Raw genomic sequence first — 56255 nt, 5'->3', positions numbered from 1 at the left:
TCGTATGGTCCAAAAATTCATGGCAAGGGTGAAACCAAAAGTGAGTTAGATGAAATTGTTGAGAGTAGTTTAAGAAAAGCCGCTCTATGGGAAGAGGTAAAAGATAGGCTAGACGAACCAGGTACAGGGCTTTCTGGAGGTCAACAACAACGACTTTGTATTGCAAGGGCAATCTCTGTAAATCCTGAAGTTATATTGATGGACGAACCTTGTTCAGCATTAGATCCTATAGCAACAGCAAAAATTGAAGAATTAATCGATGAACTTAAAAAAACATATACAATTGTGATTGTAACACACTCAATGGCTCAAGCAGTTAGAGTTTCACAAAAAACAGGCTTTTTCCATCTAGGTAAGCTAATTGAAGTAGGTAAAACTGAGAAAATTTTTAAAAATCCTGACAATAAAATGACACAAGACTATATTACAGGTAGATTTGGATAAATTATGAGCAATGAGCACACAGTAAAATCTTACGAAGAAGAATTAAGATTCTTAATTGATTCCGTGATTAAAATGGGGAGTTTAACAGAGTCTCAAATGGTAGATTCTATGGATGCCGTAATCAAAGTTGATAAAGACTCTATTGATAAAATTATTAAAAGTGACGAAGAAATAAATAAATTCAGATCTAAAATAGATACTCAGATCATGACTTTACTTGTCAAAAGAGCACCTATGGCTATTGATTTAAGAGAAACAATTAGTTCTTTAAAAATATCTCAAGACTTGGAAAGAATAGGTGATCTATCTAAAAGTAATGCAAAAAAAGTCAAACCATTACCATTAGATTTACCCGAGGAGTTATTAGGAAATTTAAAGAGATTAGGAGATTTAGTAATAAAACAATTAAATGATGTTCTAGATAGTTATGTAAACAAAAATTATGACAAAGCTAAAGAGGTATGGGAAAAAGATGAACAAGTTGATGATTTGACCTATATAGCTATGGAAAGTGTTATTGATTTTCTCTCAAAAGATAAAAAGAATTTAGACTTCTCTACTCATTTAATTTTTGCAACAAAAAACCTTGAAAGAGCTGGAGATCACATAACCAATATAGCTGAAACAATTTGTTTTTTAATTAAAGGTGAATACTTAAAAGGTAGCAGACCTAAAGGAAAAGTTATTCAACAATAAAAATGAATGGTAGGATATTTATTATTGAAGACGAACCTTCAATAATTCAATTAGTTCAACATAATCTTGAAAAAAACGGTTTTATAGTATCATCCTCATTAAATGGCAATGATGGATTGAAAGATTTAAAAAAATTTCAGCCTGATCTTCTATTATTAGATTGGATGTTACCTGATCTTTCAGGGATAGAAATTTGTAAAAGTATAAGAAAAGATAATAGTTTTAAAAGTTTACCTATAATTATGCTAACTGCAAAAGGTGAGGAAGAGGATAAAATAAAAGGTTTAGATAGTGGAGTAGATGATTATCTAACAAAACCTTTCAGTTTTAATGAGCTTAAATCTAGAATTAAAGCTGTATTGAGAAGATCAAACCCAAATACTGTATCAAACAACTTAACATACGATGATTTAAATTTAGATAGAATTGAAAAAAGAGTATATAGGGATGACCAAGAAATCCAACTTGGACCAACTGAATTTAGATTACTAGAATTTTTTCTAGTAAATCCAAAGAGAGTTTATTCTAGGGATCAGATTTTAGAAAACGTTTGGCCAAACAATGTAAATGTTGAGAGTAGAACAATAGATGTCCATATCAGAAGATTAAGAAAATCTATAAATATTAAAAAAAAAAAAGAGCTGATTAGAACCGTTAGATCGTCTGGTTATTCTCTTATTTAAAAATTATTTAATTTTTTTGAAGTTCGTAAATAGAAACATAATGTTTCTTCTTAGGGAGTGGGATTATTGTCGGAACTTTAGTTAATCTTGGTTTTATTGATTTATTTCCTACAATAATATTTTTATCATAATTTTCTAAATTTACTTCAGGATGAGGGTTTCCATCATTGATTAATGGCCAAGCATCACAAGCTCTATAACCAAATAAAATTAAGGGTCTTGAGTTATTCATAAGATTATGTCCAGACCCATGAACTGATCTACAATGAAAAAAAACAACTGTTCCAGCAGCTCCTGTTATAGAAACACTATCTTTAGTTCCTATTTTATTTTTCTTAGTATCTATTTTTCCAACAAAATAATTTTCTTTACTGTGGTGGCTGTAAACTTTCTTTTTGTGTGAATTTTTTATTATTTTAAGGGGCCCATTTTTCTCATAGCAATCATCTAAATATATACCAACTGTGATTAAATCATCGTTGGTATGAGGGTAAAAAGCCCAATCTTGGTGCCATCCAATTTCACTTCCTTTTTTCTTATTTGGAAGTTTAAAGTTTAATTTACCAAGATGAAATCTAACTGTTCCACCTAACAATTTTTTAGCTACGGATATAATCTTTTTATCTCTAGATAATTCATAGAAGATTTTATGCCTATTCTGAGGGTTATTTAGTCTTAATATTTCTTTATTCTTTGATGAGTCTGAATTGTAAACAAAATGGTAATTATTATAGGATTGAGTTCCATTTACACCATTACGATATTTTTTCTTTTTCTCTTTTGAAATTACTTCATTAACAATTTTATTTATTTTGTTTATCTTTGTTTGAGAAATTAAATTTTCTTTAACAAGAAAGCCATTTTTTTTAAATAAATTTAAATCGTTCATAAAATCAAATTATAAAGAAAATAAATCCTCTTAGAAAAAATTACAATGCTTATTGTATTATAAAAATATCAGTGAATGTTATATGTTAATCCGAGAATTTAAAAAAATTCCCGGATTAAACCTAATTTTTAATTAACAACCTTTGAAAGATGCAGACATATTTCTTATTAAATTGAAATATAGATCTTTACCTGGATCTAATGTTGCACCTAGAGGATCCAGAACACCAGTTTTAATCTTCATATCTTTTGCTACAGCATTGATAATATCAGGATTAAACTGAGGCTCTGAGAATACACAAGCTACTTTATCATGCTCAATAATTTCTCTTATTTCAGCAAGTTGTTCTGCACCAGGCATTACATCAGTATTAACAGTAAATGTACCTAATACTTTAACGTTAAATCTTTCCTCGAAATATTGATAAGCATCATGAAATACAATTGAAGATACGCTGTTACTTAAATCAGTCATTACATCAATTGTAAGTTTATCAATTTCTTGCAAAGCCTTAGCTAAATTACTTTTGTATTTAGCTTCATTTTTTGAATCATTTTCAATTAAATGTTCTGCCATTTCATTTAACATAGCTTTTGCATTAATTGGGTCCAACCAAATGTGTGGGTCAAATTCACCATGAGCATGTCCATCATGATCATCATGTCCGTGGTCGTCATGATCGTCTGCCTTTTTACCATGATCGTCGTGATCGTGGTCGTGATCATCTTCTTTTTTACCGTGATCGTCGTGATCGTGGTCGTGATCATCTTCTTTTTTACCGTGATCGTCATCATGTCCATGGTCGTCATGATCATGTTCGTCAAAAATATTTCTTTCTCTAAATTTTAATACTTGTAATCCTTTGATTTCTATTAGTTCAATTTTTTCAGCTTTTTTTGCGATAGAACTTAACGGTTTTTCTAAAAAATTTTCTAAATCTTCTCCTACCCAAAACACAAGATCAGCATTTTGAAGCATTTTTGCATGAGAGGGCTTCATTGCAAATCCATGAGGTGAGCTATAACCATCCACTATTAGATCTGGTTTACCTACACCATCCATTAAATAACTTGCTAATGAATGTATTGGTTTAATAGAAGAAACTACTTTAATTTCAGCATTTGCTGATGAAAATATTGTTAAAAAGGATATTAATGAAAAGATTATTGGTAATTTTTTTAGATTTATCATAAGTAATTATTTAAAAGTTGTTATATTATAACATTATGTAATAATATAACATTTACAAGTCAAGAAATAAATGAATTCTGAGAATAAAACTTTGGTTCAACTTAATAATGCAGGCTTTCGACAAAATGGAAAGTGGTTGGTAGAAGGTGTTTCGTTAAAAGTTGAAAAGGGAAAAATTGTAACTTTAATTGGTCCTAACGGGTCAGGAAAAAGTACAACTGCAAAAATTGCTTTAGGAATTTATAAAAATATAGAAGGGAATGTTGAGAAATATACTAACAAGATTGGATATGTTCCTCAAAAAATATCTATAGATTGGACATTACCTCTTCGTGTTTATGATTTTATGCTGTTGACAGAAAATATTGATGAGGAAGCGATAGATGAAGCTTTAAATTTAACTGGTGTCATTCACTTAAAAAATAAAAATTTAGGAAATTTATCTGGGGGTGAGTTTCAAAGAGTTTTAATAGCAAGGGCTATTTCAAAAAAACCAGAATTATTAGTTCTTGATGAACCTGTTCAAGGTGTTGATTACACAGGTGAAATTGCTCTTTATGAATTGATTAAAAAAATTTCAGACACTCTTAATTGTGGAATTTTATTAATTTCACATGATTTACATACTGTAATGACAGCTACTGATCATGTTGTTTGTTTAAACGGTCACGTTTGTTGTTCTGGTACACCAATGGATGTAGCAAAAAATAACGAATATAAAACCTTATTTGGTGAAAAAGCATCTCAAATTCTTTCTGTATATGAACATAAACATGATCATGTTCATTCAGAGGAAGGGCAAATAAAGAAAAATTAATATGTTTGATGATTTTTTTATTAGAGCTTTAGTTGCGGGAATAGGTGTGGCTTTAGTTACTGGCCCCTTGGGTTGTTTTGTAATTTGGAGAAGATTATCTTATTTTGGTGATACACTCTCTCACTCAGCTTTATTAGGAGTGACTATGGCTTATTCTTTAGAGTTAAATATAGCCTTATCTGTTTTTTTAATTTCATCTGTAGTTGCTTTAATTCTTATTCAACTTCAAAAAAAAACTAATCTACCAGGTGATGCTTTGCTAGGTTTGTTAGCTCATTCTTCTCTGGCAGTAGGCTTGGTTGTGATAGGATTTTTAACATTCATTAGATTTGATATAATGGGTCTGTTGTTTGGTGACATATTAGCCGTTACTACAAATGACATACTAATAATTTGGATAGGTGGTGCTATCATATTGCTGATTTTAAAATTGATATGGAAACCTTTATTTGCATCGACTGTAAATTACGAATTAGCGGAGGCTGAAGGATTAAATCCTGAGCGAGCTAAAGCCGTATTCACAATTTTAATGGCAGCGATCATAGCAATTTCAATAAAAATGGTAGGCTTGTTGTTAATAACCGGAATGCTAATCATTCCAGCTGCTATGGCTAGAAATATCTCAGACAGCCCTCAGAAAATGATATTCTTCTCAATTATAGGTGGTTTATTTTCTGTAATACTAGGACTGTTTTCCTCACTTGAGTTTAATACAGCCTCAGGACCATCAATAATTGCTGCATCATTATTTTTATTCATTTTGTCTTTATTTAAAATAAAGCAATCCATTCAATTGAAAAACTAATGACTAATTGATAAGAATTTATAGATGCAAAAAGAACATAATCTTTCTAAAAACCAAAAAATAATTTTTGATCTCATTGATAAATCTGGTGAACCTATGAAGGCTTATTCAATTCTTTTTAACGTTCAAAAAAAAGGGATTAAAGCACCATTACAAGTTTATAGAGCTTTAGATAAATTAGTTGAAATTGGAAAAATTCATAAGATCGAAAGCAGAAATGCTTTTATTGCATGTCAAAATTCTAGTTGCCAAATTTCGAAGGCAACAGCTTTTTCTATTTGTGAAAGCTGTGAAAAAGTTTCAGAGATAAATAATTCAAAACTTTCAAAATATTTATCAAATTTTGAAGATGACTCGGGAATGAGATATAACAAGTATAATTTAGAATTTTTTGGTTTATGTAAAAAGTGTAAATCGAAGTAATGAGCACAGTATCTTTAACCTTAGATGAAATATTTGAACTTGCCAAAAAAACTCTTTTGGCTAATGGATGCGATGATGAAACAGCATCAATTTTATCAGATTTAATAAGAAATGCAGAAAGAGATGGCTCAGTATCACATGGTTTATTTAGATTGCCAGCATACGTTGCTGGTCTTAAAAGCGGAAAAATTAATGCAAAAGGTAAACCTGAAGTTAAAAAAATATCTCCATCAGTAATTAAAGTTGAAGGAAATAATTGTTTAGCACCTGTTGTATTAAATAAAGGATTGCCAGAACTAGCTAAAGCTGCAAAAGAAAACGGTGTTGCAGTATTAGCAATAAATAACTCACATCATATGGCCGCTATGTGGCCTGAAACAGAAAAGTTAGCAGAAGAAGGTTTAGTTGCTTTTGGATGTACGTCTTACAAGCCTGCTGTTGCACCAGCAGGAGCAATAAAACCATTATTTGGAACTAACCCAATTTCATTTGCTTGGCCAAGACCTGGCAAAACTCCAGTTGTTTACGATATGGCAACTGCATCGATGGCAATGGGTGAAGTTCAGGTTGCCAAAAGAGAAGGGCACAAAGTTCCACTTGGAACTGGTTTGACTAAAGATGGAAAAGAAACAACTGATCCAGGTGAAATTGCTGATGGTGGAGTATTATTACCTTTTGGAGGTTACAAAGGTTCTGCAATTGCTATGATGGTTGAATTATTAGCAGGCGCTTTAGTTGGTGATAATTTTAGTTATGAAACAGCTGCTAAAGATAATAATGATGGGGGTCCTCCAAGCGGTGGTGAATTTATATTAGCAATAAATCCAGATAAAACTTCAGGTACTGATTGGCAGAAACATGCAGAAGAATTTTTTGAGAAGATGAAATCAATGGGCGAAGTAAGATTACCAGGTGAAAGACGTCATAAAAATAGATTGGACACTGGTCCAAGACATATAAACGAAGAGTTAGTTAATAAAATTAAATCTTTAAGCTAAAGTAATTTCAATAGGAGTGTGGTCAGAGGGTTTTTCTCTTCCACGAGGATCTTTGTTGATGTTTATATCCCTAATTTGATCAATTAATGAATTAGACACTAAAAAATGATCAATTCTCATGCCATTATTTTTTTGCCAGGCACCTCTCATATAATCCCAAAATGTATATCCTTCTTTCTCTTCATTAAAATATCTATAAACATCTTTAAAACCTAGATTTATCATCTCTCTAAATTTTTTTCTTATTTCCAACCTATATAAAGCGTCATCCTCAAAACTTTTTACATTATAAACATCTTCTGCTGATGGAATTATATTAAAATCACCAGCTAAAATTAAATTTGGATTTTTTTTAGATAAAGTTTTTAGTTGTTTGATTAATTGATCAAGCCAATTTTTTTTGTAGTCATATTTTTCAGTATCAACAGGATTTCCATTTGGAGTGTATATATTAATTAATTGAATAGTTTTTTTCTTATATTCAAATTCAGCTGAAATTATTCTTGATTGTTTTAATTTATCTTTAATTAAATCAGTTTTAATATTTTTTAATTTATTTTTAGAAATAATTGCTACACCATTATAACTTTTTTGACCAAATACGTGGCTTTCATAATCCATTGAAGAAAAATCATCATAAGGAAAATTGATATCCTCGGTTTTGATTTCCTGCATCATTAAAATATCTGGTTTATATTTTAATAAATAGCTTTTGATATTTTCAATTCTCGCTCTTACAGAGTTGACATTCCATGATGAAATCAGCATTAAAGTGAGAAAGAAACACCACAACCACAAGAGGATTTTGTTTGTGGGTTAGATATTTTAAATTGTTCACCTATTAACTCAGAAACATAATCAACTTCAGATCCTTTAAGTAAATCTGCAGAAGTTTTATCAATTAAAATATTTTGATAATTTAAATCGTCATCTTGTTTTGATTTGTCAAAAGTGAATTCGTATTGAAAGCCTGAACAACCACCACCTTTAATAGCGATTCTAAAAAATGAACCTTTGTCTTTTTTTGCCAACAAACTTTCTATTTGTTTTAATGCATTATCTGTAAATTTAATTTCTTTAATCATGTCTCAACACTGATATTACTAATATAATACTTAATTATTTTAATTAAAGGATGAAAAAAGACGCTTTGTTAGGGGTATACAAAAGTAAAGGCAGACTAATTAAGGAAGCTAGCTCAAAATATCGATCTCCTTTTCAAAGAGATAGAGATCGTATTATTCATAGTGCATCATTTAGAAGGCTAAAACATAAAACCCAAGTATTTGTTAATACTGAGGGAGACCATTTTAGAACAAGGATTACTCACTCAATAGAAGTTGCTCAGATTGCAAGATCAATAGCCAAATATTTAAAATTAAATGAGGATTTAGCCGAAACTTTAAGTTTAGCACATGATTTAGGCCACACGCCGTTCGGTCATGCTGGAGAAGATGCCTTACATGAATGCATGGTGAATTATGGTGGTTTTGATCACAACCTTCAAACTTTAAGAATAGTTATGTTTTTAGAAAATAAGTATTTTAAGTTTAAGGGATTAAATTTAACTATAGAAACGTTAGAAGGTCTTCTTAAACATAACGGACCTGTGGAGGATATTGGTTTAGTTAATAAGTTAATTGGGTTAAAAGCTTTTAAAGATAAAATTAAATATAATTCATTTCCCTCTCTTGAAGCTCAAATTTCAGCAATTTCAGATGATATTGCATATAACAATCACGATATTCAAGACGGAATAAAAGCCAACCTTTTTAAAATGGAGGAATTGGTTGAAATAAATTTTTTTAAAAATATTCATAAAAAATATAAAAATAAAATTACTAATAAAAATTATAAAATTACAATTTATCAAATTATAAGAGACTCAATTGACCTCATGGTTAGAGATTTATTGAGCAATACTCAGAAAAATATTCAAAAGCTTAAGATAAAATCCTCAAGTGATGTAGCTAAATCTAATGAGTTAATTGTTTGCTTTTCAAACCAAATTAAGAATGCAGAAAAAGAAATTAAATCTTTCTTAAGACACAAAATGTATGACAATAAATCAGTATTGAAAAAAAATCACAAAGGTAAATTAATAATTAAGAAATTATTTAAAATAATTAAATCAAATCCAAGAAAATTTTTGTCCAAAGATCAATTGACTAAAGACAAATATAGAGCTATTTCAGATTTTATATCTGGTATGACTGATAGATATGCTATTAACCTTTATAACGATAATAAATGAATATTTTTGAATTATATTTAGACAAAATTAAATCAGTTATTGTTGATTTGAATAAAAATAATCATCTAGAAATTCCAGAGAGTTTTAATGGTATTAATGCAGAAATACCTCCACCAAAATTTGATTGTGATATTTCAACAAATGTCGCAATGGTTTTATCAAAAATCAATAAAACCTCACCATTACAGCTTGCAGAAAAACTTGCTCCTGAAATTAAAAATAATGACAGCGAAATTGAAACAATATCTGTAGCCAAACCAGGATTTATTAATATTAAATTTAAACCATCTTTTTGGTCAAATTTTATTAAAGATATTACAGATAATGCAGATAATTTTGGAATTAATAAGAAAGAAAAGAAAAATAATTATTTAGTGGAGTTTGTTTCGGCAAACCCTACAGGACCCTTACATGTAGGACATTGTAGAGGTGCTATTCTAGGCGATGTTATCTCTAATGTTTTAATTTTTAATAAACATAAAGTTACAAAAGAATATTATGTGAATGATTATGGTAACCAAATTATAAATTTTACTAAATCCGTATATTTTAGAATTAGAGAAGTTCATTTTAAAGAAACATTTCCTGAAGATAATCCTGATTTGTATCCTGGGGATTATCTAATTGATTTTGCAAAAAATATAATTTCAAATAATTCAAATCTTAACTTTGATAATTTTGACGAAATTAGTGATAAATTAACTGCCTTATCAATAGAGCAGGCACTTCTCCTTATCAAAAACAATCTTAAAAGCTTGGGTATTAAACATGATAATTTTGTTAGTGAAAAAAGTATTGTATTAAACAATGAAGTTGAAAGTGTAATAGATTTTTTAGAAAAAAATAACTTTATTTATAAAGGAAAAATCAAAGCCCCCGCTGGTGAAGATAACAAAGATTGGGTTGAAAGGGAGCAATTATTATTTAAATCAACAGACTTTGGAGACGATAAAGATCGTGCACTTCAAAAATCAGATGGTACTTGGACTTATTTTGCAAGTGACGTTGCTTATCATAAAAATAAAGTTGATAGAAATTTCGATTACTTAATCAATATTCTTGGAGCAGATCATGCAGGTTACGTAAAACGGATTACTTCATCTGTTGAAGCACTGTCAGGAAAAAAAGATACATTAATTTGTAAAATTAGTCAGTTAGTAAAATTAATAAAAGATAACAAGCCTTTTAAAATGTCTAAAAGAAAAGGGGATTACATTACGGTTGATGACTTGATTGAAGAAGTTGGAAAAGATGCAACAAGATTTATTATGCTTAACAGAAGCAGTGATGTTGAATTAGATTTTGATTTCGATGCAGTCAAAGAAAAATCCAAAGACAATCCATTATATTATGTTCAATATTGTTATGCTAGAATTTCATCTGTATTTAGACATATAGATAAAGACTTAAATTCAAAAATTGAATTAAATGATTTCAATTTTGAATATTCTAATGATGAAATTAAAATTTTAAAAAAATTATCTGAGTGGCCAAAATGTATAGATTCTGCAAGCACAAAATTAGAACCACATAGAATACCTGTTTACTTATACGATCTTGCATCGGAATTTCACTCGTATTGGAATTTAGGAAAACAATTTCCAGAAAAAAGGTTCATTAATGATCAAAAAACAGTTTCACCAGATAAATTGATATTTTTGAAAGCTATTTCTAATGTTATTAAAACAGGTATGGATATTGTTGGTGTTGATACACCCAATCAAATGTAATGCTTAAAGAAATAAAGTACTTAATATTTGTTTTAGTAATACTTTTATTTATTTTTTTTACAGGAAAATATTATTTTTCTGATGAACACAAAAAAAAATCATATAGATCTCATCAAAATATTGATGAGAAAATAAAATTATACTCAAAAAATTTACCAGTTTTAGAGAATGATACTCAAAATGTAATTGAGTATGTTAAGCAAACAAACAAAAAGAAAAAGAAAAAATTTAATTTTTGGAAATTATTAGATAATGATAAGTAAAAGAAAATCTTTTATAGTTGGTTTAAAATCAACAAAGTTATCTAAAAATGAAATTTTATTTCTAAAAAAATATAAACCTTGGGGAATTATCCTATTTACTAGAAATATTACATCTTTTGATCAAGTTAAAAAATTAACCTCTAGCATTAGAAAAATTTTTAAGGATAAAAAATATCCAATCATGATTGATCAAGAGGGAGGAAGAGTAAATAGACTAAAAAATTTAATTTCCTTTGATAATATGACATCTGAATATTTTGGAGATTTGTTTAATAAAGATAAAAAAAAATTTGAAATCGTTTATAAGTTATTTGTAGATAAGACCTCTTATTTATTGAATTTAATTGGTGTGAATATCAATACTGTTCCAGTTTTAGACCTTAGTGTTAATGGTGCAAGCAAAGTAATTGGTGATCGATCTTTTTCAAAAAATAAAAAAATTGTCTCTAAATTAGGTGATATTTGTATTGAATTATTTCAAAATAACTCAATAGGAACTGTAATGAAGCATATACCTGGTCATGGTTTAGCAAAAGTCGACAGTCATTATTCAACACCGATTATTAATAAAACATATGGATATCTTCTCAAAAACGATTTTTGGACATTCAAAAAGAAGAAATGTTTATTTGCAATGACAGGTCATGTTGTTTATTCAAAAATTGATAAAAATAACACCGCCACTCACTCTAAAAAAATAATTAATATTATTAGGAAAAATATAGGATTTAAGAATATTTTAATTTCAGATGACTTATCAATGAAGAGTTTAAGTGATGATTTAAAACTTAATACTATTAATTTATTCAGTGCAGGTTGTAATATAGCACTTCATTGCAATGGAAATATGAAAGAAATGAAGATAGTTGCAGAAAATTCACCTCAAGTGAATAGTTTTATTGTTAAAAAAACATCTCAATTTTATAAAATTTTAAGCTAATATCTTTTCATGTCTGTCACTGATTCTGAATTATTTAATGTAGATATAAATAATTATAATGGACCATTAGATGTACTTTTAGACTTAGCAAAAGCTCAAAAAGTTGATCTAGAAGAAATATCTATAACTAAGTTAGCAGATCAATTTCATGAGTATATTACCAATGAAAAAAATTTAAATTTAGAAATTGCTTCTGAATATCTTTTAATGGCTACATGGTTAGCCTATTTAAAATCAAAATTACTTTTACCTGGTACTCCAGAAGAGGAATTTAAAGTTCAAGAAGTTGCAGAAAAGTTAAAATTACAGCTAAAAAAATTAGAATTAATTAGATTATTATCCGAACAAATGCTTAAGAGAAAAAGACTAGGTAGAGAAATAAGAACAAGAGGTATGAAAGGAAATATTAGATCAATTTATAGCACGGAATATAACTTAAGTTTATTTGAGCTAATGAAAGCTTACTCAACAATAATAATGACTAAAGATTTTCAAAAAATGAATATTCCAAAACTTCCTGTGTTCACAACAGAAGATGGGATCAAAACAATTAGAGAATTTTTTGGTAAACTATTTGAATGGAAAAAATTGGATGAATTAATACCAAGTAATTTTAAAAGTGGTACAAAATACAAGAAAACTGGTAAAGCAGGAATATTTGCTGGATCATTAGAATTAGTTAAAGAAGGAAATTTATCAATTAAACAAGATAAATTGTTTGATGAAATATATATAAAGGAAATAAATGATTAAAAAAGCAAAAGCTTCAAAAGATAATGTTTTAAAGTTTCCATCAAAATTATCGGATTTAGATAAAGAAATAGAAGCAATTATTTTTGCAGCAGCTGAGCCTTTAGATGTAGATACTATAGAAAGTAAAGTTTCTAAAAAAGGCAACGTTCCAGAGTCTTTAGAAAAATTAAAACAAGAATATTCAAATAGAGGAATTAATTTAATTTGTATAAAAGATAAGTGGTCTTTTAGAACATCACCAAATTTATCAAATTTGATGTCTCAAGAAAAAACTGTTGAAAAGAAACTATCTAGAGCTGCGGTAGAAACTTTGGCTATAATTGTTTATCATCAGCCGGTTACTAGAGCTGAAATAGAAGAAATAAGAGGTGTTGCTTTTGGTACTAACACTTTAGAAATATTGATGGAATTAAATTGGGTAAAACCAGGTGGTCGAAAAGATGTGCCTGGTAGACCAATTCAATACATAACTACTGATGATTTTTTAAGTCATTTCAACATACAAAAATTATCCGATCTTCCAACAATTGATGAATTAGGAGCTGCTGGTTTAATTGATAGTTCAAGTGTTGATAATGCTATTTTTGGAACTGGAAAATTTTACAAAGAAAAGCAAGAAGAGAAAAAAGAAGATATTTATTCTAATATAGATGAAATGCTTAATAGCACTCTAGATCCTGAAGAGAAAGAATAGTAAAAAAGTAACTTTCAAAATAACCTTAAAAAGGTTATAAGTTTTTTATGAGTATAGGAATTTGGCAAATAGCTATTGTAGTTATATTGGTTGTGTTATTGTTTGGAAGAGGAAAAATTTCAAGCTTAATGGGTGATGTAGCTAAAGGTATTAAAAGTTTCAAAAAAGGAATGGCGTCAGACGTAACTGACGATACAGAGCCAAAAAATATATCTGACGATAACAAAGACTCGGATAACAAAAATTAATTTAAATGCCTACTATCGGTTGGTTTGAAATTTTAATTGTTGTTGCTATTGCTATAATAGTTCTTGGTCCAAAGGATTTTCCAGTAATGTTAAAAAAAGCAGGCTCGTGGATCGGATCAGCAAAAAGATATGTTAACAATATTCAAAATGAAGTTTCAAATCTAGAGATAGATGAAGAAAAAATTGATAACGAAATAAAAAAAGAAATTAAAAAAGATGAGTAATGAAGATCAGGAAGGTGGATTTGTAAGTCACCTTACAGAATTAAGAAAAAGATTGATAAATAGCTTTATCTTTTTATTTATCTTTTTTGTGATTTGTTACTTATTTGCAGAACATATCTATGGTTTCCTTGTTGATCCATTTGCAAGAGCTGTAAAAGAAGATGGCTCTGATAGAAGATTGATATTTACAGCTTTACAAGAGACCTTTTTAACATACCTTAAAGTATCATTCTTCACAGCTTTTTTTGTTACATGTCCTTTTATCTTGATGCAAATTTGGAAATTTATTGCACCTGGTTTGTACAAACATGAAAAGGTAGCAATTCTGCCTTACCTTATATTAACACCAATATTATTTTTTTTAGGAGGTATGCTGGTTTATTATTTGATAATGCCACTTGCGATTAAATTTTTTCTTTCATTTGAAAGCACAGGTATTTCTACAAATTTACCAATCCAATTAGAGGCTAAAGTTAATGAATATTTATCACTAGTTATGAAATTAATTTTTGCTTTTGGTATCAGTTTTCAGTTACCAGTTGTTTTAAGTTTATTAGCAAGAATCGGAATAGTTGATAATCAATTTTTAAAAGAGAGAAGAAAATATGTAGTTGTTATTATATTTGCAGCAGCTGCATTGTTAACACCACCAGATCCAATAACTCAAATAGGTTTAGCAATACCTTTATTAATTCTGTATGAATTATCAATATTTTCAGTAAAATTTATAGAAAATAAAAATTTACAAAAAGAAGATGCATAACATTAAAGAAATACGAAAAGATTTTTCTAAATTTCAAAAATCTCTTGAAAAAAGAAACCTAGAAGTAGATTTTGAAAAAATACAAAAATTGGATGAACAAAATAGAAATTTAATTCAAAAAAAAGAAAGTTTAGAAAAAGAAAAAAAAGACATTTCTAAATCAAAAGATGAGAGTTTGTTTAAGAAATCTAAAGAAATCAGCAAGGAACTCGACAAAATTGTAGAAGATCAAAAACAAATTAAGTTTGATTTAGATAGTATTCTGTCTAGCATACCTAATATACCGCATGAAGATGTTCCAAATGGTAAAGACGAAAATGATAATAAAGAAATATTGAAATCAGGAGAGATACCTAATTTAGAATTTAAACCTAAAACACATTACGAATTAGGTGAAAAACTAAATATGCTTGATTTTGATTTAGCTACAAAAACTACTGGTTCAAGATTTGTATTTGTAAAAGATAAATTGGCTCTTTTAGAAAGGGCAATATCAAATTTTATGCTTGATACACATATTCATCAAAATGGTTATCAGGAGATATCGCCACCATTAATGGCATCAGAAAGCACTATGTACGGCACTGGACAGTTGCCAAAATTTGAAAATGACCAGTTTGAAATTAAATTTGATGAAGGTTCAGATAGAAAATTTTTGATACCAACAGCAGAGGTGATTTTAACCAATATTGTTAAAGATAAAATGATTGATCTTAATAATTTACCAATGAGATTTGTTGCTTCAACACCTTGTTTTAGGAAAGAAGCTGGAAGTTATGGAAAGGATACAAGGGGCATGATTAGGCAGCATCAATTTTACAAAGTTGAAATGGTAAGCATTGTTGAGAATGAAAAATGTTTAGAAGAATTAGAGAGAATGACAAATTGTGCTACCGACATACTAGATAAATTAGAGTTACCTTATCGAAAAGTAATTTTATGTTCAGGTGATATGGGTTTTAGCGCAGAGAAGACCTATGATATTGAGGTATGGTTGCCATCAGAAAATAAATACAGAGAAATATCATCATGTTCGTCTTGTTCAACGTTTCAAGCACAGCGTATGAAGGCAAGATATAAAAACAATAATAAGGAAAATGTATTTGCAGGTACGTTGAATGGAAGTGGTTTGGCTGTTGGAAGAACTCTGATTGCAATTATGGAAAACTATCAGCAAAAAGATGGTTCTATTATAATTCCTAAAGTTCTAAGACCTTATATGAACAATATGGAATTGATTTCCAACAATTAAAGTTGTTTTAATTAGTTAGATGGTATAAGAATGCCATAATTTAAAGGAGATTTATGGAAGGTTCAGGAATAGGTCAGTTTATACCGTTAATATTAATTTTTGTTATTTTTTATTTTTTCTTAATCAGACCACAACAAAAAAAAGTTAAAGAGCATAAAGCAATGGTCGAAGGTTTAAAGAGAGGTGATAAAGTAGTCACTTCAGGTGGAATAACAGGAAGAGTAGAAAGATTAATTGATAACGACAAAGTAGAAGTTGAAATAGCTGAAAATGTTAAAGTAGAAATTGTTAAAGCTACAGGTATTCAAAGTCTCTTAAACAATACTCCAGAAGTTAAAAAATAATCAATTAAGATAAGTGCTTTATTTTTCTAAACTAAGAATCTTATTTGTAACTTTATTTTCTTTATTATTTATTTTAATTGCGTCATCAAATTTATTTAAGTTTGATGATAGTTTTTTTAATAAGAAAATAAACCTTGGTTTAGATTTACAAGGTGGTTCTTACCTTTTACTTGAAATTGATAATGAGCCTGTAATTGAACAAAAATTACAAAATTTAACAACCACTATTAGAAATTATTTCAAAGAGAAAAACATCAAAATTAATAATATTAAAATTGATAATCAAAATATTTTTTTCAATGTTGCTGATTTAGACAAACAAGCAGTACTAGATGTGTTTCAAGATGAAAATAGTGATCTAAATCCTTATTACCCAAGATTTAAATCACACCAACTTGACATTGAAGATAATGGTATCAATTTAAAAGTAAGTTTTTCAAGACAAGGCATAATCAATCTTAAAACTTCATCGCAAGATCAAGCTATAGAAATTGTAAGAAGAAGGGTAGATGAAGTCGGTACTAATGAACCAAATATTTTAAAAAGAGGTAATGATAGAATCCTTGTTGAACTTCCTGGGTTAGATGATCCTCAAAGAATTAAATCACTATTAGGAAAAACAGCAAATCTTACATTTAGATTTGTAACCAATGATGAAAGTGACAGATTTGGTGTTGAGAAGTTAAAATTTGAAGATGGGTTAGAAGAAGCAACAGTAAGCAAAAGAATAATCATCAGTGGTGAAAATCTATTAGACGCACAACCAAAAATGGACACTCAAAACAATCAAACTATTGTATCATTTACATTAGATAGAGTAGGTGCCAAAAGATTTGGTAAAGCAACATCTACTGGTATTGGAAAACAATTGGCCATTGTTTTAGATGGAAAAATAATTAGTGCACCTGTTGTTAGAGACACAATAGCAAGTGGGTCTGGACAGATCAGTGGTGGATTTACTTTCCAAAGTGCTACAGATTTAGCCTTATTATTAAGATCTGGAGCTTTACCAGCTCCTTTAGAGATTATAGAGGAAAGAACTGTAGGTCCTGATCTAGGACAAGATTCGATTAATGCAGGAATGATCGCTTTAGCCATAGGTTTTTTATTAGTTATTATTTTTATGTTTGTTAAATACAAAGTGTTTGGATTAATCACTAACGTAACATTAATAATAAATTTATTTTTATTACTTGGTATTTTAACTTTATTTGAAGCAACACTAACTCTTCCTGGTATAGCTGGTATAATTTTAACTGTTGGTATGGCAGTTGATGCAAATGTTTTAATCTTTGAGAGAATTAAGGAAGAACTTAAAGATGAAAGTAATAATATTTTAGCTTTTGATGGTGGTTACACAAAATCAAGAACAGCAATTATTGATGCAAATATTACCACTTTATTAGCAGCTATAATTTTATTTTTTATGGGGTCTGGTCCAGTAAAAGGATTTGCTGTTACTCTAGGTGTAGGAATATTTACAACTCTATTTTCAGTTTATTTTATAGCAAGATTGTTCACTAGTCTTTATGTGACAAGAAATAAAAATAAGGAAAAACTAATCTAATGATAGCCTTTAATAAATACTATAATCACTTTAACATACTATCTATACTTTTAATTACAGCATCACTTTTATTACTAATTTTTAAAGGTTTAAATTACGGTATAGACTTTAAAGGTGGAACATTAATTGAACTAAGGTCATCAGATAGCAAAATTAGCGTAAGTTCGTTGAGAGATAAATTTAATCAAATGGATTTAGGTGATGTTTCTGTTAAAAAATTTGGAAATGATACTGATTTTCTAATTAAATTTGAAAATAAAGATAATAAAAAAAATATTATTGAAGAAATTAAAAAGGATTTAGATAGTTCTTTTGGAAATAACTATGACTTTAGAAGAGTTGAAAACGTAGGTCCTAAAGTAAGCGCTGAATTGCTTAAAGCTGGTGTAATTGCTATTTCTTTATCTCTGGCTGTAATGCTAATTTATATTTGGATACGTTTTGAATGGCAATTTAGTTTAGGTGCTATTTTGGCTTTATTTCATGATGTAATTGTTACATTGGGAATTTTTTCATTATTTAGTCTTGAGATTAATTTATCAATTATTGCAGCTGTTCTAACAATTGTTGGTTATTCTATGAACGATACGGTTGTAATTTTTGATCGTGTTAGAGAAAATTTGAGAAAATATTCAGACATTAAAATTTTTGAATTAACAAATATTTCAATTAACGAAACTTTATCCAGAACAATAATAACCTCAGCTACAACATTGTTAGCTTTATTAGCAATATTCTTTTTTGGTGGTGAAATTTTAAAAGGTTTTTCTTTAGCAATGATACTTGGTGTTGTGTTTGGAACTTATTCTTCGATTTATATAGCTAATACAGTTTTAGTGAGATTAAGAGTGTCCCAAAAAACAGTCTTAAGAGAAGACGATAATAAAACAGTTTAATATAAGTTTTGAGCAGCTACCATTGAAAGTAACATTGGTAGAGATAAAAGTGTATTTGTTCTTGAAAATAACATTGCAGTTTTAGCAGACTTAGCTTTTGTTTCTGGATCAGCTTCAACTATTCCTAAAGCTCTTTTTTGGTTTGGCCATATCACAAACCAAACATTAAAAGCCATTACAATTCCTAACCACATACCAATTCCTATTGCTGTATGTTTTGGAACACCAGATCCAATACTAAAAGTCATAGCATCATGTAAATATCCATTTAACAGAGCTAAAATTAATCCTGAAAGAACAGTAAACGCAGCCGCCCATCTAAAATAAAATAATGCTGCAGGAGCAATTACTTTCCCAATAGCAGGTTTTTGTTCATCAGGTATTTTTCCCATATTTGGAATTTGAACAAAATTAAAATACCACAATAATCCTATCCACATTATTGCAACAACAACATGAATGTATCTAAATAACCAGCTCCAAAAAAGAGTATCGAATGCAATACCATCATTTAAATAGGAAAGACCTAAAAACAATATAATTGCTAATGCAAGCGATGCATGAATTGTTTTAGATAGTGATGATAATAAACTGCTCATGATTCTCAATAATATACACTAAATTTAGATTTTTTATAAGTTTTTATATTTAATATAAAAGAGGTTTTAAAAACTGGCCTGTGTAGCTTTCTTTCACTTTGCAAACTTCTTCTGGCTTACCTTCTGCAACAATTTTACCACCTTTAACACCACCCTCAGGACCCATATCGACAATGTGATCAGCTGTTTTTATAACATCTAAGTTATGCTCTATTACAACTACGGTGTTTCCTAATTTCACGAAGGTGTGAAGAATTTCTAGTAATTTTTTAATATCATGCTGATGTAGTCCAGTTGTTGGTTCGTCTAATATGTACATGGTTCTACCAGTTGATCTTTTTGATAATTCCTTAGCTAGTTTAATCCTTTGTGCTTCACCACCTGATAGTGTAGTGGCCTGTTGTCCAATTTTAATGTAACCAAGTCCAACTTTTTTTAAGGTTAATAATTTAGACTTAATATTTGAAATGTTTTCAAAATATTCACAACCTTCATCAACAGACATATCTAAAACATCGGCTATACTTTTTCCTTTAAACTTAATCTCTAAAGTTTCTCTGTTGTATCTTGTTCCTTTACACTCATCACACTGAATATAAACATCTGGTAAAAAGTGCATTTCATATGTAATAACACCATCACCTTCACATGCTTCACATCTACCACCCTTAACATTAAATGAAAATCTTCCTGGCTTATAACCTCTAGTTTTAGACTCAGGCAAACTAGTAAACCAATCTCTTATAGGACCAAAAGCTCCAGTATATGTTGCTGGGTTAGATCTTGGAGTTCTACCAATAGGGGATTGGTCGATATCAATAATTTTATCAATTAATTCTACTCCTTTGTAACCTTTAAAAGCTTTGGGGGTTTTTCTAGCTTTATTATTAAGTGTTAAATTTAATGCATGAAATAATGTTTGTAATACTAATGTAGATTTACCACTACCTGAAACTCCTGTTACACAAGTGAATGTACCTGTAGGAATTTTAAGGTTAACATTATTTAAATTATTTCCACTAGCACCATTTATTTCTACAAATCTACCATTCTTTGCCAATCGTCTAGTTTTAGGAATTTCAATTTTTTGTTTATTTGCAAGATACTGTCCAGTTATACTCTTCTTATCCTTTTTAAGTTCTTCATAAGTTCCTTGAGCTGTTATTTGACCACCATTCGTTCCAGCTTCAGGTCCAAGATCAATAATATGATCTGCATTTTCCATTGTTTCGGTATCATGTTCAACAACAATTACTGTATTTCCAAGATCTCTTAATCTTTTTAATGCATTAATTAATTTAACATTATCTTTTTGATGTAAACCAATTGATGGTTCATCTAAAACATACAATACTCCAGTCAAACCAGATCCAATTTGTGATGCCAATCTAATTCTTTGAGCTTCTCCACCTGATAAAGTTCCAGATTCTCTTGATAGTGTTAAATAATCTAAACCAACGTTAAGTAAGAAATTTAATCTTTCATTTATTTCTTTTAGGACATGCTCTGCAATTTTAAATTGCCTTTTATCCAAATTGTTTTCTAAACTTTTAAACCATTCGGCGGTATCATGAATTGATTTTTTAGTAACCTCACTAATATTTAAATCATTAATTTTTACACATAATGCCTCTTCTTTAAGTCTATCACCATTACAAGCTTCACATGCAGTATCAGATTGATATTCAGCTATTGCTTCTCTTTTCCACTCGCTATCAGATTCTAAGAAACGTCTTTCAAGATTATTAATTACTCCTTCAAAAGTTTTTTTATATGAATATTTTTCATATCCATCATCATAATTAAATTTAATTTCGTCCTCATCTGAACCATATAAAATTATATCTTTTATTTTTTTTGGAAGTTTTTTCCATTTTTCATCAAGAGAAAATTCATAATGCTTTGCAAGAGAAGCTAAAGTTTGCGCATAGTATAAAGTTGTCGATTTAGCCCATGGTTCAATTGCTCCATCCGCTAAACTTTTACGATCATCTGGAACTACTAAATTTGGATCTACATTTAATTTCATTCCTATACCTTCACATTCTTCACAAGCACCATAGGGACTATTAAATGAAAACAATCTTGGTTCTATTTCTTCTATAGTAAAACCACTTTCTGGACAGGCAAACTTTGTGGAGTAAATTAATTTTTCAATTTTTCTAAATTTTTGAGGAAGTGTTTCATCTTCGTATTCAACAAAAACTAATCCATTAGCTAAATTTACAGCTGTTTCTACACTTTCAGCCAATCTGTTTCCAAGTTTTGAATTAAGTACAATTCTATCAACTAGAATTGAAATATCGTGTTTTAATTTTTTATCAAGGTTAGGAGATTTTTCTATGTCGTATAATACATTATCAATCTTTATTTTTCTAAATCCACGTCTCTTATAGCTTAAAATATCTTTTTTATATTCACCCTTACGACCTCTAACTACTGGAGCATAAATATAAATTGTAGATTTTTTTGGTAATTTTTTAATTAAATCAACAATTTGAGTAATAGTTTGAGAGGTTATTGGCTTACCTGTAAAAGGAGAGTAGGGAATACCTGCTCTTGCATAGAGTACCCTCATATAATCATAAATTTCTGTAACAGTTGCAACGGTTGATCTTGGATTTTTTGAAGTGTTTTTTTGCTCAATTGCTATAGCAGGACTTAAGCCTTCAATTAAATCAACATTTGGCTTTTTCATTTTATCTAAAAACTGACGAGCATAAGCAGATAAACTTTCGACATATCTTCTTTGGCCTTCAGCATAGATGGTATCAAAAGCTAATGAAGATTTTCCTGACCCAGACAAACCTGTTATCACTACAAATTTATCTTTTGGAATCTCTACAGTCACATTCTTCAGATTGTGTTCTTTAGCGCCCTTAATAACTATCTTTTTCATCATATTTTTAGTTGCTTTGAGTCAATAAAATTAATATTCAGAAGAATTGTGATATAAATCTTATTAATTAATTTAACAAATAGTAAAATATTATGGCTGGAAGTTTAAATAAAGTATTATTAATTGGTCGTTTGGGCGCAGACCCTGAAATTAAACAAATGGTAAATGGCAAGAGTGTAGCTAGACTAAGTCTTGCAACCAGCCAAACATGGAAAGATAAAAATACTGGTGAAAGAAAAGAAAAAACTGAATGGCACCGTATAGTTGTATTCAATGAAGGATTGGTAAATGTTGTTCAACAATATTTAAAAAAGGGTGCTCAAGTTTATGTAGAGGGACAGCTCACAACGCGTAAATGGAAAGATGAACAATCTGGCCAAGATAAGTATTCAACAGAAATTGTCATACAAGGGTATAATTCTTCACTTACAATGTTAGGTGGAGGAAATACAGGTGGTGGAATTCAGAATGACACAACTCAACAAAATAATATTGAGGATTCTTCTCAGGTGTCAAATGACATGGACGACGAAATACCATTTTAATTTCTATGCAAAAAACTGAAGAACCAAAAGATAAGAACATTAATCTAATCTCTATGCATGACGAGATGAGCTCGTCTTACTTGTCTTATGCTATGAGTGTTATTGTAAGTCGTGCATTACCTGATGTAAGAGATGGATTAAAACCAGTTCATAGAAGAATTCTTTATGCAATGTATAAAGGTGGTTATGATTGGTCTAAACAATTCAGAAAATCAGCAAGAATAGTCGGAGATGTAATTGGTAAATATCATCCTCATGGTGATCAATCTGTATACGATGCATTAGTTAGGATGGTTCAAGATTTTTCAATGAGCTTACCTTTGGTTCAAGGGCAGGGTAATTTTGGATCCATAGATGGTGATCCAGCTGCTGCTATGAGATATACTGAAACAAGATTGTCAAAAGTTTCACAATTTTTAATTGATGATATCGAAAAAAATACGATTAGTTTTAAAAGTAATTATGATGAAACAGAGAAAGAACCTAGCGTACTACCTGCGCAATTTCCAAATTTGTTAGTTAATGGGGCTGGAGGTATAGCTGTTGGAATGGCAACTAGTATTCCTCCTCATAATCTTGGTGAGATAATTAATGGAACTTTAGCCTTAATAGAAAACAAAGATATTAAAATAAAAGAATTAATGAAACATATTCCAGGACCAGATTTTCCAACTGGAGGAGTAATAATCGGTAAAGATATAATTAAACAAGGTTACAACAATGGAAGAGGTTCTTTTAAAATTAGAGGTGAAGTATCAGTTGAAAGCTTAAAGAATGGTAGAGATAGATTGGTAATTACCTCAATTCCATATCAAGTAAATAAAGCGGTATTAAATGAAAGAATTGCACAATTAGTTAGAGAGAAGAAAATTGAAGGAATTAAAGATATAAGAGACGAGTCTAATAGAGAAGGTATAAGAGTTGCCATTGATTTGAGAAATGGTGTTGAACCAGAAACAATTAAAAGACAACTTTATAAAAACACTCAAATAGAGAGTTCTTTTGGTTTTAACACTTTAGCAATAGTAGAAGGAAAACCAAAAACATGTACATTAAAAGAATTTCTTTCTAATTTTTTATCTTTTAGAGAAGATGTAGTAATCAAAAAAACAAAATTTGATCTTCAAAAAGCAGAGGAAAGAGCTCATATCTTAATAGGTCTATCTGTAGCTGTAGAAAACTTAGATAAAATTATAAAAATCATTAGATCTTCTAAAACACCTGAGGATGCAAAAAATGCTATTCTTAAAACCAAGTGGAAAATAAACAAATCACAAAAATTAATTTCTTTAGTAGAAGGAAAAAAAGGTAAAAACGTTTATTCTTTATCTGAACCACAAGTTTTAGCTATTTTAGAATTAAGATTACAGAAATTAACGGCTCTTGGTATCAATGAAATTGAAGTTGAAATTAAAAAATTAGCTGAATTAATTGCAAAATATAAAAAAATTATATCGTCTAAAAAAGAGCTTTTGAGAGTAATAAGTGAAGAATTAAAAAATATTAAAGAAAAATTTGCTGTACCAAGAAGAACTAAAATTATTGATGCTGTATTAAATTACGACATCGAAGAAACAATCCAAAAACAATCTGTAATTATTACAGTAACTTTACAAGGTTACATTAAAAGAGGATCATTAAATAATGTTAAACAACAAAAAAGAGGTGGAAAAGGTAAATCTGGGATTACTACCAGGGATCAAGACTCTGTTATACAAACGCTTTCCGTAAATACACATACATCAGTTTTATTTTTTTCAACAGAAGGACTTGTTTATAAAATTAAAGCCTGGAAAATACCCGAAGGATCATCGGCTTCAAAAGGTAAATCCTTATTCAATATTCTTCCACTAAAAAGTCATCAATCTATTAGTTCAATTATGCCAATGCCTGATGAAGATACAGATTCAAAAAATTATCAAATTATTTTTGCAACTGCACAAGGTAAAGTTAGAAAAAATAGTTTAGATGATTTTTCTTCGATTAATGCTTCAGGAAAAATTGCAATGAAACTTGATAACAATGATAAAATTGTTGGAGTAAAAATTTGTAAAGATGATCAAGATATAATTCTAAGTACTAGATTTGGTAAATGTATCCGTTTCGAAGCTAGAAAACTAAGAGTATTTAAGGGAAGATCTTCAAAAGGAATCAAAGGAATTGAACTCGCATCTGGTGATCAAATTGTTTCATTATCCGTAATTGATAACGATAAATTAATTAAAAATGGAAAAAAATCAAAAGATGAAAAATCAGAATTAAAAGCAAAAGAAAAATTTGTATTGGCAATAAGCGAAAATGGTTATGGCAAAAAAACTTCTCATATTGACTACAGAGTTACTAATAGAGGAGGAAAGGGTATTATTGGAATTATAAATTCTCCAAGAAACGGAAATATAACCTCATCTTTTCCAGTTTTTGAAGGTGATGAAATTTTAATATCCACAAACAAAGGAAGAGTTATTAGAGTTGCGGTAAAAGAAATTAGAACTGCAAGCAGAAATACTCAGGGTGTAAGAATTATAAAATTATCTGGTGATGAAAAAGTTGTTTCTGCAATTAAAATTGATGATAATTTAATTTAATGAGTAAAATTGCAATTTATCCAGGAACTTTTGATCCAATTACCTATGGTCATATTGATGTTATCAAAAAGGCGTTAAAACTTTTTGATAAAATAGTAGTTGGTGTTTCTGATGTAAGTAATAAAAATTATTTATTTTCATCAGAGGAAAGAATAGAAATTGTTAATAAAGCTTTATTTAAGGATTTAAAATTAAATAAAAAAAAAATTATTGTTGTATCTTTTGGTTCACTAACTACAGATTTGTGCAAAAAATATAAATCAAATATCATATTACGTGGCTTAAGAGCTGTATCTGATTTTGAATATGAATTTCAACTTGCTGGAATGAATAGAAAGCTGAACCAAAATATTGAAACAATTTTTTTAATGTCAGATGTAGAAAATCAAATCATTTCATCTAGATTTGTTAAAGAAATTGTAAAATTAAATGGAAATATTAAAAAATTTACTACCAAAAGCACAATAAAATCTTTAAAAGAAAAATATGAATAGAATTTTATCGTACATATTTATTTTATTTTTTATTAGTGCAAATCAATTAATAGCTGAGGAGAATATAATGATTTTAAAACTAAAAGATGGTGATGTAAAAATTGAATTATTTGAAGACGTGGCACCAAACCATGTCAAAAGAATTAAAGAATTGGCTAACAGTGGAAAATATGACAACGTTGTATTTCATAGAGTGATCGATGGCTTTATGGCTCAAACAGGTGATGTTAAATTTGGAAATTCAGAATCTAAAGAATTTGACTTAAGAAGAGCAGGCATGGGTGGATCTGATATGCCCGATTTAGATCAGGAATTTAATAGTTTACCTCATGACAGGGGCACATTATCTATGGCTAGAGCTCAAGATCCAAATAGTGCAAACAGTCAGTTTTTCATTTGTTTTCAACCAGCACCTTTTTTAGACAGACAGTATACTGTTTTTGGTAAAGTTATTGAGGGAATGGAGTTTGTAGATAAAATTAAAAGAGGTGACCAAAATAACAATGGTGCTGTAACAGATCCTGATAAAATTATAAGTTTTAAATCTTTGTAAAATATTAAATGGCATTAAAAAATTTTGCCTTTAAAGTTTTAAATAAAGATAAATTTGCTAGACGTGGTGTTATAGAAACTCATAGAGGGGAGATTAATACACCAGCATTTATGCCTGTTGGCACACAAGCTACAGTTAAAGCTTGTACAATCGACGATATAAAGAAAACAGGATCAGAAATAATACTTTCCAATACCTATCATTTAATGATCCGTCCTGGTGTTGAAAGAATTGAGGCAGCAGGTGGTTTACATTCATTTATGAATTGTGAATTGCCAATACTCACAGACTCAGGTGGTTTTCAAGTAATGTCTCTATCAAAATTAAATAAAATAGATCGCGAAAAAGGCGCAATATTTAATTCACACGTTGATGGAAAAAAATTTTATTTAAGCCCTGAAGAAAGCATTAGAATTCAATTGGGCTTAAACTCAGACATTGTAATGATAATGGATGAGTGTCCAAAAAAAACTGAAGATTATAATTTAATAAAAAAATCTATGGATCTATCTTTGTATTGGGCTGAAAGATCAAAAAAGGCATTTGGAAATAATCCTCACAAAGCTTTATTTGGAATTATTCAAGGAGGATTATTTAAAGATTTAAGATTAAAATCACTTGAAGGACTTACAAAGATCGGATTTGATGGCTATGCTGTTGGAGGTTTGGCTGTAGGTGAAACTCAAGATGAAATGTTTGCTACTTTAGATGGTATTAAAGAACATTTGCCTGATGAAAAGCCTCATTATTTAATGGGAGTTGGTACACCTTCAGATATTTTAGGAGCTGTAAAAAGAGGTATAGATATGTTCGATTGTGTTCTTCCAACTAGATCAGGTAGAACAGGTCTTGCTTTTACTTGGAATGGAAGGGTAAATATTAAAAATAACAAATATCAACATGACAACACGTCGTTAGATCCTAATTGTGAAAATTTAAATTTAAATAAATATTCAAAAAACTATTTAAATCATTTGTTTAATACCAATGAAATATTAGCATCAATGCTATTAACGCTTCACAATATAAATTTTTATCAAGAATTAATGTCTGAAATCAGAAAAAATATTATGAATAATACATTCGATGAATTTCATGATAAATACATTGATAAGTTGTAGTTTTATTAGCTGTGCTATTATGTGTATAACTTTTGTATAAAAACCCCTCATTTATAACGAAATCTTTTTATAAAAATTACATTGAACGAATTGAAATATTAAAATTAATCTGTATACAAACCATATTCATTTTCATAAAAATGAATACTTTGTGGGCCGTTAGCTCAGTTGGTAGAGCAATTCCCTTTTAAGGAATGGGTCGATGGTTCGAGTCCATCACGGCTCACCATAATTGAATTATGCCGTTTCAATTGGTGGGTATTCTAAAATAACTTCATTCATTTTATCATTTAGATCTTTAATTCTATTGTCAGAAGAAGGGTGTGTACTCATAAATTCTGGAGGCTCTTTACCTTTATTAAGTTCTTTCATTCTTTCCCAAATTTTAACAGTTTCTCTTATGTCATATCCTGATAAAGATGAAAATATCATGCCTAAATAATCAGCTTCACTCTCTTGCTTTCTATTGAAAGGATTTAATAAACCAAGCTGAGTAATTAAACCTACAGTATTCATTCCAGTCGTTGTATTAACTTGAGATAATTTTCCTCCACTAAAAATATCAATTAACTGGGTGCTAGTATTAACGAGAGTGGCACGACTAGCTCTTTCAACTGAATGTTTTGCTACAGCGTGGGCAATTTCATGACCCATTACAGCAGCTAATCCATTAGTATTTTTTGTAGCTTCTAATATACCTGTATAAACTGCTATTTTACCTCCCGGCATGCACCAAGCGTTTCTAACTTTTTTTTTATCAATCAATATATATTCCCAATCAAAATATGTTGTTGGATCATCCAAACCTTCACGATCAAAATATTCTGAAATTGAATTTTCCATTTTTTTTCCAATTTCCTTAATTTCATTTAATGTTTTTGTATCATCACTCATCTTTTCTTTTTCTTTAATCTTTTCATAAATTTGAGCCGCTTGAGCATTTAATTTAGCTTCTGAAACTATTTTTAATTGTTTTCTCTCCGTAATAGGAGCTGTAGTGCAAGATGGAAGTATAAAGCTACAGCACCCACAACCAACAAAGGATAGAAATTTTCTTCTATTCATATCTTGCTAAAATTGTTATTATTATTCATGAATCTAAATAATAAAATATTATTAGTATTATTTATCATTGCAATAATTTTTGTTGTTTACGCTAGCTATAGTTAAAAACAAATATGTCAAAAAAAGGCACAAAAAAATCATTTTCATTAACTTTAAGAAATTATTTTATTGCTGGTGTTGTAGTTTTGATTCCAATTGGATTTACTTTATATTTAAGTAAAATCTTGATCGGAATTTCCTCTAATCTTATTCCAAAAAACATTAACCCTAATAGCTATTTGCCATTCAACATACCAGGTGTTGAAATAGTTATAACAATTATATTTATTACATTAGTTGGTGGTTTATCTTTATCATTTTTTGGTAAAAGAATTTTAAAATTAATAGATGATCTTTTTAAAAGAATTCCATTTCTAAGAACTGTTTATTCTGCAATTGTACAAATGACAGAAACGTTTTCCAAGAAGGATGATGGTAAAAAAAGTGTTGTCTTAATAGAGTACCCAAGAAAAGGTGTTTGGGCAGTTGGATTTGCTACTAAAGAAAACACAGGTGAGATGGCAGAAAAAACTAAAAAAAAATTGGTTAATGTGTTTGTCCCAACAACACCTAATCCAACTAGCGGTTTTTTATTAATGTTCCCTATAGAAGATGTTATCTATTTAAATATGTCATTTGAGGATGCTTCAAAATTTATAGTTTCTGCAGGAACCTCTACAAAATCCTAGGCAAGATCATTAATAATATCTGCACGATCATACAATTTAATTAATGCTTTAAATTTACCTAGATTTTCCTTATCTTTCTCAATTCTTTTAATTTCTTTTTCTGCAAGTATAAATAAGTCACTATTTTGAACTGGATCTGCTAATTTAAAATTTTTAATACCACTCTGTTTAAAACCAAGTATATCACCGTAACCTCTAATTTTTAAATCTTCTTCAGATATCACAAAACCATCATTTGTTTCCTTAAGTATATTAATTCTTTTTTTTGCATTTTCACTTAAGTTTGATTTAAACATTAAAATACATGTAGAATCTTTTTCACCACGACCAACTCTACCTCTTAATTGATGTAATTGAGATAAGCCAAATTTATTAGCATTTTCAATTACGATTACAGTGGCATTAGGGAAATCAATTCCAACTTCTATTATTGTTGTTGATACTAATATTTTAAATTTTTTATTCAAAAAATTTTTTAAGATTTCATCTTTTTCATCAACATCTGTCTTTCCATGAAGAATTAATACATTGTTTGGAAATATTTTTTTTAAATACTCAAATTTTTTAATTGCTGATGAATGATCTAGTTTTTTCGATTCTTCAATTAATGGACATACCCAAAATATTTGATTTCCTGAATTAATTTCTTTTTTAATAAACTTAATGACATCATCAATTTTACTTTCTAGTTTACTATAGGTTTTGATATTTTTTCTATTTTTAGGTTTTTCTCTAATAATAGATAAATCCATATCCCCAAATATAGTCATTGTTAAAGTTCTAGGTATAGGAGTAGCTGTCATTAACAGAACATCACAATCGCTACCACCTTTATCAGATAATTTTTTTCTTTGATTAACTCCAAATTTGTGTTGTTCATCTATAATTATAAGACCAAGCTTTTTGAATTTTACAGTTTTTTGAAACATAGCATGTGTACCAAATAATATATCAATCTCATTTTGCTTTAATTTATTTAAAATATTTTTTTTTGTTTTGCGCTCTGATTTACCAGAGATAAATTCAATTGAGTAATTTTTAGGAAAAAGTTGTTTTGCTAAAATAAAATGTTGTTTCGCTAAAATTTCAGTAGGAGCCATAAATGCTACTTGGAATCCTGAGTTTATTGTATTGTACGCAGCTAATAAAGAAACAATTGTTTTTCCACTACCAACATCACCCTGTAACAACCTAAACATTTTAGTAGATGATGATAAATCATTATTTATTTCTTGAAGTGATTTAATTTGATCTTTTGTAAGCGAAAACTTTAAATTATTAATTATATTTTGCTGTTTTTCTAAATTAATTAATTTATTTTTTTTTTTAATTTTTTTAATTTTTTTTCTAATTTCTGAATTAACTAAAAAGGTAGCAAATATTTCATCATAAGCTAACCTTTGATAAAAATTATCATTAAATTTACCGATATTTTCATATTTGTGTAATTCTTTAATTGCATCATTCCAGTTTATATTATTAAATTTTGAAATTATTTTATCTGAATGCCACTCATTTAGTTTTGGTAGTTTTTCAATAATTTGATTTATAATTTTATTATATATTTTTTCACTTATCCCTTCAGTTAAAGAATATTTATTGTGTACTTTCTTTATTAAACTTGAATCTTCTGAAATATATTTTGGATTTGTTAATTGGTATTTATTTTTATAAAAACCAATTTTACCACTCACAGTAATTTCTTTACCAAGAGGTAAAATTTTTTTTATATATCCCTCATAGCTATTAAAAAAAACACAATCAATTTCACCTGTCTCATCCGTACATTTAACTCTATTGGGTAATCTTCTTATTCTTGGAAATAAATATTTTTGAGGAATAATAGTTACCGTTTGATTTTCACCAATTTTGAGTTCATTAATTTTAACTGACAGGCTTCTATCCGTATATGTCTTAGGTAACTTCCATAATAAATCAAATATATTGTTTATATTCTTTTTTTTTAGTAAATTTTTTGTCTTAATCCCAACACCCTCTAAAGCGGTTAAATCTGATAATAAATATTTATAATTGGTTTTATCATCCATATTTAGTTAATATATTGCAAATATGAGTATCTACATAGATGAATTAAAGAAAAAAATTATTTATCGATCTATTTATCGTGGCACAAAAGAAATGGATAAACTTTTAGGTAAATTTGTTAAAAATTATATTAATAAATTGAATGAAAAAGAACTTAATGATCTTGAAAAATTGTTGAATATCGATGACACAAATTTATATAATTTTTATAACGGTTTTAAAACTGATTTTGAAATTGAGATTAACGAAGTAAGTAAAATGTTTAAAAATTTTAAATATTAAAAATTATGGCGGAGAGACTGGGATTCGAACCCAGGAAAGAGTTGCCCCTTTGCCGGTTTTCAAGACCGGTGCTTTCAACCGCTCAGCCATCTCTCCGTGAGCAAGGTTTTATAATTATAATTATTTAATTCAACCATAAAATAGTTTAATAAAACTATATAACGACTAATTCCATTTAATCTCATGAACAAAAATTTTAATAAAGGACTATTTCTTGCTGGTTTTGGTTCGTTTTGGTGGGGTTTTTTTGGAGTTCTATACTTTAAATATATTACTTTTATTGGTTATATTGAGCTAGTTATCCATAGATGTCTTTGGACTACATTAACTTTGTTAGTAACGACTTTTCTTTTTTCTAAATGGGATATTTTTTTTACAATAATCAAAAATAAAAAAAATTTAATCTATTTATTTATATCTGGATTTTTAATTTTTATGAATTGGGGTGTATGGATATATGCAATAGCAACAGATAGAATTATCGATGCAAGTTTTGGTTATTTTATTATGCCAATATTAAGTGTTCTTTTGGGATATATTTTTTTTCAAGAAGTTTTAAATAAAAAAAGAATATTTTCAATCATCTTGGTTGTTATATCAATTTTATATTTAGTGTTCTTTAATATGAAATCTTTACCTTGGGTAGGGTTGCTCGTAGCATTAAGTTGGGGATTTTATAATTTGGTAAGAAAAAAGATTAATGTAGATACAGATATAGGTTTATTAGTTGAAAGTTTATTTATTCTTCCAATTGCAGTCGTAGCTTTTTATTTTATCACAATTAATGGACATAATGATTTCAACTTATCAAACCCACCGATGATGCTTTTAATATTTTTGGCAGGCCCTATGACAGTAATTCCTTTATTTTTATATGTGAGAGGTGTTGAGCTTTGTGGGCTAGGGCCTACAGGTATGATATTTTATATAACACCAACTCTTCAATTTTTATTAGGTTATTTCTACTACGATGAGCTTTTTTCATTGGAAAAATTAGTTAGTTTTATTTTAATTTGGATTGCTGTAATCATATATTTAAAAGATTTATATGAAACTAATTAAATTAATATTAATTTTATTTTTACTAAATCAATTAAACTCTCATGCAGATATCAATTTAGAATTTGAAAATTGGAAGCAAAAATTTAAAAAAATTGCTCTTAATGATAATATTTCAGAAGCTACTTTTAATATGGTTATGAAAAATACAAAATATTTACCAGATGTAATTAGGTATGACAGATATCAACCAGAATTTTATGAGGACACCAAAACTTATATTTCCAAGAGAACATCTGATAAAAAATTATCAATAGGTAAAAATTTTTACTCAGAAAATTCCGATTTAATTAATATGGTTGAAAATAAATTTGAAATAGAAAAAGAGCTTTTGTTATCATTAATGGGTATTGAAACGAATTTTGGAACATATTTAGGTAAAATGGACATTTTATCTTCCTTAGCTACTTTAAGTTTTGATAAAAGAAGATCAGAATTTTTTACCAATGAACTTCTAACACTTTTAAAACTTATAGAAAATAATCGTATTGACCATAAAACATTATATGGTTCATGGGCGGGCGCATTTGGTTTTTTTCAATTTATGCCATCTACAATGAAAAATTATGCAATTGATTATGATAATAATGGATATATCAATCTTAAAGGCAATTTTGATGCTTATGCGTCAGCTGCAAATTATCTTAAAAAAATTGGATGGGACAATCAAAAACCATGTTTTTATAAAATAGATTTGTCTGAGAATGTTCCAAAAAAATATTTAAATATTTCAGCAAAAAGAATTCATGAAAAAAAAAAATTAATTTCTTTCAGAAAATATATTCAAAATAATTCTGACATTCCAAGTAAATTTGATAATTTAGATGCTGCTATTATTACTCCAGATAAAGATATTATACCTGATGCTGAGACATTAAATCCTGCATATGTTGTATTTGATAATTATGAAGTTATTTTAAAATGGAATAGATCATTGAGGTTTTCGCTTGCAGTTTGTACATTAAAAAATAAATTTAAAAATGAACTATAAGATTGTAATTTTTTCTCTTTATTTAATTTTTGTCTCAGGATGTAAACAAGTTGAAAATACCACTAAAAAAGAAATAAATATTGAACCAAAATTTGAAAAAAAAGAAGTAGAAATAAAAAAAACTGAAAAAGAATTAAAAAAAGAAAAAGAAAAAGTAATTGAGGAAGATGATACAAATTACATTTTTGATAGAGATTATAAAAATCAAGGTTTTGCTTTAATATATAATGAAGATTTGTTTACAGGTCAAAAAATAGATAATAATTCTCTTTCTATTTTTCATAAGAAAATCAAAAAAAATTCCTTTGTAAAAATTACAAATCCATTTAATGATCTAAGTATTACTGCAAAAGTAGTATCAAATAAAATAGATTATCCTGAGTTTTATAATTCAGTTATTACTCAAAGAATTGTTGAAGAGTTATCAATTGATATAAATGAACCATACATAGATCTTTCATTAATTTCAAACGATTCAACTTTTATAGCAAAAAAAGCTAAAACTTATGATGAAGAAAAAATGGTAGCAGAAAAAGCTCCAGTCGATGGTATTATCATTGATAACTTAGGAACTATAGAAAAAAAAGATATTAAAATCATAAAGAAAAGTTTTTTATACTCAATTGTAATAGCTGATTTTTACTTTAAAGATTCAGCGGAAATCATGCTCAATAGAATAAAAGAAGAAACAAATATTAATAATCCAGTCATTAAAAAGTTATCTCAAACAAAATATAGGGTATTATTAGGTCCATTTAATGATATAAAAAAACTTGAAGAGTCATTTAATGAAATTAAACCACTTAACTTTGAAAATTTGAAAATTCTTAAAGATGTTTAAACTTTTTTTATTTTTTTTAATATTAATTTTAAATTTTGGAAATATTTCTCATGCTAATTTTGAAGTCAAAGCAAAAACAGCAATCATTCAAGATTATAATTCAGGAGAAATCCTTTATGAAAAAGAAGCAGATCTATCTATTTATCCAGCTTCTATGACTAAAATAATGACCTCTATAATAGCATTTGATTTAATAAAATCAGGTGATTTATCTATGGATGAAAAATTTATTATTTCTGAAAAAGCATGGAGATTATCTACTTCAGGTTACTCATCTATGTTTATAATGGTCGGAGATCAAGTGTCTGTTGAAAATCTTCTTAGAGGAATAATTGTAGCTTCTGGAAATGATGCATGTATCGCTTTAGCGGAAGGCATAGCTGGAACAGAAGAAGAGTTTGCAATTTTAATGACTGCTAAAGCAAAAGAACTAGGAATGGAAAATACAAATTTTACCAATTCATCAGGAATAAATCATCCAGATAATTATTCTACGGTTCGTGATATTCTTATAATGTCCAGATATTTAATAAAAGAGCATCCAGAATATTACAAGATGTTTGCTGAGAAAGAGTTTACATGGGATAGAACTGGTGGAGACCCAATAACTCAAGGTAATAGAAACCCACTTCTTTATAAAAATTTAGGTGCTGATGGTATTAAAACTGGATACCTTGCAGTAGAAAAATATTCACTTGCTTCATCAATTAATAGAAATGGAAGAAGGCTAATTGCAGTTGGCAGCGGTTTTGTTTCAAAAAATGCAAGATCTAGAGAAAGTGCAAAAATGCTTACTTATGGATTAACAAATTTTGATTTAGTTAAAATAGCTGAAGCTAACAAAACATTTGATAAAATTGATGTTTGGTTAGGTAAAGATAAAAATGTTGAAGTTTATACTTCAGAAGATGTCTATAAAACTATAAAGAAAGCAAAAAAGAAATTATTAAAAGTTTCTGTAAAATATGTTGGTCCAGTCGAAGCACCAATTAAAAAAGATCAAAAAATTGCAAAATTAAGAGTTGTATATGATCAAGAATTAGTTGGTGAATATGATTTATTAGCAAGTAAAGAAGTAAAAAAAGTTAATTTTTTCTCAAGATTGATTAAATCACTTAATTATTTAATCTGGGGTGATGTCTAAAAAACCAGTTATTGTCTTTGAAGGAATAGAGGGCAGTGGCAAAAGTCATCATATCTCAAATGTCTCTAAACATTTAGATAAAAAGAAAATAGACTATATTAAAATTAGAGAACCTGGAGGAAGCAAAAATTCTGAAAAAATCAGAAAATTACTTCTGAATAAAAATTCTAATTTTAACAATAATACTGATCTCTTATTAATGCTAGCTTCAAGGAGCGAAAACATTAATCTTATAAAAAAAAATTTCAGAAAAAAAATAATTCTTATTGATAGATTTACAGATTCTACAATAGCTTATCAGCATTATGGAATGGGTATTGATATTAAATTAATAAATACAATTAATAATTTTTTATTAAAAAAAATAAAAATTGATTTTACATTTCTAAATATTGTAAACAAAAAAAATCTATTTTTAAGATTAAAACAAAGAAAATCATTAAATAGATATGATAAGTTTGATATGAGATTTTATAACAAAGTTCAAAAAGGTTTTTTAAAATTAGCTTTTAAAAAAAAATCTTACAAAATAATTAATTCAAATTTAAATATTAAAATTAATGAAAATTTAATTATTGATCAAATAAATAAATTAATTAAATGAATATTAACCCTTCTTCACAAATTTCGTTATATGGTCATAATATCTTATTTGATAAATTCATAGAACTTATTCAAAAAGATAAATTACCTAATAAAATTCTTTTATCAGGAGAAAAAGGGTTGGGAAAATGCACATTAGCTTATCATCTTGTTAATTTTGCTTTATCTAAAAATGAGGCTAACCCTTATGATCTTAATAATTTCAAAATATCGACCGAAAATAAATCTTACTTACTTGTCCAAAATCAATCTTGTCCAAATTTTACACTAATCGACGTAGAGCAGGATAAGAAAAATATTGATATTAATCAAATAAGAGAATTGATTAATAATCTTAATAAATCTTCATTTAACTCCAAACCAAGATTTGTTCTTATAGATAATATTGATTTATTAAATGTAAATTCTGTAAATGCTTTACTTAAAATTTTAGAAGAACCTAATGACAATATTTTTTTTATTTTAATTAATAATAACAAAAAAGTTTTACCAACTCTTAAATCTAGATGTATAAATTTTAAGGTTTTTTTATCATCAAAAGATTCTATTGAAATAGCTAGTAAAATTTTAAAAAAAAAAATAAATGATTTAATTAACTTTGATCTATTAGATAGTTATAAAACCCCTGGTCAATTAATTGACCTGATTGTATTTTCTGAAAACTATGAGATTGATATGAAGAATATAATTTTAAAAGAATTTTTGCTTAAATTTATAAATGAGAAGATTTATAAAAAAGAAAAAAAATTAAATCATTTAATTTATTCTTTTATTGAAGTTTATTTTAGAAAGAATATATCATCATCAAACATTAGCTTATTAAATTTTTATAAATATTTTTTAAAAAAAATTAATAATACCAAGATTTATAATTTAGATGAAGAAACTCTTTTTTTAGAATTTGAAGATAAAATATTAAATGGATAAAACTTTTTATATAACAACTCCAATTTACTATCCTTCAGCAAAACCACATATGGGTCATGCTTATTCGAGTATTGTGGCAGATTTTTTTGCTAGATTTAAAAAAATGGATGGTTTTAATGTTCATTTTCTTACTGGCACTGATGAACATGGATTAAAGATTCAAAGATCAGCAGAAAAAGTAGGTGAGGATCCATTAAAATTTTGCGATAAAATAAGTCAAACATTCAGAGATCTATCCAATACTCTAAATTTATCTAATACTGATTTTATACGTACAACTGAAACAAGACATAAGAAAACTGTTCAATATCTTTGGAATGAACTAAAAAAAAATGATGATATTTATTTATCTAAATATTCTGGTTGGTACTCAGTTTCTGACGAGGCTTTCTATAATGAAGATGAAATAGAAGAATTAGAGGGTAAAAAAATAGCAATTTCCTCAAAATCTCCCGTAGAATGGATTGAAGAAGAGTCTTATTTTTTTCGATTATCTAAATGGGAAAAGCCATTGTTAGATTTTTATAATTCTAATCCTGATTTTATATCTCCTGAATCTAGAAAAAATGAAGTGATTAGTTTTGTCAAAAGTGGCCTTAAAGATTTATCAGTAAGTAGAAAAACTTTTTCTTGGGGAATACCTGTTCCTGATGATAAAAATCATGTTATCTATGTATGGTTAGATGCGCTTACTAATTATATAAGTGCATTAAATTACCCAGATGACAATGATGATTTATTTAAACAATTTTGGCCAGCATCTATTCATTTAATTGGAAAAGATATTCTTAGATTTCATGCAGTTTATTGGCCTGCATTTTTAATGGCTGCAAAAGTGGATTTACCCAAAAAGGTTTATGGACATGGTTGGATTTTGTCAGGTGAAGAAAAGATGTCAAAATCAAAAGGTAATATTTTAGATCCTTTGGAAATAATTGAAAAGTATGGACTAGATCCCCTTCGATATTATTTAATAAAAGAAGTATCCTTTGGTAATGATGGCAATATATCTCAAGAAAGATTAGAGGACTGTATAAATAGTGATTTAGCTAATAACTTTGGAAACTTATGTCAACGTGTATCTGCATTTGCAATTAAAAACTGTGAAAGTAAAATTCCTTTGGAAGTTAAATTTAATGAGAATGATTATAAAATATTAAATAGATATAAAGATAATATAGATTTAATTAGATCAAAAATAGAGGAACAAAATATAAATTTTTATATTGATTTTATTGTAAATTCTTTATTTGAGGCCAATAAATATTTTAATGATCAAGAACCTTGGAAAAAAAAAGACGACAAAATAAGATTAAATACAATTGTATATACAACTTTAGAAGTAGTAAGAAAAATTAGTTTTTTATTGTATCCCATAATACCCGATTCATCACTAAGAGCGTTAAAAATATTTGATATATCAGAGGAGCAAATAAAATTTTCTACTGTTGCAGAAAATGAGTTTCTATCTAAAGGTGATAATATTCACAAAATAGATATTTTATTTAAAAAAATTGAAAAAAAAAATGATTGATTCACACTGTCATCTTGATCATGAACCATTATTTAGCGATCTAGAAAATATAATCAAAAGATCGAAAGAGGTAGGGATTGAAAAATTATTAACTATCTCAACCTCTTTAGAAAGTTTTTCAAAAATAAAAAATATTTTAACTAAAGATAAAATAATTTATGGAACTATTGGTATTCATCCACATGAAAGTTCAAAAAATTCAATTGACTCAAAGGAAATAGTTAAAAATTTAACTGAAAATGAGAAAGTAATTGGAATTGGAGAGACTGGGTTAGATTTTTACTACGATAATAGTGATAGAAATATTCAAATTTCTAGTTTTCGTGAACATATTGATGCTTCTATTGAAACAAATTCTCCATTAATAATTCATTCTAGAAATGCAGAGGAAGAAACTTTTGAAATATTAAATGAATACAAAAATAAAAATCTTAAAATTTTAATGCATTGTTTTACAGGTTCTTTAGGATTTGCGAAAAAACTTCTAGATTTTAATTCTTATTTTTCAGCTAGTGGAATTATTACTTTTAAAAATTCGTTAGATCTACAGAATACATTTAAATCAATTCCATTGGAAAACTTGTTAATAGAAACTGATAGTCCTTTTTTAGCACCAGTTCCAAATAGAGGTAAAAAAAATGAACCATCATTCATTAGTTTTACAGCCTCAAAACTTGCAGAAATTAAATTGATTGAAAAATCTAAACTTGTCAAGATAACTACAAATAACTTCAATAAACTTTTTTTTAATTAATTTTTATGAAATTTATTATTTTAGGTTGTGGCAGTTCAATGGGTGTACCTAGACCAGATGGTTTTTTTGGCAATTGTGATCCTAAAAATAAAAAAAATTATAGAACAAGATGTTCTGCTTTAATCAAAACATCTAATGAAAATATTTTAATTGATACTTCGCCTGATTTGAGACAGCAGTTGTTAAGACATAATATAAAAAAAATTTCTAAAGTTCTTTATTCTCATATGCATGGTGATCAAACTCACGGTATAAATGATTTAAGATCCTTTTTTATTAATTCAAAAAAACAAATTGATGTTTATGCAGATAAAGATACGTCAAAATATTTAACAAATTCTTTTTCTTACATTTTTAAAAGCTATTCCAAAGAATACCCAGCTACATTAAATCTAAAAAAACTTAAAAATACAATTATTACTAAAGATAAAAATAAAACTATTAATATAAAATCTATAAAAGTTGCTCATGGTAAAGTAAAATCTAATTGTTTCGTTATAGATAAAAAAATTGCTTATATTAGTGATGTTAGTGAAATTTACTCTAAAGATTACAAATATTTTAAAAATCTAAAATATTTAATTGTTGATTGTCTTTGGTATAATTTTCATCCTTCGCATTTTAACTTAGAAAAAGCTTTATCAATCATAAAATTATTTAAACCTAAAAATGCTATTCTTACAAATTTGTCACCAGTTCTAGATTACAAAGTGTTAAAAAAAATTTTACCTAAAAATATAATACCAGCTCATGATGGGCTTACTATAAATTTATAGTAGACTTTCAATTTTACTAATTATTTTTTTTGACAAAGGTTTTGTAAAAGAAGCATAAGTATCTTCAACTTTACCTTCTTTATTTATTAAAATTTTATGAAAATTCCATTTTGGAACTGCTGATTTTCCATGGTTATCTTTTGCCCATTTGAAAATTTCATGTGCATCATCTCCTTTAACTTCATTTAAAGCTGTCATTGGAAAATCTATATTAAAATTTACTTCACAAAATTCTTTGATTTCTTTATTATCATCTTTTTCTTGATTGAAAGAATTAGAAGGGACACCCAAAACAATTAAACCCTTTGATTTATATTTGTCCCATAATTCCTGAAGATCGTCATATTGCTTTGTAAAACCACAATAACTGGCGGTATTTACCATGAGTATAACTTTGTTTTTATAAATATTAAGATCAATTATTTCTCCTGTAATACCCTCAATTTTGAAATCAAAGAAAACTTTTTCATAATTTGCTGAAGCTGAATTTTTAAAAAAAAACATAAATATAGATAACAAAAATATTATTTTTCTCATTGATTAGGTTTATTTGGAGTAAGTAATATTAAAAAATAACCAAATAAAGTTGACAATAGTGATCCTGTTAAAACTCCTATTTTAACACCATCCATGTACTGCATATTTTCGACAAAAGCTAAATTTCCAACAAATAAGCTCATTGTAAAACCAATTCCAGTAAGAACACCAACACCATAAAAATTGTACCAACTTGTGTTGTTAGGCATTTGAGCTACTTTCAATTTTATAGATACATAAGAAAATACAAATACACCCAATTGTTTACCCAGAAATAATCCAAGCACAATACCTAGAGGAACTTTGTCCAGTAATGAAGCAAAAGATAGACCTTCCAAAGAAACTCCTGCATTTGCAAAAGCAAACAATGGCATTATTCCAAATGCAACATATGGTGAAATTGCATGTTCAATTTTAATTAATAAAGAAAAATCTTTTTCTTTTTTTCTGTGAGGAATTGTCATAGCTAGTAAAACACCTGCTATAGTGGCATGAATTCCTGAGTTGTGAGTGAAATCCCACAAAAACAAACCTACTATTAAATAAGGTAAAAATTTTTTGACGTTAAATTTATTTATAACCAATAAAATTATAAATGCTAAAAGCATCAATGATAAATATTTGATGCTTAAATCCCCTGAGTAAAATAATGCAATTATAACAATCGCACCTAAATCATCTATTATAGCTAAAGCAGTTAAAAACACTTTTAATGATAGTGGAACTCGTTTACCTAATAATGATAAAACTCCTAATGAAAATGCTATATCAGTTGCTGAGGGAATAGCCCATCCATTTAAAGTTGCACTATCTCCATAATTAATAAAAACATAAAATAATGCCGGTACAAGCATTCCTCCTACAGCAGCAATTATAGGTAAAAGAGCTTGTTTTATATTTGAAAGTTCTCCTTGAAGAAACTCTCTTTTAATCTCTAATGTAACAAAAAAGAAAAATATTGCCATTAAGGCATCGTTGATCCAATGTATAACTGATAATTTTAACCCAAAATTATTTATTCCTATAAATAAATATTTATTTAAAGTTGAGAAATATAATTCTGCTAATCCTGAGTTACTTATAATTAAAGCAATTACTGCTGCGAATAGTAAAACAAGTCCGCTTGCTGCCTCTAGTTTAAAAAACCATTTAAAAGGTCTTGATAAATAATTAATCATAAGAATTTTAAGATAAGTCTATAATAAATAGTTTTATATCTTTCAATGTTTCATAAAGGTTAAAAAGAATAATTTCTAAACCTGGAAAAATATTAATTAAAGGTGTTTTTAAAGTATCCAATAAAATAATTAAAGCTATTAAAGAAATTAAAAAAACAACCAAATAACTAAAAAATTTACTTACTTTGTTAACTGATTTTTCTGTTTTTAATTTTAAATCCTTTTTTTTTAAATCTTTTTTAATTTCAGTTTCTTTATTCTTATTCAAATCTTCATTTGAGGATAAATTATTATCTCCTATATCATTTGTTTTGGTATTTACTTGTTTTTCATTAATTTGATTAATATCCTCATTTATACTAATGTTTATGTTTTCTATTGGACTATTATTTTCAATTTTATAAAACCAGATACGATCACAATTACCACATTTTAATTCTCGTCCTTCAGAAGGAATTAAAGCTGGATCTATTTTAAATTTTTTTTTGTTTTCACAAGGACAAGTGATAATCATCCCATGTTATATAACAGATTTTTATTAAATTTCTTTTATTTTGATATCTTTATTATTTGAAATTATTAAGAACTACTGTATTAGTACTGAAATCGGAGTGTAGCGCAGCCTGGTAGCGCATCTGGTTTGGGACCAGAGGGTCGCAGGTTCGAATCCTGCCACTCCGACCACCATTTTATGAAAAAAGCTATAATTTATATTCCTAATAAAAATCCAATGCAATCTGGTCTTGCAAAAAATAATAAATGGATTTTAGAATTTAAAACTGAAGATCCAACAAAAAATCCTTTAATGGGATGGGAAAGTTCTTCAGATACTTTAACGGAGTTAAGACTTGAATTTTCCAACAAAGATCTAGCAATTAATTATGCTAAAAAAAAGAAAATTGATTATGAGCTAATTGAACCAAGAAAAAGAAAAACTGTAAAAAAATCTTACGCAGATAATTTTTTAAAATAATAAATGTTTAGATTTTTCACTGAAAAAAATTGGTTTTTATGGTCTTGGATTGGATCATTTATTATACTTTCATCTCTATGGATACAGGTAAAGATTGATGTAAAAATCAATGAATGGTTTGGTGAATTTTATGACATGATTCAAAAAGCTTTGGGAGCACCAAATTCAATTACAATAGATGAATATTGGGCTAGTCTTTTATCATTTATTACTTTAGCTGCGATGTATGTAGGGGTTGCCGTAATTGTGAGTTTTTTTACGTCTCATTATTTGTTTAGATGGAGAACAGCAATGGTGGAATGGTACCATAGTGTTTATGATAAAGCTCGAAAAATTGAAGGAGCAGCTCAAAGGGTTCAAGAAGATACTATAAAATTTTCACGAATAATGGAGTCCCTTGGCACGAGCTTGATAGAAGCGTTAATGATTTTAATAGAATTTATGCCAATTTTATTTGGTTTAAGTGTTGGAATACCAATTTTCTTTTTTGGTGACTGGGATTATGGATTAATTGTTGGTGCATTAATTTGGTCTGTAGGAGGAACTATATTTTTAATATTGCTTGGATTAATATTGAGATTAGTTGGAGTAGAATATGATCTTCAAAAAAAAGAAGCAGCGTATAGAAAAATTTTAGTTATTGCGGAAGACGACGGTAATATAAGACCTAAAACAATAGAGGAATTATTTGATGGTGTTAGAAGCATTCATTTTAAAAGCTACATAAGGTATTTGTACTTTAATATTGGCAGAATAGCTTATTTACAAGCTAATGTTTTATCTGCGTACGTTTTTTTAGCCCCAGCTATTGTGGCAGGTGCAGTAACATTAGGTGTTATGCAACAGATAATTAGAGCTTTTGGAAGAGTAGAAGGATCAATGCAATATATACTTAAAGCTTGGCCTACCATCATAGAGTTAGCAAGTGTTTACAAACGTTTACGAGAATTTGAAACAAAAATTCAACAAGAAGATTTACTGGACGAAAAAGTTTAATGACAATTGACAAAAAATTTATAAGTCAATTTGTAAAAGTAACTACTAAAGCAGCATTAGCCTCAAGTTATTTAGTTGGTAAAAATGATAAAATTTCAGCAGATAAAGCTGCTGTTGATGCTATGCGTAGTGAATTAAATAATATTAATATGAGAGGTAAAATTGTCATTGGTGAAGGAGAGCTTGATGAAGCACCAATGCTTTATATTGGTGAAAAAATTGGAACAAATAACGGACCAGAATTAGATATAGCAGTTGATCCTTTGGAGGGAACAAATTTTGCTGCTAAAAACTTACCAGGTGCTTTATCTGTAATTGCTGTTGCAGAAAAAACAAATCTTTTTAACGCACCTGAAACTTATATGGATAAAATAGCTACGGGAAAAGTGGAAAGAGGTGTAATTGATTTAGATTATTCAATATCAAAGAATATTAAAAATTTATCTGAATATAAAAATAAATCACCAGAACAAATGACAGCATGTATTTTGGATAGACCTAGGCATAAAAAAATTATTGATGAGCTTAAAGCTTTAAATGTCAAATTAAAACTTATCACAGATGGAGATGTTTCTGGGGCACTTTTGGTTTCCAAAGAAGAATACAATGTAGATATTTTTCTAGGAATTGGTGGTGGTCCTGAAGGGGTGTTGGCGGCTTCAGCCTTAGATACTTTAGGGTGTTTTTTTCAATGTAGGTTTTTATTTAAGACTGAAACAGATAAAAAAAGAGGTTATGCTATGGGAATTAGCGATTTTAATAAAAAATATGAATTAAATGAAATTATTTCTGGTGACTCAATTTTTTGTGCGACAGGTATAACAACAGGGGACCTTGTACAAGGAATAAAATTGGAAGAAAATAAATTTTATTCTGAAACCCTGATTACTCATAAATCATCTAACATAAATAAAATTATAAAAGAGGAACAATATATTTAATGAACTCAGTTTCCGGTAAAAACTGGGAAGAAATAAAAATTAATCTCAGATTATTTAATAAGCTTAAAACTGAAAACAACTTACCAAGTATAATTAATAAATTAATTCTTTCTAGAAATTTTGATGAAGAAGAAATTTATAATATAGAAAACAATATTGAATTAATAAATCCATTTTTAAAAACAAAAGATTTTGAGCATGTTTTTAAAACTTTAAAAAAAAATATTAAGAATAAAGAAAAAATTATCATAATCGGTGATTATGATGTAGATGGGTTAGTCTCAACCTCATTATTTATTAAATTTTTAAAAATATTAGATTATCCATTCGATTTTTATATTCCAGATAGATTAACAGATGGATATGGAGCAAGTTTAAATTTAATTAAAAAAATTTTAAAAAAAAAACCAAAATTAGTTGTAATGCTTGATTGTGGGTCAAACTCAAGAGATTCCGTAGATTTATTAAATTTAAATAAGATAGATACAATAATTATTGATCATCATGAAGTATATGAGCCTTATCCTGTAACTAAAAATTTCATAAATCCAAAAAAAAAATGTGATTATAGAAATTATAGTTATTTTTGTTCATCAGCTCTTACTTATTACTTAATTGATTTTTATTTTAAAAAAGAGAACTTAACTAATACATTTAAAAAAAACCTAATTTATGTACTACTTGCAACAGTTTGTGATGTAATGCCATTAAGATATTTAAATAGAGTTTTGGCAAAAAGTGTTTTGCAAAATCAAAAATACTTTAGTGATTATTTCTTTAGGAAAATATTAAGTATATCTAAAAAAAAACACTCTTTAAATATAGAAGATTTTGCTTTTTTAATTGGCCCGATAATAAATTCAACTGGGAGAATTGGAGATCCAAATAAAGCAATTAATTTATTAATATCAAGTGATAATGAAGTTATTGAAAAATTAACAAATGAATTATTCTTTTTGAATGAAAAAAGAAAAAAAATTGAGGAAAATATATTAAAAAAAATAAATTTTTCTAAATCAAATTTTAAAAATAAAGATGTAATTTTTTTAACATTGAATTCAATTCATGAGGGATTAATTGGAATAATTGCTTCAAAAATAAAAGACTACTTTGAGAAGCCTTGCATAATTTTTACAGAATCTGGAAATAATTTAAAAGGCTCTGCTAGATCTACAGAAAACTTTAATATAGGTCATCTAATTAAAGATGGTATTAATAAAAATATAATTAAGAAAGGTGGAGGTCATAATCTGGCTGCTGGATTATTAATTGAAAAAAATAAACTTAATCAATTAAAAAATTTTATATTAACTTCTTACGCAAAAAAAATTAAGAATTCTTTTACTAAAGAATATATTGCAAAAATATCACCAAGTTCAATAAACCAAAATTTTTTTAATGACTTATCATTAATGGGTCCTTTTGGATCAAATAATCAAGACCCCGTTTTTTTAATAGAAAATGTTAAAGTAATAAAACCTAAAATAATTAAAAATAAATTTCTAAGCTGTATTTTACAATCTAGACAAGGAAAATCTGTTTTTGCTATGTCTTTTAATTTTATTAATTCAGAAATAACGAATTATTTAATTAATTATAAAAAAGAAATAAAAATTTTAGCTCAAATAAAACAAAATAATTGGAATAATAAAAAAACAATTCAATTAAATATTTTAGATGTTGCTATTTAACAACGATTAAAGCTTGATTAATAAGTCTTTATGCAATAAAAAGCTCGCATTCGGTCCCTTCGTCTATCGGTTAGGACACGTGGTTTTCATCCTCGAAAGAGGGGTTCGATTCCCCTAGGGACCGCCATTAATTTCTTTATAATTTTCATCCCAAACCTTTAGCCAATCAGGTTCAATAGATGGGACTGTTCTTGATATATGATAACTAATTGATTTAATTGGAGCTAAACATAATTCTTTATCAAAAATTTCATGTAAAGGCTTTTCAAAAGGATCGTTTTGGAACTCTCCTACAGATCTAATTTTGTCTCTATGTATATTAAGTATTTTTTTTGAAAAAATAAAAGTTAATAGTGTCTCTTTTACAATTCTCCATCTATAATTTTTTCCAATAAAAATTGAGGTGATATAATCTCTATCATAATAAAAAACATAATCTGATGGAGTTAAAAATATATCTCTATCTGTTTGCGTGGTAATTCTAGAATAAGAGTAAAGGAGTTCTTCAATTGAGTCTATTTTAAATATATAATCATCCTCTACAAAAAAAATTAAATCTTCTGATTTTTCTGCTTGATCACAGCATTCAAGATATGTGCCTCTATTACCATTTATTTTACTCTTGATGATATTGGTTTCAAACTTATCATTTAACAAAATTTTTTTTAATTGATTATTAAATTCATTAGAGGATTTGTCATATATTAGGTTTAAAGAAATGTTTAAATTATTATATTTTAAAAAATTTAAAATTGATTTTTTTAAACTAATTAAAGATACTTTAATCAAAATTTCCTTATTTATATTTGGAATAATCCTTTTCCATTTTCCTGGTGAATTCCAAAGAGCTACATCAGGGGAAAATCTATAATAAATATCTAATTTTTTAATCTTTCTAGAAAAATCTAAATAACCTGATGAAAGTAAAATTGATTTATTATTAAATTTAAAATAGTTTTCAGCTTTTTGATTTAGTTTTGGATTAATCAATTCAAAAGTTTCTTTATCCAAAGCATAGATGTTTAATAATTTTAATAATAATCTTTTTAATTTATTTTGTTTTAATAATTTTCGTTTAAACATGTATTTTTAATAATAAAATAATATTATGAATTTTTATGTATATTTAATTTGCACTAAAAACAACAATAATTCATTGATAAGCTACGTAGGTTATACCAATGATATAAAAAAAAGAATTAATCTTCATAACTCATCTAAAGGAGCAAAATTCACTAGGGGAAGAAAATGGAAACTAATATATAAAAAAAAATTTAAAAACAAGGTTGAGGCTATGAAATATGAGTATATTCTTAAAAGAAATTATAATCTTAGAAAAAACTTAAAACAGCTTTTTTTAAAAAATGAAAAAAATTAAAATTTTACATATAACTGATTTTCATTTTAGACATAATGGTAGATTATTTTATTCTTCAGGAAAAAAAATTAATAACGGATTAATTTTAAATGGTCATAACGTTTTAAATATTTCGGATAGAGACATTACAAATCAAAGAAAATCAATTTTTGATATTGGCGGTAAGAAACATCTATTTAATTTAATTGTTGAAAATATAAAAAATTTTAGACCTAATATGATATTACTTGGTCATGTTGATAGATTAAGTTATTTAGACTTTATTGAATTAAAAAATAGATATAAGCAAATAAAATTTGGGCAATGGTTTTTAGACCCACTTATTAAAACAGGGCCAGATTTTGAAAAAAACAAATCTAGATTTTTTTTAAAGTATCAATTTTGTGATGCTAATTTTGTTACTACATCACCAAGTTCATTAAATTTTGTAAATAATGATAGAACATTTTTTATTCCAAACCCAATAGATCCATCTATTGATGTTTATAAAAATCATTTATTTAAAAATGAAATTGATGTTTTCATTGCAATAAGTCATGGACAACATAGGGGAATTTTAAAAGATGGTTATAAGGATAAAAGAACCAAATTTATTGATAAATTAACAAAAAAAGCAACCTACAATATCTTCGGATATAACAAAAATCCAATTTGGGGACAAAAATTTTTTGATGAACTTAATAAATGTTCAATGGCAATTAATTTAAGTAGAGGTAAACCAATCAAATATTATTCAAGTGATAGAATATCAGCTTTACTAGGAAATGGTTTATTAACATTTATAGATGAAAAATATCAATATCAAAAACTTTTTACAAAAAAAGAAATTGTAACTTTCAAAAATATAAATGATCTTAATAAAAAAATCTTATTTTATAAAAAATTCAAAAAATTACAAAAAAAAATAGCATCAAATGGATATAGAAAAGCACATAAGATTTTTAATAATAAATTAATATCAAATTTCATTGTTAACAAAACAATGGGGTATGAAATAAAAAAAAAATATAGTTGGATGGATGACTAGATATTTGATTTTTAGAACTGACAGAATAGGTGATTTTATTTTTTCACGTATAATAACTGATGCAATTAAAAAACAAAATTCATCGAATAAAATTGATTTTGTATGCTCAAAATATAATTCTAATTATGTGAAAAATTATAAAGATATAAACAAAATTTATATTCTTGATAAAAGTAATTTAAAAATTATGCTTAAAAACCTACTGGAAATTAACTCAATTAAATATGACAAAATATTAGTACTAGATGGAAAGAGAAGATCAATATTATTTTCAATTTTTTTAAATTCAAAATTCAAGCTTGCTGTAATCAAAGATTGGCGACCTTTATTGATTTTAAAATTATTTTTTAATAAATTTTTAATCAATTCAGAAATAAAAAGTCAGTTTGATAACTTTGTGTCTGTAGCAAACATAATTGATTTAAAAGTTAATAAAAAAATTGATTATTATCATAGCTATAAATTCAAAAAAAATAATAAAAAATGTTTAAAACCTAATTATACATTATTGCATCTGGATGAAAAATGGTTTGAAAATTATTATTATAAAGACTTTGATTATATGAATTTAAATGAAAAAAATTTTAAATTACTTATTGATACAATTTTTAAAAAGTTTAAAAAAAACATTTTAATAACAACTGGTTCAATAAAAATACCATTGCTTGAAAAAATATTAAAAAAATATTTTAAAAAAATAGATGATAATGAATTTATCTCAATTAAACATAAAAATAAATTAAGATTTATTAACAACACAGATTTCCAAGATCTAGAAAATATAGTTAAAAAAGCTAATAATTTAATTTGTTGTGAGGGAGCAATTAGTCACGTTTCACACGCTCTTGGTATTAATACAATTGCATTAGTTAACTATACTGGAATTAATACTGGAGTTTTCTGGACAAGTCATATGAATAAAATTAAATTATTATATAGAGATGATATAAAAATTGTTTGTAAATTAATAAGCAAAATTAAGTAAAATTAATATTAATTAAATGCAAACAAAAATTTATTTTATTGAATCTTCCTCAAATTTTGATTTCACTGATTTAAATTCTCCACATATTGCGGGATCTGAAAAAACTCTCATAAATATTTCTCTTGAACTGTCTAAAAATAAAAACTTGCTTATTAAAGTCTTTAATAAAAGTGAAAATCTTAGAAATTTAGAAAATTTAATTTGGTCAAATATCAATAATATTAATTCTTTAGATGTTCCAGATTATTTAATAGCTATGTCTGATGCTAATTTGTTATCAAAAATCAATTGTAAAAAAAAATTTTTATGGTCTCATAGTGTTCAACCAATTGAAAAATTTATTAGAAAAAAGCAACTTTTTCCATTCTTAATTAATAAACCAATTTTATTACTTGAAGGAATGTATCACTTTAAAACTAGAAGTTTTTTAACATCAATTTTTGGAAAAAAAATCCTACCAATTGCTACAGATTATGATTTTATAAACACAAATGTTAACAAAGATTTTATACCTTTCAAAAGAGCAATTTTTACAACTAGATCAGATCGTAACTTAAATTTCTTACTAGAATGCTGGAAAGAAATTAAAAAAAAATCTCCAGATGCTGAATTATATATAAATCCTCCTTATGATTTATCTATGGAGGACAAAAAAAATAATATTTTTTTAAGAAAAAAAGGTAATAAAAATGATTTAATTCAAGATCTACTAAACTCTAGAGTAATGTTAAATCCTGGCCATAAAGGGGAGGTATTTTGTTTGGCTGCAGAAGAGGCAAGAGAATTGTGTTTGCCCTTAATTACTATGGGGTATGGAAGTTTATATGAAAGAGTAGAGCATGATATAACTGGTTATTTGGCAAAAAATAAAGAGGAATTTATAAACTACGCTTCACAAATTTTAAATGATGATACAATTTATTTAAACTTAAAAAAAAAATTATATCAAAAAAGAAATTTCAGATCCTATAAAAATGTTGCAGTGGATTTATTAAAGATTTTAAATGAAAGTTAAAGATATCGTAATACTTGTTGGGGGTAAGGGTTCAAGAATTAGTAGATTTACAAATAAAATCCCTAAACCATTAATTAAAATAGGATCTAAACCTTTCCTTGATCAATTAATTTTAAAACTTATAAAATATAATTTTAATAATATTTATTTACTTTGCTCATATAAAAAAAAAATTTTTTTTTCAAAATATCATAAAAAAAAAATACATAACTCTTTAATTACATGTATTGATGAAGGAACTCAAAAAGGTACTGCGGGAGCACTTTACAAATTAAGAAATAAATTAAAAAATAATTTTATTTTAATGAATGGTGACACTTATTTCGATATTGATTTAAATGTAATTATGAAAATGAATATAATTAATCAAATTGGTGTGATGGCCCTTACATACTCAAAAAATTTAATAAATAATAATAAAATCAACAGGATTAGTTTAAATAAAAATGAAACAATAGAATATACGAAAAATAAATCTAGATTATCTAATGGAGGAATATATCTTTTTAAAAAACAGATATTTGAATTCATAAAAAATAAAGAACAATCATTAGAAAATGAAGTTTTAAATGAACTAATTAATAAAAAAAAAATTAAAGGTATTTTATTTTCAGAAAAAATTATAGATATTGGTTCTTATCAAAATTTAAAAATAATAAAAAAACAATATAAACTTTTAAAAAATAAAGCTTTTTTTTTAGATAGAGATGGTGTTCTAAATAAAGATAATGGATACATATTAAATTTTTCTAAATTTAAATTTTTATCTGGTGTTAAAAAAGCTATTCATTATTTAAATGAAAAAAAATTTTTAGTTATTATTTTAACTAATCAAGCTGCGGTAGGGAAAGGGTTGATTACTGAAAAAAAATTAAAAGATATTCATCTAAAAATGTCGAAAGAAATTAATAATTACAATGAAGCTAAAATAGATGATATTTATTATGCACCTTATTATAAGCATTCAAGACATATAAAATATCGAAATAATTCTAGGGATAGAAAACCAAATATTGGAATGTTTGAAAAAGCGATAAAGAAATGGAATATTGATACTAAAAAAAGTTATTTTATAGGAGATAAAATAACTGATAGATTAGCATCAAAAAAAGCTTCTGTTAGATTTTACTACAAAAATAAAACTTCTTTGTATAAACAGATAAAAGATATCATAAAATGAATCGTAATATAAAAAATCACTATAAAGAAAGTTTAAGAGTATACAAATTATTAAGTAAAGAATTAAACAGGATAGAAGAAATTTCTAATTTTTTAACAAACATTATAAGAAAAAAAAATAAAATTTATGTTTATGGAAATGGTGGTTCATTTGCTGATGGCTCTCATTTTGTTGGAGAATTAACAGCAACTTATGAAAATAGAAAAAGAAAACCTCTTCCTTTCTATTTACTAGGTTCAAATACAGCAGCCATTACAGCGTGGTCAAATGATTTTAATTTTAACGATTATATTGAAAGAGAGTTTTCTGGATATGCGAAAAAAGGTGATTGTCTGTTTCTGCTATCCACAAGTGGTGGAAATATAAAAAATAAACAATCTTTAAACCTAATAAAATTAGCTAAATATTGTAAAAAAAATAAAATTTATTTAATTTCTCTTCTTGGTAAAGGGGGAGGGGAATTAAAAAAATACTCTAATAAATCTATTATCATTCCATCAAATAAAACGGGATCAATTCAAGAAGCTCACAAAATGATACTCCATTCTATTTGTGCTTTCTTGGATAATTTATTTTTATGATAATTTGCAAAACCCCTTTTAGAGTATCATTGTTTGGCGGTGGTACTGATTTTCCTGAGTATTATTCTAAATTTGGTGGATGTGTTATAGGGGGAACTATTGATAAATTTTCTTACGTTACTGTAAGATATTTACCAAATGTTTTTAATTACAAACATAGAATTGTTTGGTCTAAAAATGAGACTGTTAATAATAGTGATGAAATAATTCATCCTATGGTAAAAGCTGTTTTTAAAGATTTAAAAATCAAAAAAGGATTAGAAATTCACTACCAAGGTGATTTACAAAAAAATTCTGGTCTTGGAACTAGCTCATCTTTTTGTGTTGGATTAATAAATGCGATACAAAATTTACAAAATAAACATATCTCTAAAAAAAAATTAGCTAAAAAAGCTATTTTTATTGAACAAAATAAACTTAATGAAAATTGTGGCTCACAAGATCAAGTATGGGCTTCATATGGTGGTTTTAATTTTATTAATTTTAAAAAAGATGGAAACTTTCAAGTTGATAATTTATCAATTTCCAAAAAAAATTTATTTTTATTAAACAATAATTTTTTTTTAATTTACACCGGTTTGCATAGATATTCTAATGATGTAGAAAAAGATAAAGTAAAATCTCTAGATAAAAATTTAATTACACTAGATAAAATCAAAAAAATTACTTTAAACTTTAAAGATGTTTTAAATCAAAATAATTCTATAGATATTGTTGGTGAAATGTTAAATGAATATTGGAATTTTAAAAAATCATTATCAAACAAAGTAACTAATAAAAATATAGATGAGATTTATAACTTGGCCATTAAATGTGGAGCTTCAGGTGGTAAAGTTATTGGATCAGGAGGGGGTGGTTTTGTTTTGGTTTATTGTAAAAAAAAATATCAAAAAAAATTATTTAAAAATTTTAATAAACTACCAATTATAAAGTTTAAATTTGTAAATAAAGGTAGTGAAATAATTTTTAAAAGTTAGAATTTAACTTTATTTAATGCGTTATTTTTAAATAAATTAGCTTCTTTTATGTATCTTCTAACCATTTCTGTTGATTTATGACCTGTCATATTCATTATACTTCTTTCTTCGGCACCAGCTTCGGCTGCAGATGTAGCAAATCCTGACCTCAAACTGTGACCTGCATATTTATTGCCATCCAAACCAGCTAAATTTGAGTATTTTTTGATTATTAAGGCTATAGTTTTATCTGAGACATTAAAAATTTTACCAGTTTTAATTTTTTGTTCATTCAACCAATTTTTTAAAGTTTTTACTGGACAATAAATTTCCTTATCGAAATATGGTATTGCTTTTATTGATCCTTCTCCAGATTGATCAGTTTTTGATCTTTTAATAAAAATTTTGACACCTTCATTAACGAATTCTAGATCATCATAATCAATATTTACTAATTCAGATCTTCTAAATCCTCCAGAAAAACCAATTAGCAGTATCGCTTTATCTCTTAATTTTTTATTAAAATTTCCTTTAGTATTGTCTAGTACATTAATAATTAATTTTAAATCATTGATTAATAATGGTTTTTTGCTTTTTTGATTAATACCTAATTTCCTTTTAATACCCATTAAATTTTCAACAATTATAGGATGTTTAGTGTCTAGATAATGGCCTTTTAATTTATGTAATATACCTATAGATGCAATCCTTCTTTTTAGAGTGCTGTATCTTGATGTAGATGAAAGATGAGTTAAATATAATGATAATATTTTTGGATTAGTTGGCATTTCTTTAAATCCATGTTGTCTGCAAAAATTTGAAAAATCTCTGAAATCAGCTTGGTAAGCTCTCAATGTATTTGAAGCTTTTGAGCTTTTTAAATTTTTGATTGTTTCAAATTCTAAATTTTTTATATTTATTAAATTATTCATAATTTCCGATAACCATTAATTATCGGAAATAATATATAAATAGAATTTATAAGTCAATATCTATATTTTAATTAATTATGATAAAAAAATCTAAACAACATCTTAATTCAGTTAACGAAAGTTATAGTGAGCACATGGTTGTAGCCACAAAAGTAAGTTTTATAATGCTAATTGGAGGTTTAATGGCTTTAATTCATGGATTTATACCAGCATTGTTTGAAAAAAGTGCAAGTGATAAGATTAAAAAATTATATAATTACATAAATCAAAAAAGATAATAATTACAATAATTTATAAAATATAATTAATATAAATGATTAGAAAAATTCAAAGAAAAGATAAAGAAAATTGGATAAAATTATATTGTGGATATGCTAGATTTTATAAAGTTCCTATGAAACAAGAGATTTTAGACACTTTATGGAGTTGGTTAAACGACGAAAATCATGTTGTTAATGGAATTTGTTACGAAATTGAGGATAAAATTGTTGGAATTGCACACTACAGAACAATGCCAAGACCAATTAAAGGTCAATATATCGGATTTTTAGATGATTTGTTTGTGGATGAACATTTTAGAGGCCAAAAAATAGCTCAAAAACTTATCAAACACTTAGAATCCTTATCTAAAGAAAATAATTGGGATGGAATTCGTTGGATAACCCACTCTTCCAATGAGACAGCAAAAAAAATATATGATAAAATTGCAAAAAACACAGGATTTGAATTATATGAACTTAAAAGGGACTAAATTTCAGATAAAGGTTTGGAATTACTTAAAAAAAATACCTAGAGGAGAAGTCAGAACTTACCTTCAGGTGGCGAAAGCTATTGGTAGGCCAAAAGCTCATAGAGCAGTAGCAAATGCAGTTGGTAAAAACCCATATCCTCCGAAAATACCTTGTCATAGGGTAATTAGGACCGATGGATCACTCGGAGGATACTCAGGAAAAGGTGGAATTAAGACTAAACTGCGTTTACTTAGATCTGAAAAAGTAGACATTTAAGGTTAAAAAAGTGTTGAAAATAAAGGTTTTTAATCAGTTTTCACACATAATCACGTAAATAGAGCTATTCACCCTTTAGTTGTACTATAGATCTAAATATAACTAAATAAATACCCTCTATGGGCGATTAAAGAGCATATTCTATTACTGCATTGCTCTATTTTTAAATGATTTCAATCCTTTTTTAATGTCTTAAATTTGCTTTATTTTAGAGTTTTTTTTAAGCCACCTGCCCTACAATTTTTGATGAAAAAGAATACTTTAGAATTCTATTAGTAAAAAACTGTTGAAATTAAACACTTTTAGAAATTTATATTATTTTAATCGCTTTTAACTAAATTTAGTGTTTTTTTTAAATCAATGTGACCCAAAAAAAGCCTTTAATATTAATTATTACAATTAAAAAACCGAAATATTACTCTACTTCACTACATATTAATGTATTTTTATATATTAAA

63 protein-coding genes and 4 tRNA genes (1 of these 67 running past the window's edge) are annotated in these 56255 nt (G+C 27.0%); 53 read left to right on the top strand and 14 right to left on the bottom strand.

Going from position 1 to position 56255, the window contains the following annotated elements; translation table 11 throughout:
- The 3 genes in view from pstB to phoB are tightly spaced (at most 3 nt apart) and all read left to right on the top strand, a layout consistent with a single transcriptional unit that may run on beyond the window.
- On the top strand, window positions 1–444 hold the 3' portion of the coding sequence (pstB, locus tag ACTTBN_RS03015) for a phosphate ABC transporter ATP-binding protein PstB (RefSeq protein WP_440634121.1). 318 nt of this gene lie to the left of the window's left edge; 444 of the gene's 762 nt are visible here — the last part of the coding sequence; its start codon lies beyond the left edge, outside the window; the stop codon is at window positions 442–444.
- Window positions 445–447: 3 nt separating this feature from the next.
- Window positions 448–1140 (top strand): phosphate signaling complex protein PhoU, encoded by a 693-nt coding sequence (gene phoU / locus ACTTBN_RS03010; RefSeq protein WP_440634122.1) that lies wholly within the window; start codon window positions 448–450, stop codon window positions 1138–1140.
- A 2-nt stretch (window positions 1141–1142) separates the two neighbouring features.
- On the top strand, window positions 1143–1823 hold the full coding sequence (gene phoB / locus ACTTBN_RS03005) for a phosphate regulon transcriptional regulator PhoB (RefSeq protein WP_440680908.1): 681 nt from the start codon (window positions 1143–1145) through the stop codon (window positions 1821–1823).
- A 7-nt stretch (window positions 1824–1830) separates the two neighbouring features.
- Here phoB and ACTTBN_RS03000 read toward each other — a convergent pair whose 3' ends face one another.
- Both ACTTBN_RS03000 and ACTTBN_RS02995 read right to left on the bottom strand, forming a co-directional pair.
- Complete coding sequence (locus ACTTBN_RS03000) at window positions 1831–2712, bottom strand: phytanoyl-CoA dioxygenase family protein (protein WP_440680907.1); 882 nt, start codon at window positions 2710–2712, stop codon at window positions 1831–1833.
- Window positions 2713–2844: 132 nt separating this feature from the next.
- A complete protein-coding gene (locus ACTTBN_RS02995; protein WP_440680906.1) occupies window positions 2845–3903 on the bottom strand; it encodes a zinc ABC transporter substrate-binding protein in 1059 nt (352 codons plus the stop codon).
- A 70-nt stretch (window positions 3904–3973) separates the two neighbouring features.
- Here ACTTBN_RS02995 and ACTTBN_RS02990 point away from each other — a divergent pair, with 70 nt between their 5' ends.
- The 4 genes from ACTTBN_RS02990 to ACTTBN_RS02975 are packed head-to-tail and all read left to right on the top strand — an operon-like array spanning window position 3974 to window position 6946.
- On the top strand, window positions 3974–4720 hold the full coding sequence (locus ACTTBN_RS02990) for an ATP-binding cassette domain-containing protein (protein WP_440680905.1): 747 nt from the start codon (window positions 3974–3976) through the stop codon (window positions 4718–4720).
- A gap of 1 nt (window position 4721) precedes the next feature.
- Complete coding sequence (locus tag ACTTBN_RS02985; RefSeq protein WP_440680904.1) at window positions 4722–5525, top strand: metal ABC transporter permease; 804 nt, start codon at window positions 4722–4724, stop codon at window positions 5523–5525.
- Between the two features lie 24 nt (window positions 5526–5549).
- On the top strand, window positions 5550–5948 hold the full coding sequence (locus tag ACTTBN_RS02980; RefSeq protein WP_440614396.1) for a Fur family transcriptional regulator: 399 nt from the start codon (window positions 5550–5552) through the stop codon (window positions 5946–5948).
- Window positions 5948–6946 carry an Ldh family oxidoreductase gene (locus ACTTBN_RS02975; RefSeq protein ID WP_440680903.1) on the top strand — a complete coding sequence of 333 codons (999 nt, stop codon included), beginning with the start codon at window positions 5948–5950 and terminating at the stop codon, window positions 6944–6946. Before ACTTBN_RS02980 ends, ACTTBN_RS02975 begins: the two co-directional genes overlap by 1 nt.
- On the opposite strand, the gene xth is transcribed toward ACTTBN_RS02975, so the two are convergent.
- Together xth and ACTTBN_RS02965 are read right to left on the bottom strand one after the other, a co-directional pair.
- Window positions 6938–7714, bottom strand: coding sequence for an exodeoxyribonuclease III (gene xth / locus ACTTBN_RS02970; RefSeq protein WP_440680902.1), 777 nt, complete (start codon window positions 7712–7714; stop codon window positions 6938–6940). The two genes, ACTTBN_RS02975 and xth, sit on opposite strands and share 9 nt — an antisense overlap.
- A complete protein-coding gene (locus ACTTBN_RS02965; protein WP_262589230.1) occupies window positions 7714–8031 on the bottom strand; it encodes a HesB/IscA family protein in 318 nt (105 codons plus the stop codon). The genes xth and ACTTBN_RS02965 overlap by 1 nt, the downstream gene beginning before the upstream one ends.
- A gap of 50 nt (window positions 8032–8081) precedes the next feature.
- Between ACTTBN_RS02965 and ACTTBN_RS02960 the strand changes: the two genes are divergently transcribed.
- From ACTTBN_RS02960 to secF, 13 genes are read left to right on the top strand one after another with little or no spacing between them, the layout of a single operon-like run.
- Window positions 8082–9200: a deoxyguanosinetriphosphate triphosphohydrolase gene (locus tag ACTTBN_RS02960; protein WP_440680901.1), complete on the top strand. Its 1119-nt coding sequence runs from the start codon at window positions 8082–8084 to the stop codon at window positions 9198–9200.
- Window positions 9197–10930 carry an arginine--tRNA ligase gene (gene argS, locus ACTTBN_RS02955; RefSeq protein WP_440680900.1) on the top strand — a complete coding sequence of 578 codons (1734 nt, stop codon included), beginning with the start codon at window positions 9197–9199 and terminating at the stop codon, window positions 10928–10930. Before ACTTBN_RS02960 ends, argS begins: the two co-directional genes overlap by 4 nt.
- Window positions 10930–11193, top strand: coding sequence for a hypothetical protein (locus ACTTBN_RS02950; RefSeq protein WP_262589227.1), 264 nt, complete (start codon window positions 10930–10932; stop codon window positions 11191–11193). Before argS ends, ACTTBN_RS02950 begins: the two co-directional genes overlap by 1 nt.
- Window positions 11183–12133, top strand: coding sequence for a glycoside hydrolase family 3 N-terminal domain-containing protein (locus tag ACTTBN_RS02945; RefSeq protein ID WP_440680899.1), 951 nt, complete (start codon window positions 11183–11185; stop codon window positions 12131–12133). The genes ACTTBN_RS02950 and ACTTBN_RS02945 overlap by 11 nt, the downstream gene beginning before the upstream one ends.
- 9 nt (window positions 12134–12142) lie before the next feature.
- Window positions 12143–12886: a segregation and condensation protein A gene (locus tag ACTTBN_RS02940; RefSeq protein ID WP_440680898.1), complete on the top strand. Its 744-nt coding sequence runs from the start codon at window positions 12143–12145 to the stop codon at window positions 12884–12886.
- Entirely contained in the window at window positions 12879–13580 is a 702-nt protein-coding gene (scpB, locus tag ACTTBN_RS02935) for an SMC-Scp complex subunit ScpB (protein ID WP_440618439.1), read from the top strand. The genes ACTTBN_RS02940 and scpB overlap by 8 nt, the downstream gene beginning before the upstream one ends.
- 47 nt (window positions 13581–13627) lie before the next feature.
- Entirely contained in the window at window positions 13628–13828 is a 201-nt protein-coding gene (gene tatA / locus ACTTBN_RS02930) for a twin-arginine translocase TatA/TatE family subunit (RefSeq protein WP_262589223.1), read from the top strand.
- Window positions 13829–13833: 5 nt separating this feature from the next.
- Window positions 13834–14052, top strand: a complete 219-nt coding sequence (tatB, locus tag ACTTBN_RS02925) for a Sec-independent protein translocase protein TatB (RefSeq protein ID WP_262589222.1) — start codon at window positions 13834–13836, stop codon at window positions 14050–14052.
- The gene (gene tatC / locus ACTTBN_RS02920) at window positions 14045–14815 is read left to right on the top strand and encodes a twin-arginine translocase subunit TatC (RefSeq protein ID WP_440680897.1); all 771 of its coding nucleotides are present in this window, start codon (window positions 14045–14047) and stop codon (window positions 14813–14815) included. Before tatB ends, tatC begins: the two co-directional genes overlap by 8 nt.
- Complete coding sequence (serS, locus tag ACTTBN_RS02915; RefSeq protein WP_440680896.1) at window positions 14808–16067, top strand: serine--tRNA ligase; 1260 nt, start codon at window positions 14808–14810, stop codon at window positions 16065–16067. The genes tatC and serS overlap by 8 nt, the downstream gene beginning before the upstream one ends.
- A 53-nt stretch (window positions 16068–16120) precedes the next feature.
- The gene (gene yajC / locus ACTTBN_RS02910; RefSeq protein WP_262589219.1) at window positions 16121–16411 is read left to right on the top strand and encodes a preprotein translocase subunit YajC; all 291 of its coding nucleotides are present in this window, start codon (window positions 16121–16123) and stop codon (window positions 16409–16411) included.
- A 13-nt stretch (window positions 16412–16424) separates the two neighbouring features.
- Window positions 16425–17978 carry a protein translocase subunit SecD gene (gene secD, locus ACTTBN_RS02905; RefSeq protein ID WP_262589218.1) on the top strand — a complete coding sequence of 518 codons (1554 nt, stop codon included), beginning with the start codon at window positions 16425–16427 and terminating at the stop codon, window positions 17976–17978.
- The gene (gene secF / locus ACTTBN_RS02900; protein WP_440680895.1) at window positions 17978–18874 is read left to right on the top strand and encodes a protein translocase subunit SecF; all 897 of its coding nucleotides are present in this window, start codon (window positions 17978–17980) and stop codon (window positions 18872–18874) included. Before secD ends, secF begins: the two co-directional genes overlap by 1 nt.
- Here the strand turns inward: secF and ACTTBN_RS02895 are convergent.
- Window positions 18871–19473 (bottom strand): urate hydroxylase PuuD, encoded by a 603-nt coding sequence (locus ACTTBN_RS02895; RefSeq protein ID WP_262589216.1) that lies wholly within the window; start codon window positions 19471–19473, stop codon window positions 18871–18873. The two genes, secF and ACTTBN_RS02895, sit on opposite strands and share 4 nt — an antisense overlap.
- A 49-nt stretch (window positions 19474–19522) precedes the next feature.
- Window positions 19523–22375 (bottom strand): excinuclease ABC subunit UvrA, encoded by a 2853-nt coding sequence (gene uvrA, locus ACTTBN_RS02890; protein ID WP_440680894.1) that lies wholly within the window; start codon window positions 22373–22375, stop codon window positions 19523–19525.
- A gap of 89 nt (window positions 22376–22464) precedes the next feature.
- Between uvrA and ssb the strand changes: the two genes are divergently transcribed.
- The 6 genes from ssb (at window position 22465) to ACTTBN_RS02860 (ending at window position 27899) form a co-directional block, all read left to right on the top strand.
- Window positions 22465–22917 carry a single-stranded DNA-binding protein gene (gene ssb / locus ACTTBN_RS02885; protein WP_262589214.1) on the top strand — a complete coding sequence of 151 codons (453 nt, stop codon included), beginning with the start codon at window positions 22465–22467 and terminating at the stop codon, window positions 22915–22917.
- A 5-nt stretch (window positions 22918–22922) separates the two neighbouring features.
- On the top strand, window positions 22923–25502 hold the full coding sequence (gyrA, locus tag ACTTBN_RS02880) for a DNA gyrase subunit A (protein ID WP_440680893.1): 2580 nt from the start codon (window positions 22923–22925) through the stop codon (window positions 25500–25502).
- Window positions 25502–25996 carry a pantetheine-phosphate adenylyltransferase gene (gene coaD, locus ACTTBN_RS02875; protein WP_262589212.1) on the top strand — a complete coding sequence of 165 codons (495 nt, stop codon included), beginning with the start codon at window positions 25502–25504 and terminating at the stop codon, window positions 25994–25996. The genes gyrA and coaD overlap by 1 nt, the downstream gene beginning before the upstream one ends.
- On the top strand, window positions 25989–26549 hold the full coding sequence (locus tag ACTTBN_RS02870) for a peptidylprolyl isomerase (protein WP_440680892.1): 561 nt from the start codon (window positions 25989–25991) through the stop codon (window positions 26547–26549). The genes coaD and ACTTBN_RS02870 overlap by 8 nt, the downstream gene beginning before the upstream one ends.
- Before the next feature lie 8 nt (window positions 26550–26557).
- On the top strand, window positions 26558–27670 hold the full coding sequence (gene tgt, locus ACTTBN_RS02865) for a tRNA guanosine(34) transglycosylase Tgt (protein ID WP_440680891.1): 1113 nt from the start codon (window positions 26558–26560) through the stop codon (window positions 27668–27670).
- A 153-nt stretch (window positions 27671–27823) separates the two neighbouring features.
- Window positions 27824–27899: transfer RNA gene (locus tag ACTTBN_RS02860), tRNA-Lys, on the top strand.
- 8 nt (window positions 27900–27907) lie between these two features.
- Here ACTTBN_RS02860 and ACTTBN_RS02855 read toward each other — a convergent pair.
- Window positions 27908–28735, bottom strand: coding sequence for a M48 family metallopeptidase (locus ACTTBN_RS02855; RefSeq protein ID WP_440680890.1), 828 nt, complete (start codon window positions 28733–28735; stop codon window positions 27908–27910).
- 113 nt (window positions 28736–28848) lie between these two features.
- Here ACTTBN_RS02855 and ACTTBN_RS02850 point away from each other — a divergent pair, with 113 nt between their 5' ends.
- On the top strand, window positions 28849–29463 hold the full coding sequence (locus ACTTBN_RS02850; RefSeq protein ID WP_440680889.1) for a DUF502 domain-containing protein: 615 nt from the start codon (window positions 28849–28851) through the stop codon (window positions 29461–29463).
- Here the strand turns inward: ACTTBN_RS02850 and recG are convergent.
- Window positions 29460–31511, bottom strand: a complete 2052-nt coding sequence (gene recG, locus ACTTBN_RS02845; RefSeq protein WP_440680888.1) for an ATP-dependent DNA helicase RecG — start codon at window positions 31509–31511, stop codon at window positions 29460–29462. The two genes, ACTTBN_RS02850 and recG, sit on opposite strands and share 4 nt — an antisense overlap.
- A gap of 22 nt (window positions 31512–31533) precedes the next feature.
- Between recG and ACTTBN_RS02840 the strand changes: the two genes are divergently transcribed.
- Window positions 31534–31791: a succinate dehydrogenase assembly factor 2 gene (locus tag ACTTBN_RS02840; protein WP_440680887.1), complete on the top strand. Its 258-nt coding sequence runs from the start codon at window positions 31534–31536 to the stop codon at window positions 31789–31791.
- Window positions 31792–31797: 6 nt separating this feature from the next.
- On the opposite strand, the gene ACTTBN_RS02835 is transcribed toward ACTTBN_RS02840, so the two are convergent.
- Window positions 31798–31887 (bottom strand) — tRNA-Ser (locus ACTTBN_RS02835).
- 87 nt (window positions 31888–31974) lie between these two features.
- On the opposite strand from ACTTBN_RS02835, the gene rarD reads away from it, so the two are divergent.
- Genes rarD through ACTTBN_RS02790 form a run of 9 tightly spaced genes read left to right on the top strand, consistent with a single transcriptional unit; the run spans window position 31975 to window position 40420 of the window.
- Window positions 31975–32853, top strand: coding sequence for an EamA family transporter RarD (rarD, locus tag ACTTBN_RS02830; RefSeq protein ID WP_440680886.1), 879 nt, complete (start codon window positions 31975–31977; stop codon window positions 32851–32853).
- A complete protein-coding gene (locus ACTTBN_RS02825; protein ID WP_440680885.1) occupies window positions 32840–33841 on the top strand; it encodes a lytic murein transglycosylase in 1002 nt (333 codons plus the stop codon). Before rarD ends, ACTTBN_RS02825 begins: the two co-directional genes overlap by 14 nt.
- A complete protein-coding gene (locus ACTTBN_RS02820) occupies window positions 33831–34682 on the top strand; it encodes a hypothetical protein (RefSeq protein ID WP_440680884.1) in 852 nt (283 codons plus the stop codon). Before ACTTBN_RS02825 ends, ACTTBN_RS02820 begins: the two co-directional genes overlap by 11 nt.
- Window positions 34675–35826: a D-alanyl-D-alanine carboxypeptidase family protein gene (locus ACTTBN_RS02815; protein WP_440680883.1), complete on the top strand. Its 1152-nt coding sequence runs from the start codon at window positions 34675–34677 to the stop codon at window positions 35824–35826. Before ACTTBN_RS02820 ends, ACTTBN_RS02815 begins: the two co-directional genes overlap by 8 nt.
- Window positions 35819–36430: a dTMP kinase gene (gene tmk / locus ACTTBN_RS02810; RefSeq protein WP_440680882.1), complete on the top strand. Its 612-nt coding sequence runs from the start codon at window positions 35819–35821 to the stop codon at window positions 36428–36430. The genes ACTTBN_RS02815 and tmk overlap by 8 nt, the downstream gene beginning before the upstream one ends.
- Window positions 36427–37356, top strand: coding sequence for an AAA family ATPase (locus tag ACTTBN_RS02805; RefSeq protein WP_440680881.1), 930 nt, complete (start codon window positions 36427–36429; stop codon window positions 37354–37356). Before tmk ends, ACTTBN_RS02805 begins: the two co-directional genes overlap by 4 nt.
- Window positions 37349–38890, top strand: a complete 1542-nt coding sequence (gene metG / locus ACTTBN_RS02800) for a methionine--tRNA ligase (RefSeq protein ID WP_440680880.1) — start codon at window positions 37349–37351, stop codon at window positions 38888–38890. The genes ACTTBN_RS02805 and metG overlap by 8 nt, the downstream gene beginning before the upstream one ends.
- Complete coding sequence (locus ACTTBN_RS02795; RefSeq protein WP_440680879.1) at window positions 38883–39644, top strand: TatD family hydrolase; 762 nt, start codon at window positions 38883–38885, stop codon at window positions 39642–39644. Before metG ends, ACTTBN_RS02795 begins: the two co-directional genes overlap by 8 nt.
- Window positions 39645–39649: 5 nt before the next feature.
- Window positions 39650–40420 carry an MBL fold metallo-hydrolase gene (locus ACTTBN_RS02790; RefSeq protein WP_440680878.1) on the top strand — a complete coding sequence of 257 codons (771 nt, stop codon included), beginning with the start codon at window positions 39650–39652 and terminating at the stop codon, window positions 40418–40420.
- Here ACTTBN_RS02790 and ACTTBN_RS02785 read toward each other — a convergent pair.
- Genes ACTTBN_RS02785 through ACTTBN_RS02775 form a run of 3 tightly spaced genes read right to left on the bottom strand, consistent with a single transcriptional unit; the run spans window position 40415 to window position 42649 of the window.
- The gene (locus ACTTBN_RS02785) at window positions 40415–40957 is read right to left on the bottom strand and encodes a glutathione peroxidase (protein ID WP_440680877.1); all 543 of its coding nucleotides are present in this window, start codon (window positions 40955–40957) and stop codon (window positions 40415–40417) included. The two genes, ACTTBN_RS02790 and ACTTBN_RS02785, sit on opposite strands and share 6 nt — an antisense overlap.
- Window positions 40954–42135 (bottom strand): Na+/H+ antiporter NhaA, encoded by a 1182-nt coding sequence (gene nhaA, locus ACTTBN_RS02780; protein WP_440680876.1) that lies wholly within the window; start codon window positions 42133–42135, stop codon window positions 40954–40956. The genes ACTTBN_RS02785 and nhaA overlap by 4 nt, the downstream gene beginning before the upstream one ends.
- 7 nt (window positions 42136–42142) lie before the next feature.
- On the bottom strand, window positions 42143–42649 hold the full coding sequence (locus ACTTBN_RS02775) for a zinc-ribbon domain-containing protein (RefSeq protein ID WP_440680875.1): 507 nt from the start codon (window positions 42647–42649) through the stop codon (window positions 42143–42145).
- Between the two features lie 93 nt (window positions 42650–42742).
- Here ACTTBN_RS02775 and ACTTBN_RS02770 point away from each other — a divergent pair.
- From ACTTBN_RS02770 to ACTTBN_RS02745, 6 genes are all read left to right on the top strand, one after another.
- Window positions 42743–42819: transfer RNA gene (locus ACTTBN_RS02770), tRNA-Pro, on the top strand.
- Between the two features lie 7 nt (window positions 42820–42826).
- Window positions 42827–43108, top strand: coding sequence for an ETC complex I subunit (locus tag ACTTBN_RS02765; protein ID WP_440680874.1), 282 nt, complete (start codon window positions 42827–42829; stop codon window positions 43106–43108).
- Window positions 43109–43111: 3 nt separating this feature from the next.
- A complete protein-coding gene (locus ACTTBN_RS02760; protein WP_440680873.1) occupies window positions 43112–44104 on the top strand; it encodes a putative transporter in 993 nt (330 codons plus the stop codon).
- A complete protein-coding gene (glpX, locus tag ACTTBN_RS02755; RefSeq protein WP_440680872.1) occupies window positions 44104–45045 on the top strand; it encodes a class II fructose-bisphosphatase in 942 nt (313 codons plus the stop codon). Before ACTTBN_RS02760 ends, glpX begins: the two co-directional genes overlap by 1 nt.
- Window positions 45045–46736, top strand: coding sequence for a single-stranded-DNA-specific exonuclease RecJ (locus ACTTBN_RS02750; protein WP_440680871.1), 1692 nt, complete (start codon window positions 45045–45047; stop codon window positions 46734–46736). The genes glpX and ACTTBN_RS02750 overlap by 1 nt, the downstream gene beginning before the upstream one ends.
- Before the next feature lie 52 nt (window positions 46737–46788).
- Window positions 46789–46863: transfer RNA gene (locus ACTTBN_RS02745), tRNA-Glu, on the top strand.
- On the opposite strand, the gene ACTTBN_RS02740 is transcribed toward ACTTBN_RS02745, so the two are convergent.
- Entirely contained in the window at window positions 46851–47819 is a 969-nt protein-coding gene (locus ACTTBN_RS02740; RefSeq protein ID WP_440680869.1) for a hypothetical protein, read from the bottom strand. The two genes, ACTTBN_RS02745 and ACTTBN_RS02740, sit on opposite strands and share 13 nt — an antisense overlap.
- Window positions 47820–47844: 25 nt before the next feature.
- On the opposite strand from ACTTBN_RS02740, the gene ACTTBN_RS02735 reads away from it, so the two are divergent.
- Genes ACTTBN_RS02735 through ACTTBN_RS02705 form a run of 7 tightly spaced genes read left to right on the top strand, consistent with a single transcriptional unit; the run spans window position 47845 to window position 53879 of the window.
- Window positions 47845–48114 carry a GIY-YIG nuclease family protein gene (locus tag ACTTBN_RS02735; RefSeq protein ID WP_440680868.1) on the top strand — a complete coding sequence of 90 codons (270 nt, stop codon included), beginning with the start codon at window positions 47845–47847 and terminating at the stop codon, window positions 48112–48114.
- Complete coding sequence (locus ACTTBN_RS02730) at window positions 48101–49141, top strand: glycosyltransferase family protein (protein ID WP_440680867.1); 1041 nt, start codon at window positions 48101–48103, stop codon at window positions 49139–49141. The genes ACTTBN_RS02735 and ACTTBN_RS02730 overlap by 14 nt, the downstream gene beginning before the upstream one ends.
- A complete protein-coding gene (locus ACTTBN_RS02725) occupies window positions 49134–50126 on the top strand; it encodes a glycosyltransferase family 9 protein (RefSeq protein WP_440680866.1) in 993 nt (330 codons plus the stop codon). Before ACTTBN_RS02730 ends, ACTTBN_RS02725 begins: the two co-directional genes overlap by 8 nt.
- Window positions 50127–50142: 16 nt before the next feature.
- Window positions 50143–51141: a glycosyltransferase gene (locus tag ACTTBN_RS02720; protein WP_440680865.1), complete on the top strand. Its 999-nt coding sequence runs from the start codon at window positions 50143–50145 to the stop codon at window positions 51139–51141.
- Window positions 51131–52321: an HAD-IIIA family hydrolase gene (locus tag ACTTBN_RS02715; protein WP_440680864.1), complete on the top strand. Its 1191-nt coding sequence runs from the start codon at window positions 51131–51133 to the stop codon at window positions 52319–52321. The genes ACTTBN_RS02720 and ACTTBN_RS02715 overlap by 11 nt, the downstream gene beginning before the upstream one ends.
- Window positions 52318–52902, top strand: a complete 585-nt coding sequence (locus ACTTBN_RS02710; protein ID WP_440680863.1) for a D-sedoheptulose-7-phosphate isomerase — start codon at window positions 52318–52320, stop codon at window positions 52900–52902. The genes ACTTBN_RS02715 and ACTTBN_RS02710 overlap by 4 nt, the downstream gene beginning before the upstream one ends.
- Entirely contained in the window at window positions 52899–53879 is a 981-nt protein-coding gene (locus ACTTBN_RS02705; RefSeq protein ID WP_440680862.1) for a GHMP family kinase ATP-binding protein, read from the top strand. Before ACTTBN_RS02710 ends, ACTTBN_RS02705 begins: the two co-directional genes overlap by 4 nt.
- Here ACTTBN_RS02705 and ACTTBN_RS02700 read toward each other — a convergent pair.
- Entirely contained in the window at window positions 53876–54790 is a 915-nt protein-coding gene (locus ACTTBN_RS02700; RefSeq protein ID WP_440680861.1) for a site-specific integrase, read from the bottom strand. The genes ACTTBN_RS02705 and ACTTBN_RS02700 overlap by 4 nt on opposite strands.
- 77 nt (window positions 54791–54867) lie before the next feature.
- Between ACTTBN_RS02700 and ACTTBN_RS02695 the strand changes: the two genes are divergently transcribed.
- The 3 genes from ACTTBN_RS02695 to ACTTBN_RS02685 are packed head-to-tail and all read left to right on the top strand — an operon-like array spanning window position 54868 to window position 55797.
- Window positions 54868–55068, top strand: coding sequence for a DUF6356 family protein (locus ACTTBN_RS02695; protein ID WP_440680860.1), 201 nt, complete (start codon window positions 54868–54870; stop codon window positions 55066–55068).
- Between the two features lie 35 nt (window positions 55069–55103).
- Window positions 55104–55541, top strand: a complete 438-nt coding sequence (locus tag ACTTBN_RS02690) for an N-acetyltransferase family protein (protein ID WP_440680859.1) — start codon at window positions 55104–55106, stop codon at window positions 55539–55541.
- Entirely contained in the window at window positions 55522–55797 is a 276-nt protein-coding gene (locus ACTTBN_RS02685; protein WP_440680858.1) for a methylated-DNA--[protein]-cysteine S-methyltransferase, read from the top strand. Before ACTTBN_RS02690 ends, ACTTBN_RS02685 begins: the two co-directional genes overlap by 20 nt.
- The last annotated feature ends 458 nt before the right edge of the window (window positions 55798–56255 follow it).

Source organism: Candidatus Pelagibacter sp. HIMB1623 (assembly GCF_052047695.1).
Taxonomy (GTDB): Bacteria; Pseudomonadota; Alphaproteobacteria; order Pelagibacterales; family Pelagibacteraceae; genus Pelagibacter.
The sequence above is the reverse complement of the archived record's forward strand: the minus strand, read 5'-3'. Positions and strand labels throughout refer to the sequence as shown.

What these genes read in the sequence shown, in the direction of transcription:
- ACTTBN_RS02965 (WP_262589230.1), bottom strand. Translation starts at nt 8,031, where the DNA reads ATGATTAAAGAAATTAAATTTACAGATAATGCATTAAAACAAATAGAA.
- ACTTBN_RS02975 (WP_440680903.1), top strand. Translation starts at nt 5,948, where the DNA reads ATGAGCACAGTATCTTTAACCTTAGATGAAATATTTGAACTTGCCAAA.
- ACTTBN_RS02805 (WP_440680881.1), top strand. Translation starts at nt 36,427, where the DNA reads ATGAATATTAACCCTTCTTCACAAATTTCGTTATATGGTCATAATATC.
- nhaA (WP_440680876.1), bottom strand. Translation starts at nt 42,135, where the DNA reads ATGATTAATTATTTATCAAGACCTTTTAAATGGTTTTTTAAACTAGAG.
- serS (WP_440680896.1), top strand. Translation starts at nt 14,808, where the DNA reads ATGCATAACATTAAAGAAATACGAAAAGATTTTTCTAAATTTCAAAAA.
- tatC (WP_440680897.1), top strand. Translation starts at nt 14,045, where the DNA reads ATGAGTAATGAAGATCAGGAAGGTGGATTTGTAAGTCACCTTACAGAA.
- ACTTBN_RS02760 (WP_440680873.1), top strand. Translation starts at nt 43,112, where the DNA reads ATGTTTAGATTTTTCACTGAAAAAAATTGGTTTTTATGGTCTTGGATT.
- ACTTBN_RS02750 (WP_440680871.1), top strand. Translation starts at nt 45,045, where the DNA reads ATGAACTCAGTTTCCGGTAAAAACTGGGAAGAAATAAAAATTAATCTC.
- ACTTBN_RS02960 (WP_440680901.1), top strand. Translation starts at nt 8,082, where the DNA reads ATGAAAAAAGACGCTTTGTTAGGGGTATACAAAAGTAAAGGCAGACTA.
- ACTTBN_RS02840 (WP_440680887.1), top strand. Translation starts at nt 31,534, where the DNA reads ATGAGTATCTACATAGATGAATTAAAGAAAAAAATTATTTATCGATCT.
- ACTTBN_RS02795 (WP_440680879.1), top strand. Translation starts at nt 38,883, where the DNA reads ATGATTGATTCACACTGTCATCTTGATCATGAACCATTATTTAGCGAT.
- ACTTBN_RS02730 (WP_440680867.1), top strand. Translation starts at nt 48,101, where the DNA reads ATGAAAAAAATTAAAATTTTACATATAACTGATTTTCATTTTAGACAT.
- yajC (WP_262589219.1), top strand. Translation starts at nt 16,121, where the DNA reads ATGGAAGGTTCAGGAATAGGTCAGTTTATACCGTTAATATTAATTTTT.
- ACTTBN_RS02790 (WP_440680878.1), top strand. Translation starts at nt 39,650, where the DNA reads ATGAAATTTATTATTTTAGGTTGTGGCAGTTCAATGGGTGTACCTAGA.
- ACTTBN_RS02995 (WP_440680906.1), bottom strand. Translation starts at nt 3,903, where the DNA reads ATGATAAATCTAAAAAAATTACCAATAATCTTTTCATTAATATCCTTT.
- ACTTBN_RS02855 (WP_440680890.1), bottom strand. Translation starts at nt 28,735, where the DNA reads ATGAATAGAAGAAAATTTCTATCCTTTGTTGGTTGTGGGTGCTGTAGC.
- ACTTBN_RS02950 (WP_262589227.1), top strand. Translation starts at nt 10,930, where the DNA reads ATGCTTAAAGAAATAAAGTACTTAATATTTGTTTTAGTAATACTTTTA.
- tmk (WP_440680882.1), top strand. Translation starts at nt 35,819, where the DNA reads ATGTCTAAAAAACCAGTTATTGTCTTTGAAGGAATAGAGGGCAGTGGC.
- ACTTBN_RS02990 (WP_440680905.1), top strand. Translation starts at nt 3,974, where the DNA reads ATGAATTCTGAGAATAAAACTTTGGTTCAACTTAATAATGCAGGCTTT.
- ACTTBN_RS02740 (WP_440680869.1), bottom strand. Translation starts at nt 47,819, where the DNA reads ATGTTTAAACGAAAATTATTAAAACAAAATAAATTAAAAAGATTATTA.
- ACTTBN_RS02825 (WP_440680885.1), top strand. Translation starts at nt 32,840, where the DNA reads ATGAAACTAATTAAATTAATATTAATTTTATTTTTACTAAATCAATTA.
- tatA (WP_262589223.1), top strand. Translation starts at nt 13,628, where the DNA reads ATGAGTATAGGAATTTGGCAAATAGCTATTGTAGTTATATTGGTTGTG.
- ACTTBN_RS02705 (WP_440680862.1), top strand. Translation starts at nt 52,899, where the DNA reads ATGATAATTTGCAAAACCCCTTTTAGAGTATCATTGTTTGGCGGTGGT.
- ACTTBN_RS02765 (WP_440680874.1), top strand. Translation starts at nt 42,827, where the DNA reads ATGAAAAAAGCTATAATTTATATTCCTAATAAAAATCCAATGCAATCT.
- argS (WP_440680900.1), top strand. Translation starts at nt 9,197, where the DNA reads ATGAATATTTTTGAATTATATTTAGACAAAATTAAATCAGTTATTGTT.
- metG (WP_440680880.1), top strand. Translation starts at nt 37,349, where the DNA reads ATGGATAAAACTTTTTATATAACAACTCCAATTTACTATCCTTCAGCA.
- ACTTBN_RS02850 (WP_440680889.1), top strand. Translation starts at nt 28,849, where the DNA reads ATGTCAAAAAAAGGCACAAAAAAATCATTTTCATTAACTTTAAGAAAT.
- ACTTBN_RS02815 (WP_440680883.1), top strand. Translation starts at nt 34,675, where the DNA reads ATGTTTAAACTTTTTTTATTTTTTTTAATATTAATTTTAAATTTTGGA.
- gyrA (WP_440680893.1), top strand. Translation starts at nt 22,923, where the DNA reads ATGCAAAAAACTGAAGAACCAAAAGATAAGAACATTAATCTAATCTCT.
- xth (WP_440680902.1), bottom strand. Translation starts at nt 7,714, where the DNA reads ATGCTGATTTCATCATGGAATGTCAACTCTGTAAGAGCGAGAATTGAA.
- ACTTBN_RS02710 (WP_440680863.1), top strand. Translation starts at nt 52,318, where the DNA reads ATGAATCGTAATATAAAAAATCACTATAAAGAAAGTTTAAGAGTATAC.
- ACTTBN_RS02985 (WP_440680904.1), top strand. Translation starts at nt 4,722, where the DNA reads ATGTTTGATGATTTTTTTATTAGAGCTTTAGTTGCGGGAATAGGTGTG.
- ACTTBN_RS02725 (WP_440680866.1), top strand. Translation starts at nt 49,134, where the DNA reads ATGACTAGATATTTGATTTTTAGAACTGACAGAATAGGTGATTTTATT.
- ACTTBN_RS02685 (WP_440680858.1), top strand. Translation starts at nt 55,522, where the DNA reads ATGAACTTAAAAGGGACTAAATTTCAGATAAAGGTTTGGAATTACTTA.
- ACTTBN_RS02940 (WP_440680898.1), top strand. Translation starts at nt 12,143, where the DNA reads ATGTCTGTCACTGATTCTGAATTATTTAATGTAGATATAAATAATTAT.
- recG (WP_440680888.1), bottom strand. Translation starts at nt 31,511, where the DNA reads ATGGATGATAAAACCAATTATAAATATTTATTATCAGATTTAACCGCT.
- rarD (WP_440680886.1), top strand. Translation starts at nt 31,975, where the DNA reads ATGAACAAAAATTTTAATAAAGGACTATTTCTTGCTGGTTTTGGTTCG.
- ACTTBN_RS02945 (WP_440680899.1), top strand. Translation starts at nt 11,183, where the DNA reads ATGATAAGTAAAAGAAAATCTTTTATAGTTGGTTTAAAATCAACAAAG.
- ACTTBN_RS03000 (WP_440680907.1), bottom strand. Translation starts at nt 2,712, where the DNA reads ATGAACGATTTAAATTTATTTAAAAAAAATGGCTTTCTTGTTAAAGAA.
- ACTTBN_RS02820 (WP_440680884.1), top strand. Translation starts at nt 33,831, where the DNA reads ATGAACTATAAGATTGTAATTTTTTCTCTTTATTTAATTTTTGTCTCA.
- ACTTBN_RS02870 (WP_440680892.1), top strand. Translation starts at nt 25,989, where the DNA reads ATGAATAGAATTTTATCGTACATATTTATTTTATTTTTTATTAGTGCA.
- phoB (WP_440680908.1), top strand. Translation starts at nt 1,143, where the DNA reads ATGAATGGTAGGATATTTATTATTGAAGACGAACCTTCAATAATTCAA.
- secF (WP_440680895.1), top strand. Translation starts at nt 17,978, where the DNA reads ATGATAGCCTTTAATAAATACTATAATCACTTTAACATACTATCTATA.
- ACTTBN_RS02700 (WP_440680861.1), bottom strand. Translation starts at nt 54,790, where the DNA reads ATGAATAATTTAATAAATATAAAAAATTTAGAATTTGAAACAATCAAA.
- tgt (WP_440680891.1), top strand. Translation starts at nt 26,558, where the DNA reads ATGGCATTAAAAAATTTTGCCTTTAAAGTTTTAAATAAAGATAAATTT.
- scpB (WP_440618439.1), top strand. Translation starts at nt 12,879, where the DNA reads ATGATTAAAAAAGCAAAAGCTTCAAAAGATAATGTTTTAAAGTTTCCA.
- ACTTBN_RS02785 (WP_440680877.1), bottom strand. Translation starts at nt 40,957, where the DNA reads ATGAGAAAAATAATATTTTTGTTATCTATATTTATGTTTTTTTTTAAA.
- glpX (WP_440680872.1), top strand. Translation starts at nt 44,104, where the DNA reads ATGACAATTGACAAAAAATTTATAAGTCAATTTGTAAAAGTAACTACT.
- ssb (WP_262589214.1), top strand. Translation starts at nt 22,465, where the DNA reads ATGGCTGGAAGTTTAAATAAAGTATTATTAATTGGTCGTTTGGGCGCA.
- uvrA (WP_440680894.1), bottom strand. Translation starts at nt 22,375, where the DNA reads ATGATGAAAAAGATAGTTATTAAGGGCGCTAAAGAACACAATCTGAAG.
- ACTTBN_RS02720 (WP_440680865.1), top strand. Translation starts at nt 50,143, where the DNA reads ATGCAAACAAAAATTTATTTTATTGAATCTTCCTCAAATTTTGATTTC.
- ACTTBN_RS02895 (WP_262589216.1), bottom strand. Translation starts at nt 19,473, where the DNA reads ATGAGCAGTTTATTATCATCACTATCTAAAACAATTCATGCATCGCTT.
- coaD (WP_262589212.1), top strand. Translation starts at nt 25,502, where the DNA reads ATGAGTAAAATTGCAATTTATCCAGGAACTTTTGATCCAATTACCTAT.
- ACTTBN_RS02695 (WP_440680860.1), top strand. Translation starts at nt 54,868, where the DNA reads ATGATAAAAAAATCTAAACAACATCTTAATTCAGTTAACGAAAGTTAT.
- ACTTBN_RS02980 (WP_440614396.1), top strand. Translation starts at nt 5,550, where the DNA reads ATGCAAAAAGAACATAATCTTTCTAAAAACCAAAAAATAATTTTTGAT.
- ACTTBN_RS02715 (WP_440680864.1), top strand. Translation starts at nt 51,131, where the DNA reads ATGAAAGTTAAAGATATCGTAATACTTGTTGGGGGTAAGGGTTCAAGA.
- phoU (WP_440634122.1), top strand. Translation starts at nt 448, where the DNA reads ATGAGCAATGAGCACACAGTAAAATCTTACGAAGAAGAATTAAGATTC.
- tatB (WP_262589222.1), top strand. Translation starts at nt 13,834, where the DNA reads ATGCCTACTATCGGTTGGTTTGAAATTTTAATTGTTGTTGCTATTGCT.
- ACTTBN_RS02775 (WP_440680875.1), bottom strand. Translation starts at nt 42,649, where the DNA reads ATGATTATCACTTGTCCTTGTGAAAACAAAAAAAAATTTAAAATAGAT.
- ACTTBN_RS02735 (WP_440680868.1), top strand. Translation starts at nt 47,845, where the DNA reads ATGAATTTTTATGTATATTTAATTTGCACTAAAAACAACAATAATTCA.
- ACTTBN_RS02690 (WP_440680859.1), top strand. Translation starts at nt 55,104, where the DNA reads ATGATTAGAAAAATTCAAAGAAAAGATAAAGAAAATTGGATAAAATTA.